This is a genomic window from Faecalimonas nexilis, from assembly GCF_059731825.1.
The window spans coordinates 1,614,803-1,672,473 of sequence record NZ_AP029189.1 but is presented as its reverse complement, the minus strand read 5'-3'; the positions used below and the strand labels follow the sequence as shown (position 1 = coordinate 1,672,473).

At 39.9% G+C, this 57,671-nt stretch carries 50 protein-coding genes (2 of these 50 running past the window's edge); 6 read left to right on the top strand and 44 right to left on the bottom strand.

Annotation, left to right across the window (positions count from 1 at the left end; all coding sequences use genetic code 11):
• The 21 genes from AC6I5B_RS08345 to ahpC all read right to left on the bottom strand — a co-directional run.
• Positions 1 to 433 carry the 5' portion of a DUF2752 domain-containing protein gene (locus AC6I5B_RS08345; protein ID WP_117787176.1) on the bottom strand. It extends 14 nt beyond the left edge of the window, so 433 of the gene's 447 nt are visible here — the first part of the coding sequence; it begins with the start codon at positions 431 to 433; its stop codon lies beyond the left edge, outside the window.
• Positions 434 to 479: 46 nt separating this feature from the next.
• A complete protein-coding gene (locus AC6I5B_RS08340; protein ID WP_004613781.1) occupies positions 480 to 1,271 on the bottom strand; it encodes an RnfABCDGE type electron transport complex subunit B in 792 nt (263 codons plus the stop codon).
• 13 nt (positions 1,272 to 1,284) lie between these two features.
• Complete coding sequence (locus tag AC6I5B_RS08335) at positions 1,285 to 1,860, bottom strand: electron transport complex protein RnfA (protein WP_004613782.1); 576 nt, start codon at positions 1,858 to 1,860, stop codon at positions 1,285 to 1,287.
• Positions 1,861 to 1,874: 14 nt separating this feature from the next.
• Positions 1,875 to 2,573, bottom strand: a complete 699-nt coding sequence (locus AC6I5B_RS08330; RefSeq protein WP_004613783.1) for an RnfABCDGE type electron transport complex subunit E — start codon at positions 2,571 to 2,573, stop codon at positions 1,875 to 1,877.
• On the bottom strand, positions 2,566 to 3,174 hold the full coding sequence (locus AC6I5B_RS08325) for an RnfABCDGE type electron transport complex subunit G (RefSeq protein WP_004613784.1): 609 nt from the start codon (positions 3,172 to 3,174) through the stop codon (positions 2,566 to 2,568). Before AC6I5B_RS08325 ends, AC6I5B_RS08330 begins: the two co-directional genes overlap by 8 nt.
• The gene (locus AC6I5B_RS08320; RefSeq protein WP_022250398.1) at positions 3,174 to 4,103 is read right to left on the bottom strand and encodes an RnfABCDGE type electron transport complex subunit D; all 930 of its coding nucleotides are present in this window, start codon (positions 4,101 to 4,103) and stop codon (positions 3,174 to 3,176) included. Before AC6I5B_RS08320 ends, AC6I5B_RS08325 begins: the two co-directional genes overlap by 1 nt.
• 27 nt (positions 4,104 to 4,130) lie before the next feature.
• A complete protein-coding gene (rsxC, locus tag AC6I5B_RS08315; RefSeq protein WP_497773729.1) occupies positions 4,131 to 5,450 on the bottom strand; it encodes an electron transport complex subunit RsxC in 1,320 nt (439 codons plus the stop codon).
• 109 nt (positions 5,451 to 5,559) lie between these two features.
• Positions 5,560 to 6,645, bottom strand: a complete 1,086-nt coding sequence (rpsA, locus tag AC6I5B_RS08310) for a 30S ribosomal protein S1 (protein ID WP_004613787.1) — start codon at positions 6,643 to 6,645, stop codon at positions 5,560 to 5,562.
• Positions 6,626 to 7,480, bottom strand: a complete 855-nt coding sequence (ispH, locus tag AC6I5B_RS08305) for a 4-hydroxy-3-methylbut-2-enyl diphosphate reductase (RefSeq protein WP_004613788.1) — start codon at positions 7,478 to 7,480, stop codon at positions 6,626 to 6,628. Before ispH ends, rpsA begins: the two co-directional genes overlap by 20 nt.
• Positions 7,470 to 7,958, bottom strand: coding sequence for a VanZ family protein (locus AC6I5B_RS08300; RefSeq protein WP_071144249.1), 489 nt, complete (start codon positions 7,956 to 7,958; stop codon positions 7,470 to 7,472). The genes ispH and AC6I5B_RS08300 overlap by 11 nt, the downstream gene beginning before the upstream one ends.
• Before the next feature lie 8 nt (positions 7,959 to 7,966).
• Positions 7,967 to 8,623: a (d)CMP kinase gene (gene cmk, locus AC6I5B_RS08295; RefSeq protein ID WP_022250401.1), complete on the bottom strand. Its 657-nt coding sequence runs from the start codon at positions 8,621 to 8,623 to the stop codon at positions 7,967 to 7,969.
• A gap of 16 nt (positions 8,624 to 8,639) precedes the next feature.
• The gene (locus AC6I5B_RS08290; RefSeq protein WP_004613792.1) at positions 8,640 to 9,866 is read right to left on the bottom strand and encodes a BaiN/RdsA family NAD(P)/FAD-dependent oxidoreductase; all 1,227 of its coding nucleotides are present in this window, start codon (positions 9,864 to 9,866) and stop codon (positions 8,640 to 8,642) included.
• Positions 9,867 to 10,793, bottom strand: coding sequence for a MurR/RpiR family transcriptional regulator (locus AC6I5B_RS08285; protein WP_004613793.1), 927 nt, complete (start codon positions 10,791 to 10,793; stop codon positions 9,867 to 9,869).
• A gap of 112 nt (positions 10,794 to 10,905) precedes the next feature.
• Entirely contained in the window at positions 10,906 to 11,271 is a 366-nt protein-coding gene (locus tag AC6I5B_RS08280) for a DUF1667 domain-containing protein (RefSeq protein ID WP_004613795.1), read from the bottom strand.
• 8 nt (positions 11,272 to 11,279) lie between these two features.
• Positions 11,280 to 12,542: an NAD(P)/FAD-dependent oxidoreductase gene (locus AC6I5B_RS08275; RefSeq protein WP_004613796.1), complete on the bottom strand. Its 1,263-nt coding sequence runs from the start codon at positions 12,540 to 12,542 to the stop codon at positions 11,280 to 11,282.
• 17 nt (positions 12,543 to 12,559) lie between these two features.
• Complete coding sequence (locus tag AC6I5B_RS08270; RefSeq protein WP_144166749.1) at positions 12,560 to 13,996, bottom strand: NAD(P)/FAD-dependent oxidoreductase; 1,437 nt, start codon at positions 13,994 to 13,996, stop codon at positions 12,560 to 12,562.
• A gap of 130 nt (positions 13,997 to 14,126) precedes the next feature.
• Positions 14,127 to 14,837 carry an MIP/aquaporin family protein gene (locus tag AC6I5B_RS08265; protein WP_004613798.1) on the bottom strand — a complete coding sequence of 237 codons (711 nt, stop codon included), beginning with the start codon at positions 14,835 to 14,837 and terminating at the stop codon, positions 14,127 to 14,129.
• Between the two features lie 31 nt (positions 14,838 to 14,868).
• A complete protein-coding gene (glpK, locus tag AC6I5B_RS08260) occupies positions 14,869 to 16,365 on the bottom strand; it encodes a glycerol kinase GlpK (protein WP_022250403.1) in 1,497 nt (498 codons plus the stop codon).
• Positions 16,366 to 16,497: 132 nt separating this feature from the next.
• Entirely contained in the window at positions 16,498 to 17,034 is a 537-nt protein-coding gene (locus AC6I5B_RS08255) for a TetR family transcriptional regulator (protein WP_118208363.1), read from the bottom strand.
• Positions 17,035 to 17,230: 196 nt separating this feature from the next.
• Positions 17,231 to 17,899: a thioredoxin family protein gene (locus tag AC6I5B_RS08250; RefSeq protein WP_022250405.1), complete on the bottom strand. Its 669-nt coding sequence runs from the start codon at positions 17,897 to 17,899 to the stop codon at positions 17,231 to 17,233.
• Between the two features lie 11 nt (positions 17,900 to 17,910).
• A complete protein-coding gene (gene ahpC / locus AC6I5B_RS08245) occupies positions 17,911 to 18,477 on the bottom strand; it encodes an alkyl hydroperoxide reductase subunit C (protein ID WP_071144746.1) in 567 nt (188 codons plus the stop codon).
• Positions 18,478 to 18,703: 226 nt separating this feature from the next.
• Here ahpC and AC6I5B_RS08240 point away from each other — a divergent pair, with 226 nt between their 5' ends.
• A complete protein-coding gene (locus tag AC6I5B_RS08240) occupies positions 18,704 to 18,895 on the top strand; it encodes a hypothetical protein (protein ID WP_022250407.1) in 192 nt (63 codons plus the stop codon).
• A gap of 57 nt (positions 18,896 to 18,952) precedes the next feature.
• Here the strand turns inward: AC6I5B_RS08240 and AC6I5B_RS08235 are convergent, their stop codons facing one another.
• From AC6I5B_RS08235 to AC6I5B_RS08215, 5 genes are read right to left on the bottom strand one after another with little or no spacing between them, the layout of a single operon-like run.
• On the bottom strand, positions 18,953 to 20,362 hold the full coding sequence (locus tag AC6I5B_RS08235) for an oxaloacetate decarboxylase subunit alpha (protein WP_022250408.1): 1,410 nt from the start codon (positions 20,360 to 20,362) through the stop codon (positions 18,953 to 18,955).
• A gap of 17 nt (positions 20,363 to 20,379) precedes the next feature.
• Entirely contained in the window at positions 20,380 to 21,531 is a 1,152-nt protein-coding gene (locus AC6I5B_RS08230) for a sodium ion-translocating decarboxylase subunit beta (protein WP_004613806.1), read from the bottom strand.
• Between the two features lie 11 nt (positions 21,532 to 21,542).
• A complete protein-coding gene (locus AC6I5B_RS08225; RefSeq protein ID WP_004613807.1) occupies positions 21,543 to 21,911 on the bottom strand; it encodes a biotin/lipoyl-containing protein in 369 nt (122 codons plus the stop codon).
• Between the two features lie 27 nt (positions 21,912 to 21,938).
• Positions 21,939 to 22,691 (bottom strand): OadG family transporter subunit, encoded by a 753-nt coding sequence (locus tag AC6I5B_RS08220; protein WP_004613808.1) that lies wholly within the window; start codon positions 22,689 to 22,691, stop codon positions 21,939 to 21,941.
• A gap of 26 nt (positions 22,692 to 22,717) precedes the next feature.
• On the bottom strand, positions 22,718 to 24,154 hold the full coding sequence (locus tag AC6I5B_RS08215; protein WP_497773728.1) for an acyl-CoA carboxylase subunit beta: 1,437 nt from the start codon (positions 24,152 to 24,154) through the stop codon (positions 22,718 to 22,720).
• Between the two features lie 227 nt (positions 24,155 to 24,381).
• On the opposite strand from AC6I5B_RS08215, the gene AC6I5B_RS08210 reads away from it, so the two are divergent.
• Positions 24,382 to 26,169 (top strand): aminopeptidase P family protein, encoded by a 1,788-nt coding sequence (locus AC6I5B_RS08210; protein ID WP_117787183.1) that lies wholly within the window; start codon positions 24,382 to 24,384, stop codon positions 26,167 to 26,169.
• 27 nt (positions 26,170 to 26,196) lie between these two features.
• The gene (locus AC6I5B_RS08205; protein ID WP_004613812.1) at positions 26,197 to 27,570 is read left to right on the top strand and encodes a peptide MFS transporter; all 1,374 of its coding nucleotides are present in this window, start codon (positions 26,197 to 26,199) and stop codon (positions 27,568 to 27,570) included.
• 62 nt (positions 27,571 to 27,632) lie between these two features.
• Here AC6I5B_RS08205 and AC6I5B_RS08200 read toward each other — a convergent pair whose 3' ends face one another.
• From AC6I5B_RS08200 to alaS, 17 genes are all read right to left on the bottom strand, one after another.
• The gene (locus AC6I5B_RS08200; RefSeq protein WP_004613813.1) at positions 27,633 to 29,624 is read right to left on the bottom strand and encodes a 2-isopropylmalate synthase; all 1,992 of its coding nucleotides are present in this window, start codon (positions 29,622 to 29,624) and stop codon (positions 27,633 to 27,635) included.
• Between the two features lie 103 nt (positions 29,625 to 29,727).
• A complete protein-coding gene (locus AC6I5B_RS08195) occupies positions 29,728 to 30,969 on the bottom strand; it encodes a D-alanyl-D-alanine carboxypeptidase family protein (protein ID WP_004613814.1) in 1,242 nt (413 codons plus the stop codon).
• Between the two features lie 10 nt (positions 30,970 to 30,979).
• On the bottom strand, positions 30,980 to 31,549 hold the full coding sequence (gene scpB / locus AC6I5B_RS08190; protein ID WP_004613815.1) for an SMC-Scp complex subunit ScpB: 570 nt from the start codon (positions 31,547 to 31,549) through the stop codon (positions 30,980 to 30,982).
• A complete protein-coding gene (locus tag AC6I5B_RS08185; protein ID WP_144166748.1) occupies positions 31,539 to 32,324 on the bottom strand; it encodes a segregation and condensation protein A in 786 nt (261 codons plus the stop codon). The genes scpB and AC6I5B_RS08185 overlap by 11 nt, the downstream gene beginning before the upstream one ends.
• Before the next feature lie 88 nt (positions 32,325 to 32,412).
• Positions 32,413 to 33,447: a sulfate/molybdate ABC transporter ATP-binding protein gene (locus AC6I5B_RS08180; RefSeq protein ID WP_022250415.1), complete on the bottom strand. Its 1,035-nt coding sequence runs from the start codon at positions 33,445 to 33,447 to the stop codon at positions 32,413 to 32,415.
• Between the two features lies 1 nt (position 33,448).
• A complete protein-coding gene (gene modB / locus AC6I5B_RS08175) occupies positions 33,449 to 34,120 on the bottom strand; it encodes a molybdate ABC transporter permease subunit (protein ID WP_004613818.1) in 672 nt (223 codons plus the stop codon).
• Positions 34,121 to 34,123: 3 nt separating this feature from the next.
• Complete coding sequence (gene modA, locus AC6I5B_RS08170) at positions 34,124 to 34,921, bottom strand: molybdate ABC transporter substrate-binding protein (RefSeq protein WP_022250416.1); 798 nt, start codon at positions 34,919 to 34,921, stop codon at positions 34,124 to 34,126.
• A gap of 17 nt (positions 34,922 to 34,938) precedes the next feature.
• Positions 34,939 to 35,904 carry a GTP 3',8-cyclase MoaA gene (moaA, locus tag AC6I5B_RS08165; protein WP_044987713.1) on the bottom strand — a complete coding sequence of 322 codons (966 nt, stop codon included), beginning with the start codon at positions 35,902 to 35,904 and terminating at the stop codon, positions 34,939 to 34,941.
• Positions 35,901 to 36,773 carry a metallophosphoesterase gene (locus tag AC6I5B_RS08160; protein ID WP_118208360.1) on the bottom strand — a complete coding sequence of 291 codons (873 nt, stop codon included), beginning with the start codon at positions 36,771 to 36,773 and terminating at the stop codon, positions 35,901 to 35,903. Before AC6I5B_RS08160 ends, moaA begins: the two co-directional genes overlap by 4 nt.
• A gap of 107 nt (positions 36,774 to 36,880) precedes the next feature.
• The gene (locus AC6I5B_RS08155; RefSeq protein ID WP_004613822.1) at positions 36,881 to 38,086 is read right to left on the bottom strand and encodes a D-alanyl-D-alanine carboxypeptidase family protein; all 1,206 of its coding nucleotides are present in this window, start codon (positions 38,084 to 38,086) and stop codon (positions 36,881 to 36,883) included.
• 95 nt (positions 38,087 to 38,181) lie between these two features.
• Positions 38,182 to 38,775, bottom strand: coding sequence for a putative ABC transporter permease (locus AC6I5B_RS08150; RefSeq protein WP_044987715.1), 594 nt, complete (start codon positions 38,773 to 38,775; stop codon positions 38,182 to 38,184).
• Between the two features lie 156 nt (positions 38,776 to 38,931).
• Positions 38,932 to 42,714 (bottom strand): right-handed parallel beta-helix repeat-containing protein, encoded by a 3,783-nt coding sequence (locus tag AC6I5B_RS08145; protein WP_044987717.1) that lies wholly within the window; start codon positions 42,712 to 42,714, stop codon positions 38,932 to 38,934.
• 16 nt (positions 42,715 to 42,730) lie between these two features.
• The gene (locus tag AC6I5B_RS08140; protein WP_144166747.1) at positions 42,731 to 45,403 is read right to left on the bottom strand and encodes a discoidin domain-containing protein; all 2,673 of its coding nucleotides are present in this window, start codon (positions 45,401 to 45,403) and stop codon (positions 42,731 to 42,733) included.
• A gap of 21 nt (positions 45,404 to 45,424) precedes the next feature.
• Complete coding sequence (locus tag AC6I5B_RS08135) at positions 45,425 to 46,480, bottom strand: peptidyl-prolyl cis-trans isomerase (protein ID WP_144166746.1); 1,056 nt, start codon at positions 46,478 to 46,480, stop codon at positions 45,425 to 45,427.
• A 189-nt stretch (positions 46,481 to 46,669) separates the two neighbouring features.
• Positions 46,670 to 51,229, bottom strand: a complete 4,560-nt coding sequence (locus AC6I5B_RS08130) for a sialidase domain-containing protein (protein ID WP_144166745.1) — start codon at positions 51,227 to 51,229, stop codon at positions 46,670 to 46,672.
• Between the two features lie 299 nt (positions 51,230 to 51,528).
• Positions 51,529 to 51,705, bottom strand: a complete 177-nt coding sequence (rpsU, locus tag AC6I5B_RS08125) for a 30S ribosomal protein S21 (protein WP_004613829.1) — start codon at positions 51,703 to 51,705, stop codon at positions 51,529 to 51,531.
• Positions 51,706 to 51,836: 131 nt separating this feature from the next.
• Complete coding sequence (alaS, locus tag AC6I5B_RS08120; protein ID WP_044987719.1) at positions 51,837 to 54,476, bottom strand: alanine--tRNA ligase; 2,640 nt, start codon at positions 54,474 to 54,476, stop codon at positions 51,837 to 51,839.
• 153 nt (positions 54,477 to 54,629) lie between these two features.
• Between alaS and AC6I5B_RS08115 the strand changes: the two genes are divergently transcribed.
• Entirely contained in the window at positions 54,630 to 55,499 is an 870-nt protein-coding gene (locus tag AC6I5B_RS08115; RefSeq protein WP_144166744.1) for a shikimate dehydrogenase, read from the top strand.
• Positions 55,500 to 55,585: 86 nt separating this feature from the next.
• On the opposite strand, the gene AC6I5B_RS08110 is transcribed toward AC6I5B_RS08115, so the two are convergent.
• Positions 55,586 to 56,362 (bottom strand): shikimate kinase, encoded by a 777-nt coding sequence (locus tag AC6I5B_RS08110; RefSeq protein ID WP_071144257.1) that lies wholly within the window; start codon positions 56,360 to 56,362, stop codon positions 55,586 to 55,588.
• A 189-nt stretch (positions 56,363 to 56,551) separates the two neighbouring features.
• On the opposite strand from AC6I5B_RS08110, the gene aroB reads away from it, so the two are divergent.
• Positions 56,552 to 57,541 (top strand): 3-dehydroquinate synthase, encoded by a 990-nt coding sequence (gene aroB, locus AC6I5B_RS08105; protein ID WP_004613833.1) that lies wholly within the window; start codon positions 56,552 to 56,554, stop codon positions 57,539 to 57,541.
• Positions 57,542 to 57,556: 15 nt separating this feature from the next.
• A protein-coding gene (gene aroC, locus AC6I5B_RS08100; RefSeq protein ID WP_004613834.1) for a chorismate synthase crosses the window boundary here: on the top strand, positions 57,557 to 57,671 show its 5' end (the start). The gene runs 1,007 nt beyond the window's last position; only the first 115 of its 1,122 coding nucleotides appear in the window; it begins with the start codon at positions 57,557 to 57,559; its stop codon lies beyond the right edge, outside the window.

Genomic DNA, 57,671 nt, shown 5'->3' with positions numbered 1-57,671 from the left:
TACTCAACAAATTATTTCGGTAATATGACATCGGCGGCTCTCCCGGAAACAAAAATATCATACGGTACACATAAAAGCAAAGCATTGCAATGACAACTACAAGCGCATACTTTACAAACACCTTTTGACTCCGCTTCAGGATATATCGATAAACACAAAAAAGAACCAGTAATGCTGCAATTACATAGATAAAAGGGTGAATCTGAAACGCTTCCTTAAACTCACCTCTTAAAAGTGCTATTCCTGCCCTCGTAAGTCCACAACCCGGGCAGGGAAATCCAGTAATTGCTACCCAGATACAACTGACCGGAAATACTATGCGATTCAATCCCAAATAAACTGCAATGAGCAAAATCGCAATTCTCATATTTTTAATATCCTGCCAAAGCAAAGCAGCTGCCTCTTTCAAAATTGTTTTCACAGAACGTTTCATTTCTCTTCCTCTCAAAAAGGTTCAGCCGTAAGCTGAACCTTGATATTTACATAATGATTTTCTTTGGACATTTTTCTGCACACAGACCGCAGTTCGTACATTTTTCAGGGTCAATATGTGCGATATTATCTTCCACAACAATAGCATCAGACGGACAAACTTTCTGACACATTTTACATCCGATACAACCAACCTTACAGACAGACAGTACATCTTTTCCTTTGTCCTTCGAGCTGCACTGCACTAAATGCTTCTGTTCATATGGTACTAACTCAACCAAATGTTTCGGACAGGCTGCAACACATTTTCCACATGCCTTACAAGCGTCTTTATCTACGACCGCAACGCCGTCAACAATGTGAATCGCATCAAATGGACATGCCTTTACACAGCTTCCAAACCCAAGGCAGCCATAATTACAAGACTTCGGACCTCCATTTTGTATGAAATCCATCATTTTACAATCTTCAATTCCATAATATTCATAATCCTGATTTGCCTTATCACAAGTACCTGCACATTTTACAAATGCAGTCATACGTACCTGTTCTCCTGCTTCCTGTCCCATAATTTCACCAATCTTTGCCGCAACCGGAGCACCGCCGACCGGACATCCTCCAATTTCTGCTTCCCCTGCAACGATTGCAGCGGCAAGTCCTGAACAGCCTGCATATCCACATCCACCACAGTTGTTTCCAGGAAGTACGCCTGTGATTGCCTCTTCTCTTTCATCTACCTCAACTGCAAATTTTTTGCCTGCAATTCCTAAGAAGGCGCCGATGAACAAGCCAGTACCGCCCACAATGACTGCAGCTATTATAATCCCTGTTACACTCATCTTTTCGTCCTCCTTAAATCAGTCCTGAAAATCCGAAAAACGCAATCGCCATCAGTCCTGCTGTAACAAGAACAATCGGCGTCCCCTGAAATGATGGGGAAACATCATTGTTTTCCGTTTTTTCACGAATACCTGCCATAATTACAATAGATACCGTAAACCCAACAGCAATTGCAAATCCATTCACAACACCTTCCAAAATACTGTAAGATTTTTGAACGTTGGTCAGGGCAACACCAAGCACTGCACAGTTTGTCGTGATCAGCGGAAGATATACACCAAGCGCTTTGTAAAGAGAAGGCATTGATTTTTTCAAGAACATCTCCACAAACTGTACCAAAGCTGCAATTACAAGAATAAATACAATGGTCTGTAAATATTCAAAATGTGTTGGCACTAAAATAAATTTATAAATCAAGCTTGTAAAAAATGATGCGATCGTAATAACGAAAATAACCGCGCCCCCCATACCACTTGCTGTCTCTACTTTCTTCGATACACCAAGGAATGGGCAGATTCCTAAGAATTGGCTAAGTACAACATTATTCACAAATGCGGAACCAATTGCTATAATAAGTAATTCTTTCATTTCCTGTACTCCTCCTATTCTTCATTTCCTGTTGGAAATATTCTGCCTCCACATGAACTGTTTCCACATGAAGCACAGCCTTCACCACATCCGGTTTTCACTGTTTCTTTTCCTTTGTTTGCTGCATTTCTCTTCACTTTATTTTGAATTGCAACAAGCCCTGCCAGAACAAAAAATGCCCCAGGAGCCAAAATAAAAATAGTCACAGGTTCATAGGAAGACGGCATAATCTGTTTCCCAAAAATCTGTCCTGCCCCGATTACTTCACGGACAATTCCGATACTCGTCAGTCCAATCGTAAATCCAAGTCCCATACCGATTCCATCAAAGATAGATGGAAGAACCGGATTCTTAGAGGCATAGCTTTCTGCACGTCCTAAGATGATACAGTTTACGACAATCAATGGAATATAAAGTCCAAGTGAGTCATAAAGACTCGGAATGAACCCTTCCAAAAGAAACTGTACAATTGTAACAAAAGATGCAACGACAACGATAAATGCCGGCATTCTAACCGAATCCGGAATAATTTTACGAAGCATAGAAATGAGCATATTTGACATCACCAAAACGACCGTTGTCGTCAGACCCATTCCCACACCATTGATTGCAGATGTTGTAACAGCCAATGTAGGACACATTCCCAACATCAAAACGAAGGTAGGATTTTCTTTTACCAGACCATTGTAAAGTCTTTCCACACATTTATTCATTTGCACTACCTCCTATTACATGATTAAAATATGCAAGTCCTGCATTTACTGCGTTTGTCACCGCATTTGAAGTGATTGTAGCTCCGCTGAGCGCATCGATTTCTTCGTCTGAGCTTGCACCTGTTTTTGTAACTGTGAAAGCTTCCACAGTTTTTCCGACATACTGATCACGGAATTTCGCCTCAGTCGCTTTCATTCCAAGTCCCGCTGTCTCGCTGATACTTAAAATTTCCACGCCTTCCACAACTCCGTCATTTCCGATTCCGACCGAAATCTGAATATCTCCACCATATCCTTCACTGGATGTCGTCGTCACGACATAGCCGATTGTCTCACCCGACTTATCTTTTGCTTCTGCAACTCCATTTACCGTACATCCTGAAATATCTTTCACTGCTTTTGCCGCTTCTTTCTCATCAAAATCAGCGTAGTCTGCAAAGCTATCCGCTTCTTTTAAAACTGCTTTGTACGCTTCTTGTCTTGCTTTCTCCTGAGATGCCGCGATTGGATCTTTTGTAATCTCATAGACCATTCCCAGCAACAAACCGGAAATCAACGTTATCGCAGTAAGAATCAATGTGTTTTTAATAATTTTATTCATTATTTTTCTCCTCCTTTACCAAACGGTTTTGGAAGAGTAACCTTCTCGATCAATGGTACTAAAAGGTTACTAAAGATGATCGCATAAGACACACCTTCTGCCGAACCGCCAAATAAACGGAACAAACCAGTTAGCAATCCAAGACAGACACCATATACAATCTGTCCCTTTTTTGTAATCGGCGACGTCACATAATCCGTTGCCATGAACCAGGCTCCAAGCATCAGACCTCCACCGCAAAGATGTGCCGTGATATACTGTGGGTCTAGTCCATGTCCGCCAAACAAGATAATAAAAATAACAAATGTCACAATATATGTACCTGGAATTCTAAGGTCAATCACCCCCATTAAAAGAAGGAAAATAGCCCCGATCATAATCGCAATTACAGATGTCTCACCAATCGTACCTGCAGTATTTCCAATCAGCATATCAAATGTGTTTACACTTTCGCCTGCTTTTAACTGTGCAAGCGGAGTCGCACCGGATACACCGTCATATACAAATGTTGTCATTCTTCCTGTAAACGAAATCAGCAGGAAGCATCTCGCGCCAAGCGCCGGGTTCATAAAATTCTGTCCCAATCCGCCAAACAGTTGCTTTACAACTAAAATAGCAAACACGCTTCCGAGTACGCACATCCACCAAGGTGCTGTCGGCGGCAAGTTCAGTGCCAGCAGAAGTCCTGTCACTACCGCACTAAAATCCTGGATAGTCACCTTTTTATGCATTAATTTTTGATAAAGATATTCTGTCAGCACCGCTGTTCCTGTTGTTATTAACACTACACCTAGCGCTGATAATCCAAAGTTATATACACCGAATATAGTTGTCGGCAACAAGGCAATTGTTACCAACATCATAATATTGCTCGTAGTAACCTTGGAACGTATATGTGGTGAAGACGATATATTAAACTGTTCACTCACCTTAGTTCACCTCTTCCTTTATTTTTCTTATTTTTTTCTTCTGTTTGCGAGTGCAATTTTTCTCATGGAACCAATTGCCTGCTTCAACTGACGCTTTGCCGGACAGACATAACTACATGAACCACATTCTACACATTCAAGTCCTTCCCATTTCGTAAATGCCTCTTCATTATGATGTTCTGCAAAATCAGCCAGTCTTGACGGTATAATACGGCTCGGGCAGACTTCTACACAACGTCCGCAATTAATACATGCGCTCGGCTCATTTGCAGCAACTTCATCTTTTGTCAGACAAAGAATAGAGGATGAAGTCTTGGTGATCGGAGTATCCAGCGTAAACATGGCAAATCCCATCATTGGTCCCCCCGAAATCACTTTTTCCGGCTCATCCAAAAATCCTCCCGCAGCCTCTACAAGTTCTCTTTGATTTGTTCCAAACAGCACTTTAAAGTTGCCAGGAGCTTTAACGCCATCTCCGCTGACCGTTACGATACGTTCCATAACCGGTCTTTCATCTATCACTGCATAGTGAATTCCAATCAATGTCTCAACATTGTCTACTACACATCCTGCGTCTGCCGGAAGCATACTGGAATTAATGGCTCTTCCTGTTGTTGCAAAAATAAGCTGACGTTCTGCACCTTGTGGATACTTTGTTTTCAGCGCAAGGACTTCCATACGAGGCTCATCTTTTGTAAGTTCCTTTAATTTTGCAATACAATCTGGTTTATTATCTTCCACTCCAAAGATTCCTTTTGCATTGTCAAACAGCTTTAATACTACCTTCATTCCACTGACAAGTTCTTCCGGATTCTCAAGCATTCTTCGATAATCTGCAGTGATATACGGCTCACACTCGGCACAGTTTGCTATCACATATTCAATTTTTTCAGGTTCTTTTGGAGAAAGTTTTACTTTTGTCGGGAAACCTGCACCACCCATACCAACAATTCCGGCTTCGCCGATCAAATTTGAAATTTCTTCTTTTGTAAGCTCATCAAGTGGTTTCGACGGAGTATATTCTACTTCTTGATACTCTCCGTCATTTTCTACAACAATACAGTTCACTTTTGAACCTGTTGGATTAAAATGTGGCTCAATTGCTTTCACTGTTCCCGATACCGAAGCATGTATCGGAGCAGAAACAAAGCCCCCTGCTTCCGCAATTTTTTGTCCCTTCAGCACATGGTCTCCTACTGACACAATCGGACTTGCCGGTGCACCAATATGCTGGGAAAGCGGATAAATCAAATCTCCCTTCGGCATCACTGTAACAATCGCCTTGTCTTTTGCAAGACTTTTCCCATCATTCGGATGGATACCGCCTTTGAATGTTAGTAATCCCATTCGCACATTCCTTCCTTTCATTTTTTGACATTTTTTTCACATAAACACATGCAAATAAATAGAGACTACAAGTAGTCTCTATTTATACATTATTCATTTACTGATATCCTTATTCTGCTGTCTCTTCTTCTGCTTCAACTGTCTCAGGCTCAAGTGCTTTCATGCTCAAGCTGATCTTTTTCTCTGCTTCGTTCAAATCAACTACTTTTGCTGTAATTTCCTGACCTACTGACAATGCATCTGAAGGTTTTTCAACATGTGCTCTCGAAATCTGAGATACATGTAATAATGCATCTACACCTGGAGCCAATTCTACAAATGCACCGAAATCTGTCATTCTTGCAACTTTTCCTGTCACTTCTTTTCCTACTGCAAAATCTGTGGCAGCATTTGCCCATGGATTTGTCTCTGGGAATTTTAAGCTCAATGCAACTTTTGTATCGTTAATATCTTTCACAAGAACTTTTACAGTATCTCCAACCTGGAATACTTTTTTCGGGTTCTCTACTCTTCCCCATGACATTTCAGAAATGTGAAGTAATCCATCTACTCCGCCAAGGTCGATGAATGCACCAAAATCTGTAACATTCTTCACTGTACCTTCCACAACATCTCCGACTTTTAATTTTGCAAATAATTCTTTCTGTAATTCTGCTTTTTCAGCTACTAAAAGTTGTCTTCTGTCACCGATCACACGGTTTCTTCTTGGATTGAATTCGCTGATAACAAATTCAATCTCCTGACCTTGATATTTGCTAAGATCTTTTTCGTAAGTGTCAGACACTAAACTTGCAGGAATAAATACTCTTGCTTCATCAACAACAACACTTAATCCTCCTCCAAGAATCTGAGCTACTGTCGCTTTCAATACTTCTTTGTTCTCAAAAGCTTCTTTTAATCTTTCATTTCCTTTTTCTGCTGCTAATCTCTTATATGTTAACAACACTTGTCCTTCGCCGTCATTTACTTTCAATACTTTTGCTGTCATTGTATCACCTACAGATACAATTGTAGTCAAATCAACATTTGGTTCGTTTGTATACTCACTGCGAGTAATGATACCGTCTGCTTTGTAGCCTATATTCAAGATGATCTCATCTGGTTTCACATCAATGACAGTTCCATCTACAACCTCTCCATTACGTATTGTTTTAAAAGACTCTTCTAACATTTGTTCAAAAGTTAATTCTGACATTATTTTGAACCTCCTCAATTATATTCTTGGGCGTTGATGCCCCAGCTGTAATACCTACCGTTTTTACCGACTTTAATTGATTCATATTCAAATCGTCAAGTGTCTGTATATAGTACGTATTGTTACATGCTTTATCACATATTTCAAATAGCTTTTGCGTGTTGGAACTATGTTTATCTCCAATTACGATCATAGCATCCACTTTTCTTGCAATCTGATCAGCTTCTTCCTGCCTTTCCTTCGTTGCACTGCAAATTGTATTTAAAACACTTATATCATAACTCTTTTTAGAAATAATTTCAACTAAATATTTGAATTTATTGTAATTAAATGTCGTCTGAGATACAACACACACTTTTACATCAGAGGAAACATGAAATTTTTGTGCATCTTCCACTGTTTTAATCACTGTGACGTCATTTTCTGCCCATCCTTTGATTCCCTGCACCTCCGGATGTGACTCATCACCTATGATTACAATATGCTTTCCTTCCATACTCTCTTTTTCAACAATACGGTGAATCTTTTTTACAAACGGACAGGTTGCATCTACACAGCTCAGCCCCCGTTCCTCTAAAATTTTATAAATTTCTTTCGCGACACCATGAGAGCGAATGATCACCACACCACTTTGCAGCTGCATCAGTTCCTCCTGTGTATAAATCACCTCAACACCCTTGCTTCGCATATCTTTGACGACCTCTTCATTGTGGATGATCGGACCATAAGTATATATCTTCACATCGCTTCGTTTTTGAGCCTGTTCATACACCGTCTCCACAGCTCTTTTTACCCCAAAACAAAATCCTGCTGTTTTTGCAAGTCTAACTTCCATCTTTTTTCCTCTTTCTTATCAGGTATAATATGATTGCCGACAGAACCGCTCCGATCAATCCACCGCAGCTGTCTAAGATCACATCTGTAATCTGCCCGCTCCTTCCCGGCACAAATAACTGATGAATCTCATCTGTCACTGCATACAGAGCAGTACTTAGCGCACTCATTCCCACTATCTGTTTTATCTTTCTGCTCTTCTTTTTATAGTTCACAAAAAACAATACACTAAGCGCTGCATATTCACATGCATGGGCACTTTTTCTCACTGCAAAATCGATCTTCTTTGCAAATGCATCTTGTTTCGTGTCGCTCCACTCTTCAAATTCCGGTACCACCACTCTCCCGATCATTTTTCCTACCGAGGTGCTCATCTTTGCAGACTGTACCGCTGGTTTCGCTGAAAAAAAGAAAATCAGTCCCATCCAGAAAATGAGCAGGATAAAAAGCAGCATCCTCTTTCCGTCTTGCCTTGTCATAAACACCTCTATTTGCAAAGATTTTTGATTGCTTCTACCACTTCATCAATACTCATATCGGAACTGTCGATCAACACAGCATCTTCCGCCTGTCTCAATGGAGCAGTTTCGCGGTTCATATCTCTTGTATCTCGTTCTTCGATATCACGAGCAATATCTTCAAGGCTACACTCCTGTCCTTTGTCTGACAGCTCCAGATATCTTCTGTTCGCCCTTGTCTGCACGCTTGCAGTCAAGTATACTTTGACCTCTGCATTCGGCAGCACATTTGTACCGATATCCCTTCCGTCCATGACAACATCTTTTGTTCTTGCCATCTCTCTTTGTAATTCTAAAAGTTGTGCCCGTACTTCCGGAATTGCCGATGTGACGGAAGCCATATTTCCGACAGCTTCTTCCCGCAGAAAACCAGTCACATTCTCACCATTCAAATACACCTGCTGTACGCCGTTCTCATACTGCAGAGTCACTTCCGCATGCTTGCATGCTTCCGCAATCTTTTCTGTGTCATCTGTGCCAAGCCCCTGATTGAGAAAATAGATTGCAAGCGCCCGGTACATTGCCCCGGTATCTACATATACATATCCCAACTCTTTCGCCACTCTTTTTGCTATTGTACTTTTTCCCGCACCAGCTGGTCCGTCAATTGCTATATTATATCCCATTCTTTCTCCTCCTGCTTTAAAAAATGCTGCTTCCCGCTGCATACGCTGTCGACCATGCAATCTGTAAATTAAATCCACCTGTCAGCGCATCCAGATCCAATACTTCCCCCACAAAATAAAGTCCGCTCACCAGTTTTGACTCCATTGTAGAAGGATTGATCTCTTTCACCTTCACTCCGCCCTTTGTGATGATCGCTTCGTTGAAATCTCTCAGCCTTGTGATAGTCCACGTAAAATTTTTCATCAAATGCACAAATTGGTGACGCTCTTCTTTCGAGATCAGATTCACCTTTTTTTCAACATCAATACCGCTTAACTTAAGCATCACCGGGAGCAGTTTTCCCGGAAACAGCTTGGTAACAGCATTTTTAAACTGCTTATTCTTATTCTCTTCAAAGTCTCTGAGCACTCTTTGGTCCAGCTGTTCAAAAGACAATGCCGGCTTCAAATCAATAACCAATTTCAGTTCACTTCTTTTCAACTGTTTTCCGATATAACTGCTCGCGCTGAGCATCAAAGGTCCGCTCACTCCATAATGCGTAAACAGCATCTCACCAAAATCTTCATACAACTTTTTCTTTCCATCATATATCGCTGCAGTCACATTCCGAAGCGACAACCCCTGAAGTTCTTTTACGTAGGTTTCTTTAAGCTCCAACGGGACAAGCGCCGGCATAATATCAGTAACTTGATGTCCTGTTTCTTCTGCAAAACGATATCCGTCTCCCGTCGATCCGGTCGTCTGATAAGAAAATCCACCTGTCGCAACAATACATGCGTCTCCCGTAATCTTTTTCCCATCCTTCGTTTCCAAGTATTCAAATCGGCCCTCGCCGACAACCCTTTTCACTTCTGTATGCAGATGAATCGAAACGCCAAGCTGATGTAATTCTTTTGTCAATGCGCCGATGACATCCGACGAGTGATCTGACACCGGAAACACTCTATTCCCACGCTCAACCTTTGTTCTCACACCGATTCTTTCAAAAAATTCAATCACATTCTGATTGTCATAACCGTAAAAACTACTGTATAAAAATTTAGGGTTTGTCACCACAGAGGCAAACAAAGTATCCATATCACTTGCATTTGTAATATTACAGCGCCCTTTTCCTGTGATAAACAGCTTCTTTCCAAGTTTTTCGTTCTTTTCAAAAATATGAACTTCATTTCCATTATAAGCGGCAAAAATTGCGGCAAACATTCCTGCCGCACCGCCTCCTATCACAAGTACTTTACTCATCTACGTTTCCTCATTTTCTTTAAAATTAAGCGACACCGAATCGTCTACCTGATTCAATTCATCGCTGCTGTATACCTGATATTCATCCCAGATTTGTTCCAGTGTCTCAAGGGTGGCAATGACGTCTTTCTGTTTTTTCATGCATAATGCCACCACAAGTGCGTTCACAACACTTAACGGAGCAACCAGCGAATCTACAATAGATGCCATATCGCTTCTCGCAATCAGATTGCAGGATGAATATAATGTCATTGGAGAATGTACACTGTCTGTCAGTGTGATCACCTTTGCTTTCCGGTTGCTCGCAAATTCCAGCGCCTTCAACGTACGCATTGAATATCGCGGAAAACTGATGCCGATAATCACATCCTCCGCCCCGATCCGTATAAGCTGTTCAAAAATCTCGCTTGAGCTGTTTGTGTGAACCGATGTCACATTATCGAAAATCAAATTCAGATAAAAACTCAGAAAATTAGCCAGCGGTGCACAACTTCGAATTCCCACCACATATATACGTTTTGCATTCAAAATAGTGTCCACGGCAAGCTCAAATGCATTCTGATCCATATTGGCAAGTGTAAGCTTGATTTTTTCAATATCCGACTGAAGAACCGATGCCAGAATTTCCGACTGACTGATCCGACCATACGTCACTTCCATGCGCTGAATCGAATTTAATTTATTCCGCACAAGCTCTTCTAGTGCTTTCTGAAATCCCGGATACCCTTGATACCCCAACTGCGTTGCAAATCTGACAACAGTAGACTCACTGACCCCCACCACTTTCCCAAGTTTTGCTGCGGTAAGAAATACTGCTTTGTCATAATTTTTCAAAATATAATCTGCCAGCAGTTTTTGTCCTTTACTCATCTGTTCATAATTTTTATCTATTTTATTTAACAATTCATTTGCGTTTTTATTATTCACAATTTGCCTCCGGTATCTTACTATCAATATGCGAATTCATTATACACGACTTATATTTTTTATTCAAGACGTAATCAGGGACGAAGCAAAAACTCCGTCCCTGACTTTATTTCTATTTCTGATTCACATTTGCAGTTGCAACAATGTCTACCCCTGTTTCAGCTACATCTTTCACTAATATGTCTCCGATTTTTATCGGTGCTTTCGCCACAACATCTTTCAAGTCCCGCACCACATCAAAAATTTTCCCCTTTGGAATATCGCTTTTTGTTTTTACGGAGACCGACACTTTATCCCCTCCGCTTACCCGCACACTGCTTGTCACAATCCGCATAGGATTCGTTACTTCTTTCTCCGCATACACCTTTCCTCTTGGGCAAGTATTTCCTGTCACATTTTTTACTTCTTTTCCTTCCAATTCCACCGAAATCATACATCCCAAAGGACATCCGATACAAATCAATTCTCTTTTTTCCATCCTTATCACTACTCCTTTTCAACCTTTATGGTTATTTTCTTCAGATCCGGATATTGGCTCAACTGCTCTTTTGTAAGTTTGATCTCTTCCATTTCACCAGGCGCTACAACCGGACGTTTTCTTCTCATAATACGTTCCCCATCAAAATATGTACTGATATAACAATTTTTGAACACGCCTCCGACACGAAAACGAACCGTCAGTTTCTCATCCATATTTTCCGGACGGATATATTTCGGAACTGTATATCGAACACCATCTTCCGGTACAAGATCAATTTTCTTGTCAGCGGCTGCCAGCTCGCCCTTGATGTATTTCACTGCGTTTTTCCCTGCCATAGCAGCCTCTTCTGACACGAAGTCGACAAGATCATGTACATGAAGTACATTTCCGCATGCAAAAACACCTTCCATACTTGTCTCAAGGCTCTCGTTTACTACCGGTCCGGAAGTCACTCGTTCCATATCGATATCAAGTCCTCTTGAAAGTTCATTTTCCGGGATAAGTCCAACTGACAGCAACAATGTATCACATGGAATATATTCTTCTGTCCCTTTGATCGGTTTGCCTTTTTCATCTACCTGAGCAAGTGTGACACCTTTGACTCTCTCTTTTCCGTCAATATCAATAACCGTATGGCTTAATTTCAAAGGAATTCCATAATCATCCAGACATTGCACAATATTTCTTTTCAGCCCGCCGGAATATGGCATTAACTCTGCAACCACTTTCACATGAGCCCCTTCCAGCGTCATTCTTCTTGCCATAATAAGTCCAATATCGCCGGAGCCCAATATCACAACTTCTCTTCCCGGCAAATATCCTTCCATATTAACTAGTCTTTGCGCCGTTCCTGCAGAAAAAATTCCAGCCGGACGATACCCCGGAATATTTAGCGCACCTCGAGGACGTTCGCGGCATCCCATTGCCAAAATAATTGCTTTTGCCTGAATCTCAAACAGCCCTTCCTCTCGGTTCATCGCTGTGACAACCTTATCTTTTGAAATATCCATCACCATCGTATTAAGTTCATATGTAATTCCAAGTTCTTCCACTTTTTCTATGAATCTTCCTGCATACTCAGGTCCTGTTAACTCTTCTTTAAATGTATGAAGTCCAAATCCGTTATGAATACACTGATTTAAAATACCACCAAGTTCCTTGTCTCTTTCTAAAATTAAGATGCTGTCAATTCCGTGTTCCTTTGCAGAAGCCGCAGCAGCAAGTCCTGCCGGTCCTCCTCCTACAATCACAATATCATATGATTTCATGTATATGCCTCCTCTTTCTACAGATGATCTTTATTGATTCCTACGATAATTTTTGATTCGCCGCCTGATTTTGTCACTTCCGCCATATCAATTCCAAGTTCGCGCGAAAGAATTTCCATCGTTTTCGGTGAGCAAAAGCCCGACTGGCAACGTCCCATTCCTGCTCTTGTCCGACGTTTCACACCATCTAATGAACGTGCTCCCAAAGGACGCTGAATTGCGTCAATAATTTCTCCTTCTGTCACCGTTTCACATCTGCAGATAATGTTTCCGTATGTTGGATTTTCTTTAATCAATGCCGCCCGTTCTTCCTTCGAAAGTGTCTGCGGATTCAAGACACCTTTTCTCTGTGCCACGAATTTTTCATTTACCGGAAGCTGCAGTGCATCTTTCACCATAGTTGCAACCATCACTCCAATTGCAGGAGCACTTGTAAGTCCCGGTGATTCAATTCCTGCTGCATCAAAGAAGTTTTTCGCATCCCTTGCCTCTCCGATTGTAAAGTCTCCTTTACTCTCGCGAGCTCTCAATCCTGCAAAAGAAGTGATCACCTGGCGCATCGGAAGATTTGCAACAGATTCTCCTGCTTTTTCCATCAGGAAATCAATTCCTTCCTGTCTCACATTGTTTGCTTCTTTGTCTTCTACATCCATAGCTGTCGGTCCTATAATCAGATTACCATGTACTGTCGGAGATACCAATACTCCCTTTCCCAATTCATTTGGCAATGGAAAAATTGTCCTGCTTACATGATTTCCCGCCGTCTTATCTAACAGGCAGTAATCCCCTCGTCTCGCCACGATTTTCAGCTTATCTTCGGATACCATATTATGAATTTCATCAGCATAGACACCAGCAGCATTCACAACCGCTTTTGTCTCAAATGTTCCTTTCGACGTCTCGACAAGATAACCGTTCTCCGTCTTACTAATGTTCTCTACACTTGTGTTCAGTTTAAATTCCACGCCATTTTCAACTGCATTTTCCGCAAAGGCGATCGTCATATTAAACGGACATACAATTCCGGATGTCGGTGCATAGAGTGCAGCAACAACCTGATCTGTAAGATTTGGTTCCATCTCATGCGCTTCTTCTTTATTTAGGATACGAAGCCCTTTCACGCCATTTTTGACACCCTTGTCAAGCAGTTCCTGTAACTTTGGTTTATCCTCCTCACGCACGCAGACAACAAACGCTCCTGTTTGTTTAAACGGAAAATCTAATTCTTTTGACAATTGTTCCATCATTAGATTTCCTTCCACATTCAGCTTCGCCTTCAGTGTTCCCGGCTTTGCATCAAATCCGGCATGCGCAATCGCACTGTTCGCCTTCGATGTTCCGTTACATACATCTTCATCCTTTTCAATCACACAGGCATTCACCTGATACTTTGATAATTCTCTTGCAATTGCGCAGCCTACAACACCTGCACCTACAATCATAATATCATACATTTTTCTATCTCCTTTTTAATTATAATTTACTTAAAATAAGACAGAGTCAGGCAAAGACCCGGGCACTACCCGATTCTAAAACGCCTGACTCTTTTCTCCTATCGTTTGCGGTATTCAATTTTTCTTATCTTTACCATGGAATTGCTCCATACAAAAGCACTGCCACAATCGCACCGATAATCGGTCCTACCAATGGAACAATTGCATATCCCCAATTAGAAGATCCTTTTCCTTTAATCGGCAGTATAGCGTGTGCCAAACGAGGTCCGATATCACGTGCCGGATTGATGGCATATCCTGTAAGCCCACCTAGTGACATACCAACTGATACAATAATTCCAAATACTAAGAATTTATCCAATCCACCTGCAATTCCATCCACGTTTGCGATTCCTTTGATAGCAAACACTAATACGAATGTTCCGATTGCTTCGCTCAAAATATTTAGTGGAAGATTCGGAACTGATGGACTTGTAGAAAATGCTCCTAATTTTGCAGCAGGTTCCGGTGTCGCATCGAACTGTTCTTTGAATAAAATATATACCAGACAGGCGCCTACAAACGCACCTGCAAACTGAGCAATAATATATCCTGGTACCAATGCCCAGTCAAAGCTTCCATCAATCGCCAGTGCCAGCGTGAGCGCCGGATTAAAAGATGCACCGGAAGCCGCTCCAAAAATATAAGCTGGTATCATAACTGCAAGACCCCAGGCAAATGTGATCTGAATCGAACCCGCACCTTTCATTCCGGATTTATTCAATGTTACATTGGCTACAACACCATCTCCAAGTAAGATCAGCATCATTGTTCCTAAAAATTCAGCTATATATGGTAACATATAAAGATCCCCCTTTCACTTTTCACAATCCTTAATCTTCTTTTGCCCATCCGTAAGCATATTTTACAGCCTTATTCCAGCCTTTGATTCTAGCCATACGGTCTTCTTCCGTAATAGATGGTTTGAACGTCTTATCAATCGCCCAGTTCTTTATTACATCCTCTTTGTTTGCCCAATATCCAACTGCCAAACCTGCAAGATAAGCAGCTCCCATAGCAGTTGTCTCTACACATTGCGGACGATTAACCGGCGCATCAATAATATCAGCCTGTGTCTGCATCAAGAAATCATTTGCGCTTGCTCCTCCATCTACTTTTAACGCTGCAAGTGAAATTCCCGAATCTGCTTTCATCGCATCTAAAACATCATTTACCTGATATGCCAATGATTCCAAAGTAGCACGGATAATATGATACTTATTAACACCACGTGTAATTCCTACAATAGTTCCTCTTGCATATTGATCCCAGTGCGGAGCTCCCAAACCAGTAAATGCCGGTACTACGTAACATCCATTTGTGTCTTTTACTTTTTTCGCCATATATTCAGAGTCCGGTGAAGAATCGATGATTCGCATCTCATCACGAAGCCATTGTACAGCCGCACCTGCCACAAAAATGGAACCTTCCAACGCATAGTTAACTTTTCCGTCTAATCCCCATGCAATTGTTGTTACAAGACCATTCTTTGAAAAAACAGGTTTCTCGCCTGTGTTCATCAATAAGAAACATCCCGTACCATATGTATTTTTTGCTTCTCCCGCAGTAAAACATGTCTGTCCGAACAAAGCAGCCTGCTGGTCGCCCGCAGCACCCGCAATTGGAATTGGTCCTCCTAAAAATGATGGATCTGCTTCTCCATAAATACAACTTGAAGGTTTAGCTTCCGGAAGCATTGATTTTGGAATATCCAATTCTGCTAAAATCTCATCATCCCATTCAAGTGTGTTGATATTAAAGAGCATTGTGCGTGACGCATTTGAATAATCTGTTACGTGCACAGCGCCTTTCGTCAATTTCCAAATCAGCCATGTCTCAACTGTACCGAACAATAACTCTCCTTTTTCCGCCCGTTCTCTTGCTCCCGGTACATTATCTAAGATCCATTTTACCTTTGTCGCTGAAAAATAAGCATCGATGACAAGTCCTGTCTTTTCTCTGAATTTTTCTGTCAGCCCTTTCTCCTTCAAAGAGTCGCAATATTCAGAAGTTCTTCTACACTGCCATACTATTGCGTGATATACCGGTTCCCCTGTGTTCTTATCCCACACAATCGCTGTCTCTCTCTGATTTGTGATACCAATTGCTGCGATCTCCTCTGCGGTTGCCCCGATCATATTCATTGCTTCCACAGCTACGCCAAGCTGGCTTGCCCAAATCTCATCTGCATCATGTTCCACCCATCCAGGTTGTGGAAAATACTGCGTGAATTCCCGTTGTGCCACGCTGCACATCTCGCCTTTTTCATTAAATAAAATACATCTGTTGCTCGTTGTTCCTGCATCTAGTGCCATTACATATTTTGCCATGTGAATACATCCTCCTTTTTCTTTTTAGCATTTTTCACATTACTTATTGTAATCATATTACCACCTTTTTTATTTTTTGTCATTATACATTTTATATATTTTGTATAGTTTTAGATTGTTAAAAATTTATTTTTATGCATATTGCACATTATTCTGATTGTGACAATATTCCTGCATCCCATTTTTCAAAAACAGAAGAATATGTTCGATCTGCTCATGACCAATCTTATCATCATACGTTTCCGCTACTATGATCACATAATTCAAAAGAGATGTCGTCAGAAAAGTGAGCACTTCATTTTCTTCTATTTTATAAACAGAGAGCATTCTTTTCATGCGCTCTTCCACATCAGTTATAACTGCTTTTTCCAACAATTCCCGACCAAATTCCTGAATCACTTTCCTGTAAAAATTTCTGTCTGCATGTGCATTTTCAAAAAGTGTATAGATCCAACAATCCGGCGTTTTTTCTTCCACATCACACTTTTCTAAAAGAGTGTTTTTACAAATCCATTCAATAATTTCACAAATATCATGAAAATGATAATAGAACGACTGTCTTGTCAGTCCACTTTCTTCCACAATATCTTGAATCGTAATTTTATGAAGGCTTTTCTCTTTCATCAGTTTCTTTAATGCCTCTGCAAGCTTCCATTTTGTTTTTGACATACTTACCTCCTTTGACTATAAAAAAGAGCAAGACAAACTACAACATTTCTGTTGTTTTTTACCTCGCTCTTCTCTCATGGTCGTTCTTAAGTTAGTAAAATCATATCACACAAAAATTCTCATTTCAATCTCTTTTCCCACAAAACAACTAATTTTGTAGAAAACTCATAATATTTAGCTATCAGTTTTATACACTTTACATAGTTGTCAAACTTTTCACAATTTCATCAATTGTTTTCTGCCCCATCACGACAATTTCATCATTGATAACGGTCATTGGAACACGCCCAATCTTATACTTTTCAATGAGATCCGAATACAATTTTGCATCATACATGTCCGCTGTGACATAGTCGCTTTCCATCGCAATCTTTTGGCATGCAGCCACTACATGTGGGCAGTGATGGCAGGATAAGGATACAAAAATTTTGATTGCAACCGAAAAATCAATTTTCTCAATTTCTTTTTTTGTTTTTCGTTCTAGTTTCTGTCCGTCACCTCCTGCATTACAAATTGACGCCAAAAAAGAATTGATCTCTTTTCCTCCCGGCACTCCATGAAAACACGCTCCCGAATATACTCCCGATTCATCATAAATTCCAACAACCGGCAAATGTTCTCCATGAAGTTCTTGGAAAATAACTTCATTCTCATTCTTTCCCCAAAAATGCACCTGTACTTGTTCATTCACAGAGGCAATTGCTTTTAAAAAGGAACCAAGTTCCAGACTCTTTTCATCTTCGAAGTCTAAAACTGCATGCAAAACGACAGTTCGTCTCATCTTTTGAAACAAAGGAGCAATCTGTTGTTTTAATTCTTCTGATACCAATCTACTCTGTCCCGAAATTTTTTTCATCTGATCCATAAAAACTCCTTTTACAGCATTCCAACCAAATCCAAACTCGGCATTAAAGTTTCTTCTCCCGGTTTCCAGTTTGCAGGGCACACCTGTTCTCCGTGCTCTTCTACATATTGAGCTGCCTGAACTTTTCTGAGAAGTTCTTCTGCATTTCTTCCAATTCCAAGATCATGTACTTCATATGCTTTGATTTTTCCATCCGGATTTATAATAAAAGTTCCTCTCAGTGCCTGACCTTTTTCCTTGAGTCTGACGCCAAAAAATTTTGCAAGCTCTCCTGTCGGATCAGCCAACATCGGATATTCAATTTTTTTAATCGTGTCCGATGCGTCTGCCCATGCCTTATGCACAAAATGTGTATCCATGGATACGGAATAAATCTCACAGCCACACTCTTGAAATGCTTCATAAAAATCTTGTAAATCGCCAAGCTCCGTAGGACATACAAATGTAAAATCTGCCGGATAAAAGAAAAATACAGACCAATGCCCAAGTATATCTTCCCTGGTAATTTCTTCAAATGCCCCGTTGTGATAAGCCTGTACTTTGAACGCTTTTACTTCTTCATTAATCAAACTTCGCATCATTTCACACACCTTTCTTTAATACTGTTACATTTATTATAGATATTTCTTATCTACTGTTCAAGCTGTTTTCTCGATCCTTCACTTATTTTGTACAATTTTTGCGTATTGTATAGTTTTTCGATAAAATCTGTAAAAAGAAGATTTCTTATGCTTGTCATTTCAGCAAGCTTTGCTATAATGAAATCAGATAAATGTTCGACCATGCGAAAGGAGGAAATATATTATGGCAGACAATTTGAGTATCACAAATTTGAACGGTGTTACAGAAGATGAGGATACAACTTGCGGCATTAACGATATGAACTGCTTGTCAGAAGATGAAGATACGACTTGCGGTATCAATGATATGAACTGTGTCGCCGAGGACGAGGATACAACCTGCGGCATCAACGACATGAACTGCTTAGGTGAATAATCCACGCAAAAAGAGGAACTGCTTTTTATCTGCAGTTCCTCTTTTTCGTCTTTTATCTTAGACCGGATAACTTCCGTTTTCTGTATCAGCAACAGTTTGATCAACACCTGTCTGCTGCGCTTCTCTGTATTTAAAGAAGTCTGTTGCAACCTGTGGGAATAACGCATATGATAATACGTCTTCATCCTGCTGTGACCACTGTGCCATTTCTCCTTTTAATGTATCCAATTCATCCGGAATCAAATCTGCCGGACGGCATGTGATCACTTCTGTATCACCGATACATTTCTTTTGAACTTCTTTGTTAAACGGTTTTACAGTTGCTCCGTATTTTCCGCTCAAGATATCTTTCGTCTCTTTTGTAGCCATCTTGTAACGTTCACCCATCAATACGTTAAATACAGCCTGTGTACCAACGATCTGTGAAGACGGTGTTACAAGTGGTGGCTCGCCAAGATCTTTACGAACTCTCGGCACTTCTTCAAGCACATCGTAGAATTTGTCTTCTGCACCTTGTTCCTTTAACTGAGATGTCAGGTTCGACAACATACCACCTGGTACCTGATAAAGCAATGTCTTGATATTTACACCGAGGTTCTTTGGATTTAACAATCCGGAATCCAAGGCTTCATCACGAATTGGTCTGAAGTAATCCGCAATCTCTGCCAACAGATTCTGATCAAGTCCTGTGTCATACGGTGTTCCCTTGAATGTCTCCACCATAACTTCTGTAGCCGGCTGAGATGTTCCCATTGCAAATGGTGAAATTGCTGTATCGATTACATCTACTCCCGCTTCAACTGCTTTCAAATATGTCATAGAAGCCACACCTGAAGTATAGTGTGTGTGAAGCTGAATTGGAAGATCTGTTGCATCTTTCATCGCTTCAATCAATTCGGTTGCTTTATAAGGAACCAAAAGTCCAGCCATATCTTTGATACAGATTGATGTCGCACCCATGTCTTCAATTTTCTTTGCAATATCCATCCAGTAATCTAATGTATAAGCATCTCCCAATGTGTAAGAAAGTGCTACCTGTGCATCTGCCTTTTCTGCTACTGCAGCTTTTACAGCAGTCTGAAGATTACGGATATCATTTAAGCAGTCAAAAATACGGATGATATCAATTCCGTTTGCTACAGATTTTTTAACGAAGTATTCTACTACGTCATCTGCATATGGACGGTATCCTAAGATATTCTGTCCACGGAATAACATCTGTAATTTTGTATTTTTAAATCCATCACGGAACTTACGAAGTCTCTCCCATGGATCTTCTTTTAAGAAGCGAAGTGATGCATCAAATGTAGCTCCCCCCCAGCATTCTACTGAGTGGTAACCTACCTGATCCATTTTATCTACGATTGGAAGCATCTGCTCTGTTGTCATTCTTGTCGCAATCAGAGACTGATGAGCATCACGTAAAATAGTTTCTGTAATTTTAATTGGTTTTTTTGTGATTTCCATTCTATTGTCCTCCATATTTATTTCACTCCAAAGATTGCCATAAATGTTCCGGCTGCTACCGCAGTACCGATTACACCGGCAACGTTAGGTCCCATCGCATGCATCAGCAAGAAGTTGGTAGGATCCGCCTCTGCACCGACTTTCTGAGAAACTCTGGCTGCCATAGGAACCGCAGACACACCTGCCGAACCAATCAGAGGGTTTACTTTTCCGCCCGACAGCTTACACATCAATTTACCGAACAGTACACCTGCCGCCGTACCGAACGCAAACGCTACAAGACCTAACACAACGATTTTGATTGTATCCAAGTTTAAGAATGCTTCTGCACTTGTTGTAGCACCAACCGAAGTACCAAGTAAGATAACTACGATGTACATCAACGCATTGGAAGCTGTCTCTGTCAGCTGTCTTACAACACCTGATTCTTTGAACAGGTTACCTAACATCAGCATACCAACAAGCGGAGCTGTTGTAGGAAGAATCAAAGAAACAACGATTGTGATAATAATCGGGAACAGAATCTTTTCCAGTTTGGAAACAGGTCTTAACTGCTCCATTTTGATTTTACGTTCTTTTTCTGTTGTCAATAGCTTCATGATCGGAGGCTGAATGATAGGAACGAGTGACATATAAGAGTATGCCGCCACTGCGATCGGTCCTAAAATTGCAGTCTGCTGCAATTTTCCGGCAAGGAAAATAGATGTCGGTCCATCTGCTCCACCGATGATTGAAATTGCTGCTGCCGCTTTGTCAGAGAATCCCATTGCCATTGCTCCAAGGTATGCCGCAAAGATACCAAACTGCGCTGCGGCACCGAGAAGGAAACTCTTTGGGTTAGCGATCAATGGTCCAAAGTCCGTCATCGCACCAACCCCCATAAAGATCAGAGATGGCAAAATTGCCCACTCATCTAATAAATAGAAATAATGTAATAATCCGCCGACCCCGTTTGAAGATTCTTCAATCGACATCATAATGTCCGGATAAATGTTAACTAACAGCATACCAAAGGCGATCGGAACCAATAAAAGTGGCTCAAATCCTTTTGCGATTGCCAAATATAGAAACACACATGCTACCAGAATCATGACATAATTTCCTACTGTAAGGTTAAAAAATGCCGTCTGATCCATGAGGTTTCCTAATGTACTTGTAATGTATTCCATTTTTTGACCCCCTAGTTCAATGTAGCCATTACTGCTCCTGCTTCTACTGCATCACCTACTGCCACATCAATACTTGCAACTGTTCCATCTTCCGGAGCTACAACCGGAATTTCCATCTTCATTGCTTCCAGAATGATTACTGTATCTCCTTTGGAAACTTTTTGTCCAACACTTGCCTCTACTTTAAATACTTTACCTGCTGCTCCTGCTTCTACTTTGATTCCGCCTGCTGCTCCCGCTGCTTTTGGTGCTGCCGCCGGTGCCTTCGGTGCAGGCGCTGCCTTTCTCGGTGCTGCTGCCGCTGCCGGTGTTGCTGCTCCGTTCTCTTCTACTGTTACATCATATACATTGCCATTTACTGTGATTGTATAGCTTTTCATTTTTATTTTCCTCCTAAATTCTTCTACTTAATTCCAATTATTTGACGGGCGACGTCTGATAGAGCGCACTACAAAACCATCTGTCGATGTGCCTGTCTGTGCTGCAATTGCAGCTGTAATCACTGCCACTAATTCCAAATCGTCTACATACTCTGTATCTTCTTCTGCCGTCTCTGCAACTACAGGTGTCGCTGTCTGAACCGGCTGCGGACTCTTCTTTGTGAATTTCTCCACAAATGGTGGAATATATTTGATCAACGAAATCAAAAATGCCAGGAAAATCAAGACAACAAATACTGTTCCCATACCTAATACCGTATTCAATCCTGCTTTTTCTAAAATCTCTGCTGTCGTGTATTTTGCTGAAACATCCATAGACTCTAAGTTCAAGTCTTCATCAAACTTAAATTCAATCGTCGCATCTCTGTCTTCATATTCTGCCAATGTAGAAACAGAAAGTTCTTTATCGGATGCTTCAAACTCATATTCACCATGTTTTACATAAGAGCCACACTCTTTTTCAGCTCCCTCCCACGCATCAAGCATAGACAGGAAATTATCCCCCTCAATTGGAAGTCCTGACTGCATCATCGTGTAATCCAGCTGGTAGTCTGAAAGAGATCTAAATTGCTCAAACCCTTCTTTTCCCATCTGGGAAAAACTAGTGATAAGTGTCTCTGTTATCTGTTGTGCTGCAGATTCATCATATTCGGTGTCTGCTTTCTGGGAACACCCTGCAAAACTAAGCGATGCTGCCAAAACACATACTATTAAGCTCATTCTTTTCTTCACTTTGCCTCACCTCACTAAACCGTTCCGTGTTTTTTTGCCGGGCGGTCTTCTCTCTTTGTGAACAGCATCTCAAATGCACCTATCAAATATTTTCTTGTATCTGCAGGTTCAATGATCGTGTCTACATAGCCACGTCTTGCCGCAGATATCGGACTTGACTGAATCTCTCTGTATTCTGAAGCCTTTGCATTGATTGTCTCTGCATCCGAATCCGCATACATAATTTTTGCTGCCAATGTCGAATCCATCATTCCAATCTCTGCTGTTGGCCATGCGTATACCATATCAGCCCCGATAGATTTGCTGTTCATTGTCACATAAGCACTTCCATATGCTTTTCCAATAATCAAATTTACTTTTGGTACTGTTGCATTTGCAAATGCATAAGTTAATTTTGCCGCTTCTCTTGCAAGCGATTTTTCAGAACATTTGCTCGCCTCAAATCCTGTCACATTTGTAAGGGTTACAACCGGGATATTGAATGCATCACAGAAGTTCACAAAATCAGCCGCTTTCTTACATCCGCGTACAGACAATGTTCCGCCAAATTCCTGCACGGCGTTGCCTTCTTCATCATATATCTTCGCGCGATTTGCAACGGCTCCGATTGTCATTCCATTCAAGCGGATAAAACCGGTCACCATATCTTTTCCGTATTCTTTCTTTGTCTCAAAGAATACATTGTCATCAGATACTAAAGCAAGAACGATAGAAGTATCCTCGACTGCATTGTCAATACCTTCACAAACACGATTCAAATCATCCAGACACTCATCATAAGACGCATCATCTTCATTGTTTGTTGGAAGCATGCATACTAAAGAACGAATCTGTCCAAGGATCTCCTCCTCTGTTCCAACTCCATCAACCAAACCGGATTCTTCGCTTTGGAATTTTGCAGATGAAGTGTCACATTTTGAAACCTCATTTCCTGCAATTGCATTTGGAGCATTTAAAAATAATTTCCCATTTCTTTCCATAAAAGTAAAATCAGTCATCGCAGATGCAACGGCAAGTCCACCACCGCATTTTCCAAAAACTGCTGTAATCTGTGGAATCACCCCAGATGCCATAGCCTGTTTCATATAAAGGCTGCCAAATCCATTCAATGCATCCGTTGCCTCTTGAAGTCTTAATCCTGCGCAGTCTACAAGACCAATAACCGGTGCTCCCATCTTCATTGCCATATCATAAATATTGGCAATCTTCTTTGCGTGCATCTCTCCGATCGCTCCTTTTAAAACAGAAGCATCCTGGCTGTATACGTACACCAAATTGCCATCAATCACTCCATAACCTGTGATGACACCATCAGCCGGAGTCTCTTTCTCCTGCATGTTAAAGTCGGTTGTTCTTGCTGTAACTGCGCCACCGATTTCAACAAAGCTTCCTTCGTCAAGTAAAGTGGCAATTCTTGTACTTGCGAGGTTTTTAGATATTGTGTTGCTCATAAATCTAGTCCTCCATTTTTATATATTTTTTAAAAGTTAAACCAATTTTCTGCCAATTTTAATTATATCTTATATTTTTAGAAATAGCAATTCTTTTTCCATAATATTTGATATTTTTTTCACATACCCTACTTTCTAAAAAAAACATTTGTACCTGTCTTTCGTTTATGCTACAATTCAACTTACGGGATAATAATTTACTAAATTACTTTAAGGAGGTATTCGGATTGAACGTATCAGACAGAATAGCGAAGCTTCGTTCCTTTATGGAAGAAAAACATATCGATGCTTATGTTGTGCCATCTGCAGATAATCACCAAAGTGAATATGTCGGTGAACATTTTAAATCCAGAGAATTTATCACTGGTTTTACAGGTTCAGCGGGAACCGCTGTAATCACAAAAGATGCTGCAGGTCTTTGGACAGACGGACGTTATTTTATTCAGGCGGAAGCTCAGCTTGCCGGGAGTGGTGTAACACTCTATCGCATGGGTAACGCGGGAGTTCCAACTGTCTCGGAGTATCTTGACTCTGTACTCCCTGAAAATGGGACTTTAGGATTTGACGGACGTGTCATCGCTATGCAGGAAGGAAAAGATTTCGCAGAACAATTTTCTTATAAGAATATCCGTATTGAATACTCTTACGACCTTGTGGATGCCGTTTGGGAAGAACGGCCAAGCCTTGCAGCCGAACCTGTATTTTTACTGGATGAAAAATTTTCCGGTGAAGCCACAACTTCCAAACTCTCTCGCTTGAGAGATGCAATGAAGGAAAACGGTGCTGACGTACATGTTTTAACTACATTGGACGATATTGCATGGCTTCTTAATATCAGAGGAAACGATGTAATGTATTCTCCTCTTGTTCTAAGTTATGCTGTAATCACGATGAATGAAGTACATTTATTTATAGATGAAAGCAGACTAGATGAACATGTAAAATCAGAACTTAAAAAGGATAATGTTGTTTTCCATCCATATAATGACATTTATACTTTTGTAAAAGACTTTGATTCTAATAACACAGTCCTGATTGACCCTGCAAGAATCAATTATGCTTTGTATAATAATATCCCGGATAGTACAAAAAAAGTTGAAAAGACCAATCCTACTATTTTATATAAAGCAATGAAGAATGATGTAGAAATTGAAAACATCAAAAAAGCACATGTAAAGGATGGCGTTGCTCATACGAAATTCATGTATTGGTTAAAAACAAGCCTTGGTAAAGAAAAGATGACTGAGATGAGCGCATCAGACAAACTTGAAAGTCTGCGCGCCCAACAGGAAGGTTTCTTATGGCCTAGCTTTGAGCCAATCTGCGCATTCAAGGCAAACGCTGCAATGTGTCACTACACTTCTTCCGCAGAGACAGACTGTGAGTTGACAGCCGGAAATCTGTTCTTAACAGACACTGGTGGAAATTACTATGAAGGTTCCACAGATATTACAAGAACTGTTGCTTTAGGAGAGATCAATGATGAGTTGAAACTTCATTTCACAACAGTTTTAAGAAGTATGATGAACCTGTCAAGAGCCAAATTTTTGTATGGCTGCTGCGGTTATAATCTTGATGTATTAGCCCGTCAGCCAATGTGGGAATTAGGTCTTGATTACAATCACGGTACCGGACACGGCGTTGGTTATCTTCTAAATATCCACGAAGGACCTACCGGTTTTAGATGGCGCATTCGCGGACATGAAGCGCATCCGTTGGAAGCCGGCATGGTGATTACAGATGAACCTGGTATTTATATCGAGGGTTCTCATGGTATCCGTACCGAAAATGAATTAGTAGTACGAAAAGGTGAAGAGACTGAGTATGGACAGTTCATGTACTTTGAGCCAATCACCTATGTACCTATTGATTTGGATGCAATCAATCCAGATCTTCTGAGGGAAGATGAAAAAGCCTGGCTGAATGCATATCATAAGCAAGTTTATGATATCATCGCTCCTCATCTGACAAAAGAGGAAGAAGAATGGCTTCGCATCTACACGAGAGAAATTTAAAATAACTTTATTTGGAGGACTTTATTTATGGGAACAGCAAAAAAAGCAAAATATCCGATTGGATTTTACATTTGTTGTATCACTTACACATTTGAACGTTTTGCGTTCTATGGTACAAAACCGCTTTTAGCCTTATTCCTTGCTGCATCTGTAGCAGAAGGCGGTATCGGAGTAACTAAAGCACAGGCTGGTGAAATCGCAGTTTGGCTTACTTCACTTACATACATCACACCAATTATCGGAGGATGGTTAAGCGACCGTTTCTTAGGTGCCAGATATGCCGTTACACTTGGATGTATCATCATGGGTCTTGGATATTTCTGCGGATGGCAGGCACACAGCGTACCTATGGTATGGGTAATGATTTTAGTCGTATCTATCGGTACTGCATTCTTCAAGGGAAACCTTGCTGCTATTATCGGACGTCTGTTTGATGACCAGGATTTACTGGATTCAGCATTTTCTATCCAGTATTCATTCGTTAACATTGGTTCTTTCTTTGGATCTATGATCTGTGCAACATTATATATGTACACATTTAAGCAAGGACAGATGTTAGGTTTCCGTCAGGTATTCTTACTTAGCGGTATTCTTGTAATCATCGGTGGTATTTTCTTTACACTTTGCTATGGAAAATTACAGGGACAGGGTATCAAGCCATTTAAATATCTTACAGATACAAACGGAAATGTAATCGGTGAAGTAAAGAAAGAAAAGAAAGAAAAATCAACAGCTCCACTTACATCAAAAGAGAAGAAAAACGTATGGGCTATCGTCTTGGTATCTGCCATCTCAATTATTTTCTGGCTGGCTTACTATCAGCAGGACGTTGTTCTTACATTCTACTTACAGGATTATGTAAACAGAGACCTTGGTTTCTTCGAACTTTCGCCAGCTCACTTAACAACAACATGGAATGGTCTGTTATGTATCGTTCTCAGTTTGGCAGCTGCTAAATTGTGGGCAAAATTAGCAAAAAGACCTCAAGGTGACTTGTCAATGTTCAGCAAAATCACTCTTGCATTTGTATTCTTGGGAATCTCTTACATTATGCTTGTAATGACAGAGTTAACAAGAGGTGTTGGTGCTCCATCTTCTGTAAAAGGTAATGTAATGTGGATCTTCTTATTCGGAATCTTCCTTACAATCGGTGAGATTTGCTTCTCCCCACTTGGAAACTCTTTCGTAAGTAAGTATGCTCCAAAGAAATACTTATCTGTATTGATGGGTGTTTGGACTTTAGCAACATTCTTTGCAAACTTAATCAACGGTCAATTCCAGAAAATCGTTGAAAAAATGGGTATTATGCCAGTATTCGTAACATTTGCAATCGTTGCATTCATCTGTGCGGTTGTTATGTTCTTACTGACAAAACCATTAAACAAGTTAACAGAAGAATAAGTTTCCATACAAAAAACTGGTTTGAAAATAAAATTCAAACCAGTTTTTTTCATATTTTTGATTTATTCCTTTCGATTCCGATACTGCACAGGCGTCATATCATATGCCTTTTTAAATAATCTGTTAAAATGCTCTACATTCTGATATCCAACTGCCAATGCTACTTTTTCTACAGTCATGTTTCCTGTCTTCAACAAATTCTTTGCTTTTTTCATTCTTGCTTTTTTAACGATTTCTCCAAATGTCATACCTGATTTTTCCTTAATATATTTTGACAAATACGGCTTTGATAAAAAGAATTTTTCAGAAAGATCATCTAAAGTCACATGCAAATAATTCGCCTGGATATAATTCAAAATTTCTATCATTCTCTCCTCTTTTTCGTCGTTAGCATGCTGTATCTCTTCAATTTTATTTACCGCAACGGTCAATGCCTCTATAGATGCCTTGATGATATCTGCATCAATTCCAACTCCCCAGTATACCTTTCCTTTACAGTTTACCCCTACATATGCCACTGCCTTTGACGACGAGCCTTTAGTAAGAGAATGTTCTTCATAAAAAGATAACTCGTAACCGATATTAAAATATTGTTTGATTGCATTGCTGACAGCATCCAACCGTCCATTTCCAACACCCATCATCACATATTTTCTGCCATCATAGCCAATAGTCACATCTGCTTTCATTCCATCTCCCTGTTCAAAATGGCATTCATCAATTGCAAACGTATTTTTGACATGAATATAATTCTCTTCAAAAATATGATAAATCCATTCCGAAGTAAGTTCTTTATGCGCCTTGTCTGACACATCCTTCACAAGATAACCAACTTCCTCCCGCATTTTTTCTGGAAGACTAATTCCAAAACTTTGTTTTAATATGTAGTTTACGCCGCCTTTTCCTGACTGGCTGTTAATGCGAATCACATCTGAATCATATTCTCTTCCAACATCTTTTGGGTCAATCGGAAGATATGGAACTGTCCAATGGGCGCGCTCTTTTTCTTCTCTATATGCCATTCCTTTCGCAATTGCATCTTGATGCGATCCCGAAAATGCAGTAAATACCAATTCTCCAGCATATGGCTGTCTTTCGTACACATGCATTCTTGTCAGTCTCTCGTATTTTTCACAAATCTCTCCCATATTTGAAAAATCAAGTTTTGGATCCACGCCATGAGAAAACATATTCATCGCCAGTGTGATGATATCCACATTTCCTGTTCGCTCTCCATTTCCAAATAAGGTTCCCTCGATTCTATCAGCTCCTGCAAGCACACCAAGTTCTGCATCACAGACTCCGCATCCTCTGTCATTATGTGGATGCAGACATAAGATCACATTCTCTCTGTACAGCAGATTTTTACTCATATACTCTACCTGTGTTGCAAACACATGCGGCATTGCATTTTCAACAGTTGTCGGAAGATTGATGATGACTTTATTATCTTTCGTCGGTCTCCACTCTTCCAACACTGCATTGCACACCTCCAATGCATAATCAACCTCGGTTCCAGGAAAGCTCTCTGGGCTGTATTGAAATGTAAAGTTTCCTTCTGTCTCATCCGCAAGTTTTTTTAACAGTTTTGCACCGTCGATTGCAATCTGCTTTACTTCTTCTTTTGATTTTTTGAACACCTGCTCTCGTTGCGCTACCGATGTCGAATTATATAAATGAATTACTGCATGCGGTGCTCCTTTGACTGCCTCAAATGTCTTCTTGATGATATGTTCACGCGCCTGCGTCAGAACCTGAATCGTCACATCATCCGGAATCATATTCTGCTCAATCAAGGTTCGCAGAAACTGATACTCTGTCTCTGAAGCTGCCGGAAAACCAACTTCAATCTCTTTGAATCCAATTGCTAAAAGCATCTGAAAAAATTCTATCTTTTCTTCCAAACTCATCGGCTCAATCAGTGCCTGATTTCCATCTCGCAGATCCACACTGCACCAAATCGGCGCTTTGTCAATATAATCTTTTTTTACCCAATCATAGCTGATTTCAGGCGGCATAAAATAACTTCTCTCATATTTTTCAAAATTCTTCATCTTTCTTACCCCTTTGTTAAAATAAATCAATTTTATTATCTTTATTTATCCTACCATATTTATCCATCACGCAACAGTGACAAATTTAATCATTTTTATTGATTTATTTTAACATATACATAGTAAAGAGCTTTTGTAAGTACCATATAAATGTTTTTTGCGGCACTGACTTTGTAATTACAAGCGGATATTCCTTTATTTTAAAATCTTTCAGATAATATGTAACACTCCCTACAGTCTCTCCTGCCTGGACGGGCGCTTTCAATGTCTTTTTAATATCAGTCTTGATATCTACTGTTTCCCCCTCCTTCAACAAAAATGGCAGTTCCTGCGTATCTGTTTTGATTTTTGTCTCTGCCATCGCCACATCAAAAATATCATCACTTTCCGGAATCCCATTTTCAACGATGATACAAGAGCTGTCCTGTTTTTGGAATACATTCTCGTATTCATATTTTTGAAGTCCATACTCCATCAATGCTTTCGTATCTTTCCATTTATAACCTTTATTGTTTGGCCACCCACACCCTAAAAGTGCCACGATAAATGTCCTTTCTCCCTGCTTTAAAGCCCCAACATAGCAATACCCCGCATCACCTGTAAAACCAGTTTTCCCAGACAGTGCTCCATCCATCATCCCTAAAAACACATTATGATTATTACAGGAAAATTGTCGCTTTCCTTCTACATCTGTAAATGTGTGGTTCTGCGTCTGGGTTATCTCCAAAAACAGCTCTTTTTGAGGTGAAAGCTTAATACAATACCGCATGATTTTTGCCAGTTCTTCCGCTGTTGTAGAATGTTTCCCATTTTCATCAGAAGCATCCAGACCGTTTGGTGTTATAAAATATGTATCCTTACATCCGATTTTTTCTGCTTTCTCATTCATCATTCGAGCAAATCCCTCTACTGTTCCTCCCACCTGTTCTGCAATTGCAACTGCCGAATCATTGTGTGACTCCAACATCAAAGAATATAAAAGATCACGCAGATAGAATTGTTCTCCATTTGCCATTCCCAAATGTACTCTCGGCTGTCTTGCCGCATTCTCTGACACTGTGACAATTTGATCTGGTTTTCCTTTTTCCAACGCCAAAATACAGGTCATAATCTTTGTCGTACTCGCCATTGCTTTTTGTTCATATCCATTCTTTTCAAACAAAACACGCCCACTGTCCGCATCCATAAGGACCGCTGACTGGGCGTATAATTGTTTTGGCTCCTCCTCTTTTGCATATGAGGTTATCCCAAAAAGGAGCGCACATGTCAATATAAATACTAATATCCGTTTCACGATGTCCCGCCTATTGATTCTTTTGTTCAATATATGCAATGCACGAAACATCCATTCCTATTTAGAGGTTCAGACGCAACTGTACCTCATCTTCTGCCTCCGCTTTGAAATCCTCCATTTTTTCCGGATTGATACTCGGAAGCTCATCGACAGACTGCACACTGAATCTTCTAAGAAATTCTTCTGTGGTGCCGAACAAAAGCGGTCTTCCAGGCGCATCCATTCTTCCGACCTCCGCAACCAGATCATATTCAATCAGCTTGTTAACTGCATGGTCTGATTTCACCCCACGGATCTTTTCAATCTCAAGCTTTGTAATGGGCTGTTTATACGCAATAATCGAGAGCGTCTCCAGTGCAACATCCGTCAGAACATGACGTTTAGGCTGTTTGGCAATTCGGATCAAATACTCATACGTATCCTTTTTGGTACACATTTGAAATGCATTTTCCAATTCAATAATATGAATTCCCCTATCTTCTTTTTCATATCGATCCATCATATTGTGTATTACTTTCCGTGTTGTCTCCACATCCTGCTCTAATGTTCTTGCAATCTTATCAAGTTCAACCGATTCTCCCATTGTAAAGAGAATTGCTTCTATAATCCCTTCCATCTTTTTAATCTTCATTCTCTGTATTCCACCTTTCACCGGATTGTGAATCTTGTCGAGAAGTAATCATAATCTCTCCAAATGTATGCTCCTGTTCAATCGTGATCGCTCCGATTTTCATCATCTCCAAAACAGCAAGAAATGTAACTACAATGTGCAGTTTTGACTTCTGGTGCATCAAAAGATTACGAAAGCTGAATTTGTGATGTGTTCTGATATACTCATTCAGATATTCCATCTTATCATCCACGGTCACTTCTTCTTTCTCAATTTTACCAAATATACTTCTTACAGGATCTATCTTATCATTTTGACGTCTCATGACATCTTTAAATATCCGATTCAGTTTTGCCAAAGTAAGTCCATCCAAAAGCTCATCCAAATCAAATGGCTGTTGATAGGTTTTGACTTCCTCCGGTATATCCGGGCCTTTGAACATCATACGCTCACCATCAATCTGACGATCCCGAAGCTCATATGACATATATTTATACATCTTATATTGCAAAAGCTGCCCTACAAGCTCTTGTCTTGGGTCTTCCTCTTCCCCCTCTTCGTTGACTTCTTTCGGAAGAAGCATCTTGCATTTAATGTCCAACAGTGTTGCTGCCATCAGAAGAAATTCGCTCATAATATTCAAGTCCTTCTTCTGCATCTCACGGATATAATCCATATACTGATTGGTAATCTCCACAATCGGAATGTCATAGATATCAATCTTATTTTTTTCAATCAAGTGCAAAAGCAGATCAAGCGGTCCCTCAAACACTTGCAATTTCACCGGTATTCCCATTTATCTGTCTTCCTTTTCCCTTACTCACTGCTATTTATTATACGGGATAGTACACTTTTCGACAAGTTCTTTCTCAAGGATTCCGCTATTACTGCTGCAAAAATAAAAGTGCCTCTTCCCAAAGAGAAATATACACTTCTTCCTTTTCATGATAAACCAAAACCTGGCTTTTTGGAAGTTGCATGCGCAGAGGTTTTTTCGCCCCATCCGGTCTCAGAAGATAAATCATATCAAAGGTCGACTCAATCACATCCTCCACAACACATTTTGCATCCGCATATTCTCTTTCCTTGATTACTTTTATATCATGCGCCCGGATTCCAAGTGCTTTTCCAATCACTTTTTCTGAACATACAATTCTTTTTCTGATGTTCCAGTCCTTACAATATATATATTGCCCCTCTGTTACCATCTCTGTTATGTTTTTACACCCCGTCAGGATTGCTGCTGAAACCGTCCTTGGATTTTTGAAAATTTCCTTTTTTTCACCTGTCACTTCTACTTTTCCGTTATGAATCACCGCCATTTTATCACAGAGCCGATAAACCTCATCTCTGTTGTGAGAAACGAAGAGAATTGTGCTGTTATATAATTTTGCAAGCTCCATGATCTGCTGTTCCAATTTCCATTTTAAATAGCTGTCAACTGCTGAAAACGGTTCGTCCAAAAGTATCATCTCAGGATTGAGAATGAGAATTCTCGCAATGGCCACTCGCTGTTTTTGTCCACCTGAAAGCATATACGGATATTTTTTTTCAAACCCTTCCAGAAAAAACATCTTCACAAAACGCGCGACCTCTTCTTTTCTTCGCTTTTTCTCAATACCGATTCCGATGTTTTCTTCAACAGTCATGTTTGGAAACAATGCATAATCTTGAAATAAATAACCGATTTTTCTCTTCTGAGGCGGCAGGTTAATATGTTTTTCCGAATCAAACAGCACTTTGCCATTCAACACAATCTTTCCCGTATCCGGTCTCTCAATCCCTGCGATACATCGAAGTGTCAGACTTTTTCCACAACCGCTTTCCCCAAGAACAGCAAAAAATTCATTCTCTGCCTCAAAAGCCACATCCAAGGTAAATCCTTCTATTTTTTTCTTAATATTTACCGAAAGAGACATCTTATTTCCTCCTAATTGCATATTTCATCTGCTGTCTGTTTACAAGATTCATAAGCAAGATTGACAAAAAAGAAATCAGCATGATAACCCCAACCCATTGATATGCCTGTGTGCGGTTTCCGTTTTGCATGGCAGAATATACCGCTATCGCCACTGTCTGTGTTTTTCCCGGAATGTTTCCGGCAAGCATGATTGTTGCGCCAAATTCTCCGAGAGCTCTTGCAAATGCCAGAATCGTTCCCCCTGCAATTCCCGGAAAACAGTTCGGGAAAATAACTTTCCAAAAGATCGTGTAATTAGAAAGGCCTAACGTTTGTCCCGCATACACTAGATTCTGATCCATCTGTTCAAATGCACTGCGTGCAGTTCGGTACATCAATGGAAAAGATACAACCACAGATGCGATCACCGTACCTGCAAATGAAAATACAATCGGCATTCCATGTTCGGAAAGCCACGCTCCCAACGGACTGCTTTTTCCAAAAAAAAGCAATAGAAAAAAGCCGACGACTGTCGGCGGCAGTATCATCGGCAATGTTAATATTGTATCCAATACCGCTTTTCCATGCTTTATTTTTATCACTTTATAGGCAATCCAAAGTCCGGCAAAAAATGTAATGACTGTTGCCAGACACGCTGTTTTTAACGATAAAAGAAGTGGTGAGATATCCATTGATTACTCCTCATAATTCGTAAATCCATACGCTGTAAATACAGATTTTGCTTCATCCGTTTTCAAGTATTCCATAAATTGTTCTGCCGCTTTGGCATTCTCACTGGATTTGACAACTCCCGCCGGATAGATTACCGGATCACATGTCCCTTGCGGTGCTTCACAGATTACTTTCACATTCTCTTCTATCATCGCATCTGTAGCATAAACAATTCCGCAGTCTACATTGTTTGTGGCAACCCAATCCAGTACCTGTCTGACATTAGTCGCCAAATTCGCCTTCGCTGCGACCTGATCCCATAATCCCAAATTTTTATAAATTTGTTCTGTGTACTGTCCTACCGGAACATCAGCATTTCCAATTGCAACCATGGATACTTTATCTGTTGCCACGTCTTCAAAAGAGCTGATCTCTGTTTTCGCATCTTTTGGCTGAATCAAGACAACCTTATTTTCCAAAAGTTTCACAATACTGTCCTTTTTAATAAATCCACCTTTATCCAATTCATCCATCTGTTTCATCGCCGCAGAAATAAAAATATCTGCCGGAGCGCCTTCTTCAATCTGCGTTTTCAATGTACCGGAAGAATCAAAATTAAACACAAACTTTACATTTTCGTGTTCTTTTTTATATGTCTTAGAAATTTCCGTCAATGCATCTGTCATGCTGGCTGCCGCCAATATGTGCAATTCAACTTCTTGTTTCCTCTTTTCTGCTTTCTTTTCTTCTTTTATACATCCCGCCATACCAATCATAACCGCAAACGCAGTTAATAAACACACTAACTTTTTTCTTTTCATTTTGTCTATCCTTTCTTTTATCCTCCGATTCTGGACATTGCCTCTCCCTCTATGCAATCACATCCAAATCGATGTTCTCTTGGTTTTTCAAGTAATCCCTTTTCCAATAATTGCTTCAATTCCTCTTCGCAGGCACCTTGACGCAAGGCGCTCTTTAGATCTACCGCATTTTCTGATTGCAGGCACAACCGTAGTTTTCCATCACAAGTGAGACGTATACGGTTGCACTGATTACAGAATTTGTGACTGACTGCACTAATAAAGCCAATCTTTCCACAAAACTCAGGCAATTCATAATAGACACTCGGACCAAATCCGATTCGCTCCTCGCACCTTCTCATAGGACCATAAACATCTTCTAGCAATGCCTTTATTTCTTCTTCCAGATTTCCCTTTTCCTCTTGATTCTGAATCGGCATCAGTTCAATAAATCTCACATGAATTCTATATTTCTTTGCGATTTCTGCCACATGTACGGCATCTTTTTGCCAGTCTTTTCCAGCCAGAACACAATTTATCTTCATGTTGATCTGATCATAGGGAATAACCGAAGAAATTCCCTTCCACACATCTTTTACCTCACCATTTCGTGTCAGTTTTCGAAATTTTTTCTCTTCCAATGTGTCCAGACTGATATTGATTCCATCAATTCCCGCTTTCGACAACTGTTCAATGTAGTTTGGAAGCAGAATACCGTTCGTAGTAAGCGTTACCGTCTCAATTCCTTTGGTCTTTTTTAATCTTGCAATAAATTCCGTCACATTCTTTCGAAGCAGAGGCTCGCCTCCAGTTATCTTTATGTGTTTGATTCCCAGTGCTGCCGCTGCCTTACCCACTGTTAACAGTTCCTCATAAGTCAGCACTTCACTGTGAGGAATCCACGTCACACCTTTTTCCGGCATACAATACACACAACGCAGATTGCATCGGTCTGTGACAGATATTCGAAGATAATCAATCAATCTTCCATACTGGTCTTTCATGATTTTTCTCCTCCTATCTGAAGAACAATCATCTCCGCCGGATTAAAAAGACGAAACCGAAACGTATGCGTTCCAAGTCCTTTGCTTACTACAACAGCCTTTTCTCCTTCCATAGTCAATTCGCCTGAATATTTCGGAAATAACCTTGCCTGAGGCGTAATGACACCGCCAAGCTTCGGAACTCTCACAATCCCTCCATGCAAATGTCCGGACAAAATTAAATCTGCTCCCCATTTCAGATAGGTCTTTGCAAACACCGGGTTATGCGCAAGCAAAATCTCATAATGTCCCTCAAAAGCTTCACCGATACAGCTTTCTACTTCTTCCACCGGAAGTTCTATATTTTCAAATTTTTTATAATATCGATGCGGAATTTCCAACCCATATACATCAACAGCCTGTCCATCCCAGCTTAATCTGACTCCTTCATTTTCCAAAAAGTGAATTCCTGCACGCTTTAACTGTTCTTGATATACCGCATAAGTCTCACCATATTTTTCTGTATTTTCCTTCATCCGCTGTTCGTGATTCCCATTGGCATAATATACATCACAAATAGCAGGAAGTGCAGAGACAAATTCTTTTGCTGGCTTTGGCGAAACTCCTTCTTTCCCAATCAACATATCTCCGGCAATCAGTATCAGATCTGGGTTTTCTCTTCGTATTGCCGTCAAAAGCTTCTGATTATTCTTTCCATAACATTGGTTATGCAAGTCACTTAGCACAACAACCTTCCGTTTCCTCTTCAGCTTTTGCAGTTTGGATGATTGTATATTGTAATAGGTCGTTCTAAATACATGATTCTCCCGCCAAGATTCCATAAGCACGGTCAATAACACGATTCCAAGTACAATAATCACATTTCCCATACCGCCACTCCCGCCTTCTTTTTCTTTTCCATTCCATAAAACAGTACAGATCCAAATCTGAACCTGTACTATTATTTCTCTAGCATTATATAATTTTTTAACTCATTCTACAATAGAAAATTTTGAAATATCTCTGCAAATGCATGTTTAAACTGCATTTTCCCTACACTTTTTTGTATCTGAATCGAAATCTCCCCAATTTTCTTTCCATTCAACAGATATGTAACCGTTCCGACTTTTTCTCCTTTTTTTACCGGAGCCTGTTTTTCCTGATCGATTTCGATTTTTCGCTTTATCCCTGATAAATTGGCTCCTGTTGTGTCAATATATTGAAATTCCGTCTCCACAGCGACAGGCATCTCTTTTTCAATTCCACCCCTTATTTTCAAAGGCTCTAATTCAAACGGAGTGGTATCTTTGTATTTCGTACATTTTCCAAATCCATAATTTAGAAGCGTTGTCGCATCTTTAAATCTCGCCTTCGGATCCGGCGCTGCCATGATTACTGCAATCAGTTCTAAATCATCTTTCTTTGCAGTTGCTGACAGACAAAATTTTGCCTTGCTTGTCGAGCCGGTCTTTAGTCCTGTCGCATACTGATATTGTCTGATCAGTTTGTTGGTATTCGCAAGGCCAAACTCCGTTGTCCCCTTCTTGGTCGTATGTGTAATGTTTTCCATCCATATCGTAGAATAGTCGTGAATTTTCGGATATCTCGTAATCAATTCTCTCGACATCAGGGCAATATCCCGCGCTGTCGTCACATGTCCGTCTGCATCAAGTCCATTACAGTTCAAAAAATTCGTGTGTTCCATACCGAGTTCCTTTGCCCTTGCATTCATTTTTGCTACAAATTCTTCCTCACTGCCCCATATGTGCTCTGCCATTGCCACACAAGCATCGTTCGCACTCGCCACCGCAATACATTTTATCATCGTATCCACAGTCTGTGTCTCTCCCGGCTCTAAAAACACCTGCGAGCCACCCATGGACGCCGCATACTCCGATACGGATACTATGTCAGTCAGCTTTATTTTCTCATCTTCCAACGCATCAAAAATCAACAATAATGTCATTACCTTCGTGACACTCGCCGGCGGAAGTTGTTCATCTGCCGCCTTCTCGTAAATTACCTTTCCGGTAGACACCTCCATCAAAACAGCCGATGGTGTGCTGATTTCCAGCTCCCCAAAAGCAGATTCCTCTGTTCCGGCTTTCGTTTCCTCGTAAAGTATTCCTTCGCTCTCTGACATTGCACACACATCTGTAACGCATAATACCAGACTTACCATCAGTGCTAGAAACCTTTTCATGGCAACTTGCTCCTTTATAATATTTTTCGTCTACTATCATTGTAATGACTGTTTTTAAAAAATATGCAACCTTCTCTACTTTCATCTCCATTTTACTAAGAACGTGAAATTTTCTCAATCAATGTATCTTTAATCCTCCATACACGTTCCGGTATATCTTCCTTTTTCTCCACATACAATGAATGAAGAAAATCTATTGTAAATACAACAATCAGAAAACTGCCCACAATTTTCCCGACCAAAAACGGTATTCTCGCCACAACTCCCTCCACAAATCTTTGCAGAAATAAAAACAGAAAAAGGGTATAAAAGCCCCATGCGATTGAACTTTCCAGACATAAAATTCCTTTGTAATTAAATGGCTTTTCATGGTAATCCCACCAAATTTCTCCAAAGATACGCTTCATGATAATTCCCGTCAAAAGCTCAAGCGCCGTAGCAAGCAGAGACCCTAATAAAAACAGCAGAAATCCATTACTGCTATATGGTCTCAACACAAAATATACCGTCAATGCCCCAACACCATAAATCGGACAAAACGGGCCTTTTGCAAATCCTCTGTTTGTCAATTTTCTATTACAGATTGACATATAAATCGACTCTACAATCCACCCTAAAATACTATATAGCAAAAACCATAAAATCACATGGTAACTGTCAAACCCCAAAATCATTCTATTCCACCACATAACCGTACTCTCTCCTTCTCTAAAAATGTACGCCCTATTGTAGCATAGTTCCTTGAGAATATCCACTTTCTTCAGAAATTCTTAATGATTCACGTCAATTGGGGACATAGCAAAATTCAATTTTACTACGCCCCCAATTGCAACTATTTCATTCTACTATTCATATTTTCTTTTTTTATAAATCACAGTCACTGTGCTTACTCCGGCAATCATAACAAGAATCCATACAAACATCATTGTTGTATCCCCTGTCTTCGCAGCCGTTGGTTTTTTCTCTGATGCATTTTCTTTACTTGCTTGTGCATTTCCCTGTTCAGCAGATGGCTTTTTATCATCTGTCGGTTCTTTTGATTCCGCTGTTTTCAATCCATCCATTGCTTTTGCCAATAAATCTGACGCATACGCAACCTGCTTCTCTGTTGCATTTTCATCTTCAAAAATCGCTTTGGCATCTGCAATTGCTGCTTTCAAAACATTACCGGACTCTTCTGTATACAATGACAAATCAATATTTTCTGCTTTGCTTAACAACTCTTCCAATTTGTCTTTATTCGGAATCAGTCTCAAGTTGAAGATTGCATTTTGCAGATTTACAAATGCATGTTCTACCTGTTCTTGTGTTGCTTTTTCATCATCTAAAACAGCTTTTGCCGCATCTAAAGCTCCTTGGAAAAGTTCAGCAGACTGAGGTGTATATTCATTTAATTTTTCAACATACTTTTGTGCCTCTTTCACAGCTTTTGCAAGTTTGGATTTATCAACCGGAATTATAGTCAATCCCTCCATTGCTTCCTGTAATTTCTGTTGTGCAGCATCTAATTCATACTGAAGTGCATTTTCATCTTTCAACAATTCTACTGCTTCTTCTAATGCTGCTCTAAATGCTTTCACACTCTCTTCTGTATAAACATCAACATTGATATCCTCTGCTGCTTTTACTAACGCCTGCAGCGACTTGCTGTTTCCGGTGTAAGAAAGATAATGAATCATCTCCAACAGTTTATCACATACAGTATCTACCTGAGCCTGTGTAGCATTTTCATCTGCATATACTTTTTCGGCTGCTTCTAATGCTTCTTCCAATTTTTGTTTCACAATCGGTACAACGTACTGATACTCCGGTTTTTCCTGCTCAGATTTTGCATAATCAATTGTGTCTTTCAACAATGTTTTATTTACCTGTTCAGGTTCCACCATAGCCTCATCAACATAAGTAATGATTGGTGTTACGTGGATAGATGGTTTTGTCGGAGCTCCGTTATTTTTCGCTTCCACACGAATCCAGTCGCCTTTATTGACTTCAATCTCACGGATTCCCACATCTGCTTTTTGATTACTTACTTCAAGTACATAAGAATCGCCAAGCACTTCTCCATTTTTCGTAAAGCTTAAAGTAACCGTTCCGTTTTTGTTTCCTGCCTGACGCAGATACGGTTCATCGTCTTTCACAGCCAAGGTAATTTTTCCGCTCTTCGGTACGCGGAATGCCATTGCCATACCTTCTTTTTTAGATGCTCCGGTTGTATCGGAAAGCAATCCATGTGTTGTCTCTGTTGTCGGTGTCTGATGATTTGGCAAAGCTACACCTGGCCCAAAATATGTATCCACTGCCCAGTTTGGATATACCGGATCGTATGCTGTCAAATTCTCATATTCTGAAGCAGATTTTTTCATCTGACCAAACCAGACATTACCCTGCTGTGGTCCGGCATAATCAAGCGCCCACTGATAACTGTTTTTCGCAGAAATTGTAAATTCATTTTGATCTCCATTTTCTGCCTGAACGACAAGTTTCATTCCTTCTGCAATATTTCCTGTCGTAACTTCTTTTCCTTCTGCATTTACAATTTTGACTTCCGCTGTGCTGTGAACTTTCACACCTTCTTTTAACTCTTTCACAGTTGTCGGATTATTTTCCAGCATCGGAACAAATACAGTTTTATCTTTCATCATATAGACAGCCTCTTTGATTGCGTTGTCAGCTGATGCAACAATCGTATACACTACTTCTTGTTTTCCGTCAGACAATACAACACTCATACCGCCTTTTACAATTCCGCTTTCCACTTCTTCTTTGCCATTCATCACTTTGATTGTGCATCCGGAATCGTACTTCAAATTTTTAAGGAAATCTGCAACTGTTGTACCTGCTTCTACTCCTCCAATTGTTTTTTCTGCTGTTTTAATATCATATACATCAGATGTTAAAACAAGAGAAACCGCATCACTTTCAAATGCTCCTATATCCGGTGTTCCTGTCACTTTGTTTCCAAAGAAGTCTTTTCCACCATTGTTTTTGATCACTTTACCTGCATTAACTGCCGGAGAATCTGATGCCAGTTTATATCCATCAAATGCTGTTCTTTCATGAACAATTGAATCTTTTATGTTTCCTGCTTCCACGCCGGCCAAAGGTGCTGTTGGCGCTTTACCCGGATCTGCAAATTTCGGATCTGCTTCAATCGCATTCGCATCATTTGCCGGAACATTTGCATAATTGTAATAAAGGTTATTGTCATATTTTGTTTTTGTTTCATTCGTATGTTTGAACCAGTTTTCTTCTTTTGGTGCAGAGCCATTATAATAAATGATATTATTCTCTACTACCATTGGACCACCGCCCATATTTGTACGAATAAAATCAATTCCTTCTTTTACAAAGAATGTATTGTTATACACATGTGCATCAGGTTGTCCTGCTGGGTTAATCACACCGCCTAAATCATTTTGACTGATATTATACCGGAAAATATTATTGATTGCTTCTCCTCCGCAGAACATAACACTTCCGCCACCGTTATTATGGCTGTAATTATACTGGTAAACAGTTCCATCACCATAGTCTGCATCCCACGCCTGACCATCTTGGTTTTGGCAAGTATCAAATGCTTCATTGTACTGGAAAATGGCATCTTTACATTTCCAAGGCCAAATTCCGGCTGCAACTCGTCCAAATCCGGTCGCATTATAGTCTTTTGTATTAATCTGTCTTGCCGCACCATCTGATACGTTATACTCAATAAGCGGACGGTCACAATACATCAATGTAATTGCATCTCCACCTGCATCTTTCACATAGTTATTGCGAATCACAACATTGGTAGAGCCGTATGTACTAATCTTTTCATCTGAAATCACACCGCCATGGAACTGACCATGGGTATAACTGTATCCAACTGCAATTCCCCATCTGTTTGTGTTTTCTACATAACAATTTTCAATTTTTACATCATCATATTTTGCAATTCCTGTTGATGCATCCATCGGCTGGAAAGCTGTAAAATAGATACCTCCGTTGTTCATATGTTTGTCATATACATTTCCAATTACATCATGAACATATAAATTATCCAGATAAATATGATTTAACGTTCCTTCATTTTGTGCAACTGCCGCAACTCCTGTACGGTTCATAACATCTTCTGCATTATATGCTGTTTCAATCTTTGGAGCTTTGTTTGTAATTTCCAAGTTTTTGATTTCTACATATTCTACATCATAAAGAAGTACAGAAGAAGAAACATATCCTTGATATTTATGTTTTGCGTTGCCCAAAGGAGCGCGATAGTTTTGATACCAGATTCCTTGTCCGTTTGTTTCAATGATTGGTAAATTTCCTTTTCCATAAGAGTCAACAACGATTGGCGCCTCTTCTGAACCGTCTCCTTTCAAATGCAGAAAACCATTTTGGAATACAGAACCACGCTCCAAAAGAACTTTATCTCCCGGCTTCAATGTCAGTTCATTGATTTTGTCTAAACTGTAAAATGCTTTCCCCTCAGACATTCCATCATTGTTGTCGTTTCCGTCAACTGTACTTACATAATACGTTGTTCCTGTTGTTTTTCCCTGTTTTGCGGCATCTACTGTCATTCCCGGTAAAACTGTCGTACCCACAACTGCAGCCGCCATAAACATAGCCAGAATTCTATTTTTCATAATCACACCCTCCTTTCTACTCTTCAAATCCTAAACGAATTTCTGCTGCCGAAGCAAAAATTTTACTTGCTTCCTGCGATGCAGAGTCTGTTGCTACTAATTTCACATAACGTCCTAAAACAGTGTCAAATCTTGCATATTTCACAACATTATTGTTTGCCCATGTTCCCGTTGCAACCGGTTCTCCCCAAGTCTGTCCGTCTTTACTTACATAAATCTCATAAGCTGTGATGTTACCGTTTGTTCCGCCGCCTTGTCTTGGAGTATATTTTAACATTGCAACATTTTGTTCTTTCTTCATATCAATCGTAATCCATGTTTCTGAACGTTGACAGCCATTCCAGTTTGTATGCCACATTGTATTCAAGTTGTTATCCAATGCAAGATTTCCGTTTCCTTCTGTATTATTATTTGGCTGGAAACTTCCCGCCTCTGCTGTCATTCCTGTTGCTGCATACTCTTTATATACTTTCACAAGTGAAATGTTAAATTCTTTGGAAACTTCTTTATAAGATACTTTCAGTGTCATTCCTTCTTCGATAACTTCAGAATCTTCTACCTTTTTGTCTCCTTTATAAACGTCTACATTGACACGTTTATGATGAATTAAATTTTCTTTAAAAGTACCAACAGTTGTTCCTTTTGGAACTTCACGGATTGTTGTTCCTTCTATCTCGTAAACAAGCGTTGACAGACGAAGGACTGTATGTATTGTATACTCTTTTACCGTATCTCCATTTTTCAGTTTCAAAATCATACCGTCTTCCACAGCTGCATCGCCCGCTGCAGCTTCTTCTCCCTTGTACACTTCCAAAGCAACCCGCTTGTCATATACAAGATTTTCTTTCATCTCATCGACAGTAGTTCCGACTTCGACATCATTGATTTCATTCTCTGTCACTTTGTAAACATCTGAATAAATTTCTTCCACGATTTCTCCATCTTCTGCTTTTGTCTCGTGCATACCGATATCAGGTGTCATTCCAAGTTTATTGCCAAAGAAATCTTTTCCGCCATTATTTGGAATATATACACCGGCATTTACTGCTGCAGAATCTTCTTTGATTTTAAATCCGTCAAACACTGTCTTTGCTTCCGGATCATCGTGTCTATGAATCGTTCCATCTGTGCTGTCCGGTGCAGTCAGTGGTCCGACAAAAATCTGGTCTTTTTCACTTTCTGCAACAACTACCGCATGTTTATCTGTAGATGGAGTAGAAGTATATCCATAATAAAGATTATTGCTGAATTTTTTATTTCCATTTGGTTCCCACTCATCGTTCGGGTTCGCTGTACTTGCATTGTAGAAAATATTATTTGAAATCACACCGGAACCGCTGCGTTTTCCACTCGCATTGTGGTGTACTCTTGTTGCTCTGTCCCCGTCCACATAAAAGACGTTGTTATAAATCTTTGCTTCCGGATTTCCTTGGAATGTAATAAGACAGCCTAAATCATTATGGCTTAAATTATAACGGAATGTACCATTATAAGCCTCATTTAAGCAAATCAGCATAGAACCTCCACCATTATTATGACTATAGTTATACTGGTAAACCGTGCCGTCTGACCAGTCAATGTCCCACGCCTGTCCGTCACCATTGCCTTCTCCGACTGTATCAAACGCCTCATTATATTGGAATACCGCATCTTTTGTTTTCCATGGCCAGATTGTCGCACAGAAAGACTGCCAATAACCGGCATATCCATCATCCAAATCAACGCCGGCTGTATCCGAAATATTTCTTTCAATTACCGGTCGATATGCATACATTGCAACAATCGCATCATTTCCAGAATTCTGTACATAATTGTCTGCGATATAAATGTTTGTGTGTCCATATTTTTGCACTGTCTCATCTGCAATCTGTGCTCCATTGAATTTAGAATGCTGATATGTATAGCCAACTACAATTCCGGCACGTTTTACATCTTTGACATAACAGTTTGTAATTTTTACATCATTATATCTTGCAATCCCTGTTTTAGATTCATCTGTCGGTTTTGATACGTTGAACTGGATTCCTCCATTGTCCATATGTTTATCTTGAAGATTTCCGTCAATATCGTGGATATAAAGGTCTTCTAAATAGACATGGTCCATGGTTCCTCCGTCTTTTGCAATTCCTGCAACTCCGGTGCGGTCCATACGTGCTGATGTATTTGCCAAACCATTTTGAATGTATTGTGCATCATCAGATTCATTTGTCAATTCCAAACCTTTCACTTCTACATAATCAACATCGTAGAGCAAAATGGCAGAAGACACATATCCTTTTGAACGGTGTCCACTGTTATCCATCGGTGTACCATAATCCTGATACCAGACACCTTCTCCTCTTGCATTAATGATAGGTTTATTACCTTCCCCATAGCTTCCGATCCGAATCGGATTTTCTTTTGTTCCGTGTACATTCTGCAGATGAAGAAATCCTTGGAAAACAGATCCCGCTTCAAAAAGTACGCTGTCACCCGGCTGAAGTTTCACATCTTTAAGCTTATCTAAAGTCTGCCATGCTTCTCCTTCTGAAGTTCCACTGTTTTGATTGTCTCCACGATTACTGATGTAATATGTCGTTCCAACTGCTTTTTCCTTTCGAGCCGCACTAACGCTCGACATCGGGAAAACATTCGCTGACGTACACAATACAGCAAGTGCACACATTGCCGCTACAATTTTTCTCTTCATAGCTCTTATTCCTCCTCATTTTTATTTTTTTATATGTTTTTTTGTAAAATCATATACTTTCTTCATATCGCCGTCGACTTCCAAATCCTCGGCTTTTTTTTCTATCATAGAATTATAATGTTGTTCTCTTAACTCTTTATTGATATTATCCTTTACTTCATCAACAGTAAAATAATCATAATCGTTCTTAGCCGTACACTGCACAAGATACAGCGCCCCATTTTCATCTACTACCTGTGTCGATTCTCCAATCTTTAATTCATATCCCAGTTCCAAAACATCTCCGATTGCCTTCGCCTTCGAAGAAACCTCACTGGAAAGCAGTTCTTCATGGGAAAAATACGGACTCAGCATCTCGTTTTCTGCCACAAGTTTCTGTAATGTTTGTGAGCCATCCATGCTTTTATAAATAGATATCAATTCTTTTTCCAGTAACTCTTTTTGATCTTCCGTCATATTTTCTGAAAGATATGGGATTTTTATATAATCCAGTGTGATATCATCATTTTTTTGAAAGAGTGCATCTTTGTTTTTTTCATAATACTGTACTCTTTCTTCTTCTGTGATCTCCATTCCTTCATTTTTCAGATTCTCGCAATATCTCTTTTGAAAAGAATCCATCTCATATTCCATATACAATTCTGTAGTAAATTTGGACAATCCGAAAACCGGTTCTCCGTTCTCGATTTTTTCTGCCCTCATTTTATTCTCTTCTTCCATACGCTTTATCATATGTTCATAATCTGCATATTCCACGTAACCTTCTTCAATTGCCGTTTCATAAACCGCACGATAATATTTCAATTGTTCTATTGTCTGATCCGCCAATTTTTTATATGGAACAGTTCCCTCAATTTCCGTCTCCCAAAATTTCTCATCAATCTGAATGTCTCGATTTTCTGTCAGCTCATTGGAAACATCATAAATTTGTTGATTCATCACATACAAATATTCTTCTTTACTAATTGGTTTTTCATGAATATTCAATTCAAATTTCCCTTTTATAAAAAATGCACCTGCCACAAAAATTCCAGCCGTCAACACTGTTGCTACTAGGCATACTATTTTCTTTTTCATTCTTTTCCTCCGTCATATTACACAAAAATAGATTTCTCACATTTCTTTAATTGTATCATATATACAACATCAATACTTGTACAAATGTATCTGATTTCTCCATTTATTTGTATAATCAGGAACTCTTACACTATATATAAAAAGGTCTCCCGAACCTTTTTCCGATTCAGGAGACCCTTTCTTCATCTATTAATTTTCTTCTTTTTTCCGTACAGAAAATACCGTTCCCGCACTTAAAGCTGCAATCAGCGCAAATAAAATCGGTGTTGAACGATCTCCTGTTTTGACAGGACTCGTATTCTTTTCTTTATCATCGTTCTTTTCCGCTGTTGTATTTTTGTTTGGTACTTTTTGTTCTTCTGCTTTTCCAACTTCTTTTAATCCATCCATTGCTTTTGCAAGTGTACGTTCTGCATCTTCCACTTCCTGTGTCGATGCTTCTGAATCTGCAAATACAGCTTTTGCTTTTGACAATGCTGACATGAATTCTTTTGCACTTTCTTCTGAGTAAAGCTTCACATCAATCTGTTCTGCACTTTGGATTAATTCTTCTAATTTATCTTTATTCGGCAATAATCTCAAACCAAAGACTGCATTTCGAAGATTTGCATACGCCTGATCGACTTCCTCTTTTGTCGCATCCTGTTTTCCTAAAATATTCTCAGCCGCTTCAAATGCTCCCATGAAAATCTCACCGCTTTGAGTTGTATACTCATCCAGTTTTTCTACATATTTTCGTGAACTGTCTACAAGTTTCTGAAGTTTTGACTTATCTACAGATATCACTTGCAATCCATCCATTGCCTCTTTTAATTTTTTCTGAGCCGCATCAAGTTCTTTCTGCAGCGCATTTTCATCGGCAAGTACAGTCTCTGCTTCTGCAAGTGCTTCTTTGAATACATTCGCACTTTGTTCTGTATAAATATCTGTATTGAGTTTTTTTGCGATATCTACCAAATCTCTCAGTGATTTTGCATCTCCTGTAAATGATAAATAGTGGAACATTTTTACAAGTTCATCTTTTGCTTTGTCAACTTCTTCCTGTGTTGCAGCTGCATTCGCAAAAACAGTTTCCGCCGCTTCAAGCGCCTCATCTAATTTTTGTTTTACAATTGGTACAACATATTGATATTCCGGTTTTGTCTTCACATCTTTCGCATATGCAATCGCAGCTTCCAGCGAACTCTTATCCGCTTCCACAACCGGAGGCGCCTCCGTTTTTGTTCCTGTAAGACGAATTTCTGCTGCTGATGCATAGTCATTATCTGCCTCCACGCTGAGTGCATCTAAAGATGTCAAACGCACATATTTTGCACGCACCGGCTCAAATGAAACCATCTTCCAAGCAGTATTTCCCGCCCATGTTCCTGTTGCAACTTGATCAAAATGAACACCGTCATTACTTACTTCCACTTTATATTCTGTAATAATACCATTTACGCCCCCGGAAGTTCTTGGCTGATAACGGATTCCATCTACCATATAGAAATCTTTCAGTTCAAATTGAATCCAATGATTTTCGCGTCCATGGCCACCACCCCATGTAGTATGCCATAATGTGTCTGCTCTTCCATCTAAAACATTCGCTGCCCCTTGACCTGATTGAGCCGCACCGGCTGTTGCACTCATCTGTTCTGTCGCAATATCTCTTGCAGCATCTGAAGGATCTACTCCAATGTATCCCATATTGACATCCATATCACCGGAACTTACACACAGTCCATTCGCATTTTTCACTGCTCCCGCTTCATCACAGATAATCTTTGGTCCTTTGAATTGGATCGTTCCTTCATCACCTTTTTGTAATACATATTCAAACACTAATGTTTTGTCATCATTTCCGCCGGATACATAATTCGCATAACGACCTTTGCCGTTTAACATAAACCTGAATTTCGGTGTTCCTGTTGCCGTAACATTCTGATCTGTTTTCACTGTAATCACATATTTATCTCCCGGCAGCGTATAAGCATGATCGTCTGTTTTTTCCACTTTGTATGTAACAGATGTAATCGTCGGGCTTAATAAATTCACTTCATCTTTAATATAGTCCAAATTAAATGCAGTAAATTTAATCGTATTCTGATGTTCATAGAGAAGTCCCATATTTCCATCTCTCATTTTTGTCAAACATGAATATGCATAATTATTTGGACAGAACATTTTTTCTTCTACCCAGTCCACAGAGAAACTATCCTCTGTCTCCGTCACTTCACCGATTCGTAATGTTCCGTTATTTCTTCCTGAACCTCCCGGATTTGACATAATCACTCTGTCTTTTCCGTCTGTTCCGTTTTTATCATAATACAATACAGATAACTGGCAGTATACTTCCGGCGCTGTTGTATCAATCGGATCACTCCATGTTGCTCCACCGTCTGTACTTCTAGAAACAACAACTTTTCCGTTTCCACCTGTATTTCTCATAAACTGAAGCAAGTTGCCGCTGCTCAATTCAATAATCTGACTTTCTGTCAGCTCACTGATTCCAACCGGATTTTGCGAAGATGTCACCTGTCCGTTTTTGTTAATTCGTCCATCATTCGGAGACTCTCCTCTTTGCCATGTTTTTCCGCCGTCATCACTGTAAATACAAGCAGAAGACTGGAATCCTATACCACTTCCTGCAATTGTATAATAAATCGGAAATACAAGTCTTCCCGGATGTTCCTCATCATACTGAAGCTGAACTCCAAATCCCGGACCAACTCCACAGAATCTCATCCAGTCTGCTTTTACCTGTGGTGTGATATCTACCGGATCACTCCATGTCACACCGTCATCATCACTATAGCTCAGCCACAAATAGCATGTCTGAGTCGGATGAAGAGGTGCTGAATCGTTGTTCTTAGAGGTACTTCTCAAATAAATATTTCCCACATATTCACCGGATTTATACAAATCACCTTTTTCATGGTAGCCTTGTTCATCATTTCCTTCAAACTGTTTTACTACATAATCTGTTTTTTGATTATCCTTGTCAAATACTTCTCCATTTTCCCGAAGTGTATATTGATTATTATCTTTATCATAAAGCGACAGATAATCTTTTCCATCTACTTTCACATAACCTGTTCCGGTTTCTTTGATTGACCATGTTCCTTGGCTTCCATTCGTTGATTCTGGAAACATATCTACAAGCATCCACACACGTCCCGGATTCTTTCCATTCTCATCTTCTGCAATCATCGCCGGATCAATTGTGTAAGCAGATTGTGTGCCACTGAAATAAGATTGTGATTTCAAATCAATTACATCAATCGGATCTTCCCAAGTCAAACCGTTATCTGTACTTCTTCTGACAACCGTATCAATATTTCCCCAGTCAGACCAATGTGTATTTCTTTGATCAGCTGCTGCGATTACAGTTCCTTTACTCGTTGTAACCATTGCTGGAATACGGTAATTATAAGAATCATAATCACCCATATCATAAATACCATACTCACCTGTCTTATATACATCTTTCCCGTATTCCGGTTCATCTTGCGGTAAGGTGCGTTTATGAAGTTCCATAACCTGTTCCGCATTTAACGTCTCATCAAACACATTGACACTGTCAATGATTCCGTAGAATGGCCATTTTGAACCCGGTGTCGTATTCGTTCTGCTGATTCCGCCAAGCGTAACCATATCCGGCGTCCAATCACCCTTCAGCAAATGCGTTGTCGCAAACTTTCCGATGGATACACCATCTAAATAAAACTCTGCCTGTGTCCCATCAAATGCATATGTCACCGTATGCCACTCTGCATTATTGACAGAATTTCCATTGCGGACTGTAATATACTTATCTCCTTTGCCCTGCACCTCATATCCGATTCGGTTATCCTTCGGCTTAATATAAAGAGCTCCGTACTCTCTATCTGCATTGCTGTTCGACAGAGATAACAATCCGTAAATCGTTTTGCCTACAGCCGCCTCATTTAAGCGATATGCAAAAGAAAACGTTCCTTTTGTCAAACCGGAAATTTTTTCTTTCTGCTCCGGCAGTTGAATCATCTTTCCTTCTGTTCCGTCAAACATTTTTCTCTGGTAAGTAAAAATCGGTGTTCCTACAGACACAGCACCATGGTCTGCCATAATCTGATCTTCGGAAACTGCTCCATTATACAATTTCACTTCTTTGATGCTTCCGGTAAACGGATAACTATTTCCTGAAATTCGATTTGCGCCTCCAAATGTCACAGAAGTCGGTTCCCATTCCATTTTGTCGACAAAATTAGTCTCACTCACATCCCACTGCTGTACAAGTTTTTGATCCAAATATACTTTATAATAGCTGTCCTTTTCTGTTACAAGCGTAATCGTATGCCATTGATTATCCGCAAGATTCACATCATTTACCGTAAAGTTTTTGTGATCATTTACCGTCTCATTTTTGCGGAATTCAAAACCGATTTTATTCCCGCCACTAATGTACAAAGACATATAATGATTCGTATGTGTACTTCCATTAATTGCAGCCAACGCCTGTAAATTGGTACTTCCCGTCCTAAAACTCAGTGTAATCGTACCGCTTCCCAATCCTTTTACAAAAGCCACATCCTCCTGCGGTATTGAAAAACGCTGTTCAATACCTTGAATCTGCTTTTCTTCACTTAAATATTCCTTGCACAAAATTTTTGTTGTTTCTGTATCTACTGTTGTCTCAACTCTTCCCGCACTTTCATCTTGAGCAAAAACAGGCATGGCTCCTTGCATCACCATCGTAAGCACCAAAAGAGCTGCCACTATTTTTTTCTTCATGCTCATCTCTCCTTCTCTTAATGAAATATATTATAAATTGTAGCATATTTTTATAATTTTTTCTTGTATAAAAGCGTCACTTTTGTTTTTATTTTTGTACAATACGGAACAAGCAATGTCGTTTTTACACAATTAAGTCAAAATACACACCAAAATCGCAGTTATAATTAACATTTTTTCACAAAACATCACACTTGTATTTTTCACTGTCTCTTCATATACAAAACACATTACGAGAACAATAAAGAGATGCACTAAAAAGGAAGTGTCTGTTAAACACTTCCTTTATCTTGCACATATTAGTTAAATTTACGTTTTCTAGCAGCTTCAGATTTTTTCTTACGTCTTACGCTTGGTTTTTCGTAATGTTCTCTTTTACGAATTTCTTGTTGAATACCAGCTTTTGCACAGTTTCTTTTGAATCTGCGTAAAGCGCTATCTAACGTCTCATTATCTTTTACGATTACATTTGACATAGTCTCACACCTAACCTCCCTCCAGTCCTATATTGTGCATCATACGACTGTTCGGGTATTTTTTTATTGCACTATATAGAATTATAGCATATTTTTTTCATTCGTCAACTATTTTTTTCAAAAATACGCAACTATTTAATCTGCTCTGCGAGAACCTCTGCTGCTTTGGCAATCGCATCCGGAATTCCTGCCGGATTCTTTCCACCTGCCTGAGCCATATTTGGACGGCCACCGCCGCCACCGCCTACAAGTGCTGCAATTCCTTTGATTAGATTACCTGCGTGAGCGCCTTTTTCCATTGCTTCATCTGTCGCCATCGCAATCAAGTTTACTTTTCCACTTGCTGAAGATGCAATCACAACAACGCCTTCTCCTAATTTTTCTTTCAACTGGTCACCAAGATCACGAAGACCATTCATATCAACGTCCTCAACAGCTGTGGCAAGCAGTCTCACTCCATTCACTTCTTTTACCTGGTTCATCACATCACCCAAAGCATCTTTTGCCGCTTTACTCTTCAGTGATTCGATCTCACTTTGCAATGCTTTCATTTCAGCCTGCATGTGTTCAATTTTTTCTTTTAAGTTGGCAGGAGTTGATTTCGCAGCTTTTGCAGCTTCTGCGAGTTCTTTTTCCACTTCTTTGTAATAACAAAATACACCGTCCCCTGTCAATGCTTCAATACGGCGCACGCCTGCCGCAACACCTGCTTCCGAAACAATCTTAAATGTTGTAATGTTTCCTGTATTGCTTACGTGTGTACCTCCACAGAGCTCTTTGGAGAAATCTCCCATTGATACGACTCTTACATCTTCTTCATATTTTTCTCCGAACAATGCCATAGCCCCTGTTGCTTTTGCCTGTTCAATATTCATAACTTCTGTTACAACCGGAACGTTTTTAGCAATCTCCGTATTTACAATGTTCTCCACTTTTTCTAATTCTTCTGGCGTCATCGCTGAGAAATGTGCAAAGTCAAAACGTAGTCTGTCCGGTGTCACAAGGGAACCTTTCTGCTCTACATGCGAACCAAGCACTGTCTTTAATGCTTTCTGCAACAAGTGTGTTGCACTGTGATTCTTACATGTGTTTGCTCTTTCTTTTTCTGCAACTTCCAATGTAACAGAATCTCCCACTTTGAACATTCCCTTTGTCACGTTACCGACATGCCCGATTTTTCCGCCTAGTAATTTGATTGTATTGCTCACAGTAAATTCTGCATCCTCAGTACAGATGATACCTGTATCACCTTCCTGACCACCCATCGTCGCATAAAACGGAGTCTCATCGACAAAAATTGTTCCATTCTGTCCCTCAGTAATTGCCTCCACAATCTCACTTTCTGTTGTGAGAACACTGATTTTTGAAGTATGTGTCAGTCTGTCGTACCCTACAAATTCTGATGTCACAGATGCCTCAATCTCATCGTATACAGTGGCATCCGCCCCCATATAGTTCGTCACTTCACGGGCATTACGCGCCTTTACTCGTTGCTCTTCCATAGAAGCCTTAAAGCCTTCTTCATCGATTGTATATCCTGCTTCTTCCAAAATCTCTTTTGTCAGATCAAGCGGGAATCCATATGTGTCATATAGCTTGAATGCATCCGCACCTGAAAGAACTGTCTTTCCAGCTTCTTTCATCTCATCCTGCATAGATGCCAAAATGCTAAGTCCCTGATCGATTGTCTTGTTAAATTTATCTTCCTCCTGTGTCAGTACTTTAAAGATAAATTCTTTCTTTTCTTCCAACTCCGGATAACCATCTTTGGATCCTTCGATTACTGTTGCACTTAATTTTGCAAGGAATTTCCCATCAATTCCAAGAAGACGTCCATGACGAGCCGCACGTCTGATCAGACGGCGAAGTACATATCCTCTTCCCTCATTTGTCGGCATGATTCCATCTGAAATCATGAATGTTGCAGAACGAATATGATCTGTGATCAAACGGATAGATACGTCTTTATCTGCATCTGCTTTGTATTCTACACTTGCAAATTCACATACTTTGTCACGAAGAGCCTTGATTGTATCTACGTCGAAAATAGAATCTACATCCTGTACAACAGAGGCAAGTCTTTCTAATCCCATACCAGTATCAATATTCTTTTGCTCTAACTCTTCATAATTGCCATTGCCATCATTGTCAAACTGTGTGAATACGTTGTTCCAGATTTCCATATATCTGTCACATTCGCACCCAACTGTACAGTCCGGACTTCCGCATCCATATTTTTCTCCGCGATCATAATAAATCTCTGAACATGGACCACATGGACCGGAGCCGTGTTCCCAGAAGTTATCTTCTTTTCCAAATTTAAAAATTCTCTCCGGTGCGATTCCCATCTCTTTATTCCAAATATCAAATGCTTCCTGATCGTCCACATATACAGACGGATACAGTCTGTCCGGATCAAGTCCTACTACTTCTGTTAAAAATTCCCATGACCAGTGAATTGCCTCTCTTTTAAAGTAGTCTCCAAAAGAAAAGTTTCCAAGCATCTCAAAAAATGTACCATGACGAGCTGTCTTTCCGACATTTTCAATATCACCTGTACGGATACATTTTTGGCATGTTGTCACTCTTTTTCTCGGTGGTATCTCCTGTCCTGTAAAATATGGTTTCAACGGTGCCATACCCGAATTGATCAATAATAAACTTTTATCGTTATTTGGAACTAACGAAAAACTTTTCATCACAAGATGTTCTTTACTCTCAAAAAAGTTCAAAAACATTTTTCTCAGTTCATTTACTCCATATTGTTGCATGATTTTCCTCCTCAGCATCTTAAATTCGCTAATAATTTATTATAAATAGATTTCTGTTCTTTGTCAATCAATGGCATAAAAACTGTTGACACTTTTACTTTTTTGCTTTAAAGTGTAGAATCATAAAAGTAAACCAAAGAAAGGATGAATACTATGACAAATCAAATTACCGGACATACACGTCTGACCGGTCTTTTAGGAAGCCCGGTCGAACACAGCATCTCACCAATGATGCACAACGAAGCATTTCAACAATTAGGGCTTGACTATGCATACCTCGCTTTTGATGTTGGAACTGACAAATTAAAAACGGCTGTAGAAGGGCTTCGCACCTTAAATGTGCGCGGATTTAATCTGACAATGCCGAATAAAAACCTGATGTGCTCTCTTTGTGACAAGCTTTCTCCTGCTGCTGAGATCATCGGCGCCGTCAACACTGTCGTAAATGACAATGGCGTTCTGATCGGATATACAACTGACGGAGTCGGTTACATGCACGCAGTGAAGGATGCCGGTCACAACATCATCGGCAAAAAAATGACACTGCTCGGTGCCGGCGGCGCCGCAACTGCAATTTTAGTGCAGGCTGCACTAGATGGTGTGTCTGAAATTTCCGTATTCAATGTGCGGGACGATTTTTTCGCACGTGCCGAAAAAACAGTCGCTGATTTAAACGAACGGACAAACTGCAAAGTACGATTATTTGATTTTGAAAATCCTGATATTTTAAAAAGAGAAATCTCTGAAAGCGCAATTTTGACAAACGGAACCTCTGTAGGCATGTCTCCTGACACCGACGCCTGCATCATCAAAGATACTTCCGTATTCCACAAAGATCTGATTGTCTCTGATGTCATCTACAATCCGGAAGAGACAAAATTGTTAAGACTTGCAAAAGAAGCAGGGTGTCCGACATTCAACGGCCTGTATATGCTTTTATACCAGGGCGCAGAGGCATTTCGCCTGTGGACCGGGAAAGAAATGCCAATTCCAGTCATTAAAGAAAAATATTTTTCAAGATAGTTAAGAATGGCGGAAAACTGATATAGAAAAAGAAAAGCGATACCTACCCTCTCGGGCAGATATCGCTTTTCTTTTAACAACTGTCACTAAGCTTCTTTCAGTTTTGCAATCATCTCCTCACAGATCTGCAATACACTCTTGTTGTCCGTATGTATGATCACATCAGCCGCTGTCTCATATTTCTGTCTTCGCTGCTCCATCATATTCGCAATAAACTCCACATTTTTATTGCCATTTAAAAGCGGACGATCGTCGCTGTCTTTCACGCGATTTAAAATTGTCTCTGGAGCTGCCGTCAAAAGAACAACCTTTCCATTTTTCTTCATCTCTTTTACATTCTGCTCACGAAGTGCAGCACCTCCACCACAGGAAACAATCGTATTTTTCGTTGCCTGCATCTCAATCAAAAGATTTGTCTCTAAATTGCGGAAATACTCTTCCCCATAAGTTGCAAAAATATCCGGAATACTCATATCCTCCCGCTCTGCAATCAATTGATCCATCTCAACCACATGCATGGCAAATACATCTTTTAAATACTGTGATACCGTACTTTTTCCGGCCCCCATAAACCCAATCAGGATAATGTTGTAAGAGAATAATTTTTGCGCCTGAATCCGCTTACTGTTTCTTACAATACAGTGGAACACATCTTCGATCTCTTTTTCATAACGATTGTCCTGCAGTTTTTCTTTAATCTGGCGCTGCTGTTTCTTCTCCTGCTGTGGTTGTAAAATTGGAATCCCATACTCCTCTTTATACGCCATAATTTTTTCTATAATAGAATTACGCTCTACCAAAGCATCAATGATTCTGTCGTCGCATTCTGCTAACTGTTCTCTGTATAATTCTAAATCATTCATATTCTTTCCCCCTTTAAAGTGCAAAAGTTTCTCAAATGCTATTTTATGCTTTTTTCTGTATAAATGCAAGAAGAAATATGAATATTCTAAAAATTTCTTGTTTACATCACGTGCAAATAGGTGTAATATATATGCATCATGAATTTAAAGTGATAAAGTGTTTAATATTAATATAAGGAGACAGCTACCATGAAAATTCACGTAACATGCAGTAAAGATTATGATATCTATCTTGAAAAAGGGCTTTTGGAACAGCTTCATGATTATATCGACTGTCAGCGGAAAATATTTATCATATCTGATGACAATGTACCGGAATGTTATCAGCAGACGGTATCAAAACAATTTCCCAATTCCTATCTTCACATTGTAAAACATGGAGAAGGTGCAAAAAGTTTTGCAGTACTGGAAGATTGTTTAACACAAATGCTGCGGCGAAACTTTTCTCGCAAAGATCTGGTTATCGCCCTCGGCGGCGGTGTCATCGGAGATCTTGCCGGCTTCGTGGCAGCCAGTTATATGAGAGGAATCGATTTTATAAATATACCGACCACGACATTATCTCAGATAGACTCCAGCATCGGTGGAAAGGTTGCAATCAATTTAGATGGGATCAAAAACTGTGTCGGTGCATTCTATCAGCCAGAGATGGTCCTCATTGATCCCCTTGTATTGAATACTTTGCCAAAAAGACATTTTTATAATGGTCTTGTGGAGGCAATCAAGGCAGGATTGATTCAGGATAAAGAACTGTTTGAACTATTTGAGCAGGAAGAACTTGATATTGAGCAGATTATTTACCGTTCACTGCTTGTCAAAAAGTATGTTGTAGAGCAGGATGAGACAGAACAGGGTTTGCGAAAGATTTTAAACTTTGGTCACACGATTGGTCATGCATATGAAAGCTATTATCACCTTCGCGACTATTACCACGGAGAATGTGTGGCACTCGGTATGATGGCAATTCTCAAGAATCCTGAGATTAAAGAAAGACTCTCCAAAATACTGGAACGCCTTCAGATTGACACAACCTGTGATGCCGAGAAAGACAAAGTTTTTACTTATCTTGGCAAAGACAAAAAAGCTGACCATGACCGGATTACGATTGTAAAAGTAGAACAAATCGGTCATGCAGAATTGGAAGATATTCCAATCACAGATTTAAGAACTTATTTATAAAAGGATTTGATTACTATGAAGAATACATTTGGAAATAACATTACTGTTACGATTTTCGGGGAATCCCACGGTCCTGCCATCGGCGCAGTTATTGACGGGATGCCTCCCGGAATCAAAATTGATTCCGGCT

What these genes read in the sequence shown, in the direction of transcription:
- AC6I5B_RS08340 (WP_004613781.1), bottom strand. Translation starts at nt 1,271, where the DNA reads ATGAGTGTAACAGGGATTATAATAGCTGCAGTCATTGTGGGCGGTACT.
- AC6I5B_RS08335 (WP_004613782.1), bottom strand. Translation starts at nt 1,860, where the DNA reads ATGAAAGAATTACTTATTATAGCAATTGGTTCCGCATTTGTGAATAAT.
- AC6I5B_RS08330 (WP_004613783.1), bottom strand. Translation starts at nt 2,573, where the DNA reads ATGAATAAATGTGTGGAAAGACTTTACAATGGTCTGGTAAAAGAAAAT.
- AC6I5B_RS08325 (WP_004613784.1), bottom strand. Translation starts at nt 3,174, where the DNA reads ATGAATAAAATTATTAAAAACACATTGATTCTTACTGCGATAACGTTG.
- rsxC (WP_497773729.1), bottom strand. Translation starts at nt 5,450, where the DNA reads ATGGGATTACTAACATTCAAAGGCGGTATCCATCCGAATGATGGGAAA.
- rpsA (WP_004613787.1), bottom strand. Translation starts at nt 6,645, where the DNA reads ATGTCAGAATTAACTTTTGAACAAATGTTAGAAGAGTCTTTTAAAACA.
- ispH (WP_004613788.1), bottom strand. Translation starts at nt 7,480, where the DNA reads ATGGAAGTTAGACTTGCAAAAACAGCAGGATTTTGTTTTGGGGTAAAA.
- AC6I5B_RS08300 (WP_071144249.1), bottom strand. Translation starts at nt 7,958, where the DNA reads ATGACAAGGCAAGACGGAAAGAGGATGCTGCTTTTTATCCTGCTCATT.
- cmk (WP_022250401.1), bottom strand. Translation starts at nt 8,623, where the DNA reads ATGGGATATAATATAGCAATTGACGGACCAGCTGGTGCGGGAAAAAGT.
- AC6I5B_RS08290 (WP_004613792.1), bottom strand. Translation starts at nt 9,866, where the DNA reads ATGAGTAAAGTACTTGTGATAGGAGGCGGTGCGGCAGGAATGTTTGCC.
- AC6I5B_RS08280 (WP_004613795.1), bottom strand. Translation starts at nt 11,271, where the DNA reads ATGGAAAAAAGAGAATTGATTTGTATCGGATGTCCTTTGGGATGTATG.
- AC6I5B_RS08275 (WP_004613796.1), bottom strand. Translation starts at nt 12,542, where the DNA reads ATGAAATCATATGATATTGTGATTGTAGGAGGAGGACCGGCAGGACTT.
- AC6I5B_RS08270 (WP_144166749.1), bottom strand. Translation starts at nt 13,996, where the DNA reads ATGTATGATATTATGATTGTAGGTGCAGGTGTTGTAGGCTGCGCAATT.
- AC6I5B_RS08265 (WP_004613798.1), bottom strand. Translation starts at nt 14,837, where the DNA reads ATGTTACCATATATAGCTGAATTTTTAGGAACAATGATGCTGATCTTA.
- glpK (WP_022250403.1), bottom strand. Translation starts at nt 16,365, where the DNA reads ATGGCAAAATATGTAATGGCACTAGATGCAGGAACAACGAGCAACAGA.
- AC6I5B_RS08255 (WP_118208363.1), bottom strand. Translation starts at nt 17,034, where the DNA reads ATGTCAAAAACAAAATGGAAGCTTGCAGAGGCATTAAAGAAACTGATG.
- AC6I5B_RS08250 (WP_022250405.1), bottom strand. Translation starts at nt 17,899, where the DNA reads ATGGATCAGATGAAAAAAATTTCGGGACAGAGTAGATTGGTATCAGAA.
- ahpC (WP_071144746.1), bottom strand. Translation starts at nt 18,477, where the DNA reads ATGCGAAGTTTGATTAATGAAGAAGTAAAAGCGTTCAAAGTACAGGCT.
- AC6I5B_RS08240 (WP_022250407.1), top strand. Translation starts at nt 18,704, where the DNA reads ATGGCAGACAATTTGAGTATCACAAATTTGAACGGTGTTACAGAAGAT.
- AC6I5B_RS08235 (WP_022250408.1), bottom strand. Translation starts at nt 20,362, where the DNA reads ATGGAAATCACAAAAAAACCAATTAAAATTACAGAAACTATTTTACGT.
- AC6I5B_RS08230 (WP_004613806.1), bottom strand. Translation starts at nt 21,531, where the DNA reads ATGGAATACATTACAAGTACATTAGGAAACCTCATGGATCAGACGGCA.
- AC6I5B_RS08225 (WP_004613807.1), bottom strand. Translation starts at nt 21,911, where the DNA reads ATGAAAAGCTATACAATCACAGTAAATGGCAATGTATATGATGTAACA.
- AC6I5B_RS08220 (WP_004613808.1), bottom strand. Translation starts at nt 22,691, where the DNA reads ATGAGCTTAATAGTATGTGTTTTGGCAGCATCGCTTAGTTTTGCAGGG.
- AC6I5B_RS08215 (WP_497773728.1), bottom strand. Translation starts at nt 24,154, where the DNA reads ATGAGCAACACAATATCTAAAAACCTCGCAAGTACAAGAATTGCCACT.
- AC6I5B_RS08205 (WP_004613812.1), top strand. Translation starts at nt 26,197, where the DNA reads ATGGGAACAGCAAAAAAAGCAAAATATCCGATTGGATTTTACATTTGT.
- AC6I5B_RS08200 (WP_004613813.1), bottom strand. Translation starts at nt 29,624, where the DNA reads ATGAAGAATTTTGAAAAATATGAGAGAAGTTATTTTATGCCGCCTGAA.
- AC6I5B_RS08195 (WP_004613814.1), bottom strand. Translation starts at nt 30,969, where the DNA reads ATGTTTCGTGCATTGCATATATTGAACAAAAGAATCAATAGGCGGGAC.
- scpB (WP_004613815.1), bottom strand. Translation starts at nt 31,549, where the DNA reads ATGAAGATTAAAAAGATGGAAGGGATTATAGAAGCAATTCTCTTTACA.
- AC6I5B_RS08185 (WP_144166748.1), bottom strand. Translation starts at nt 32,324, where the DNA reads ATGGGAATACCGGTGAAATTGCAAGTGTTTGAGGGACCGCTTGATCTG.
- AC6I5B_RS08180 (WP_022250415.1), bottom strand. Translation starts at nt 33,447, where the DNA reads ATGTCTCTTTCGGTAAATATTAAGAAAAAAATAGAAGGATTTACCTTG.
- modB (WP_004613818.1), bottom strand. Translation starts at nt 34,120, where the DNA reads ATGGATATCTCACCACTTCTTTTATCGTTAAAAACAGCGTGTCTGGCA.
- modA (WP_022250416.1), bottom strand. Translation starts at nt 34,921, where the DNA reads ATGAAAAGAAAAAAGTTAGTGTGTTTATTAACTGCGTTTGCGGTTATG.
- moaA (WP_044987713.1), bottom strand. Translation starts at nt 35,904, where the DNA reads ATGAAAGACCAGTATGGAAGATTGATTGATTATCTTCGAATATCTGTC.
- AC6I5B_RS08160 (WP_118208360.1), bottom strand. Translation starts at nt 36,773, where the DNA reads ATGGGAAATGTGATTATTGTACTTGGAATCGTGTTATTGACCGTGCTT.
- AC6I5B_RS08155 (WP_004613822.1), bottom strand. Translation starts at nt 38,086, where the DNA reads ATGAAAAGGTTTCTAGCACTGATGGTAAGTCTGGTATTATGCGTTACA.
- AC6I5B_RS08150 (WP_044987715.1), bottom strand. Translation starts at nt 38,775, where the DNA reads ATGTGGTGGAATAGAATGATTTTGGGGTTTGACAGTTACCATGTGATT.
- AC6I5B_RS08145 (WP_044987717.1), bottom strand. Translation starts at nt 42,714, where the DNA reads ATGAAAAATAGAATTCTGGCTATGTTTATGGCGGCTGCAGTTGTGGGT.
- AC6I5B_RS08140 (WP_144166747.1), bottom strand. Translation starts at nt 45,403, where the DNA reads ATGAAGAGAAAAATTGTAGCGGCAATGTGTGCACTTGCTGTATTGTGT.
- AC6I5B_RS08135 (WP_144166746.1), bottom strand. Translation starts at nt 46,480, where the DNA reads ATGAAAAAGAAAATAGTATGCCTAGTAGCAACAGTGTTGACGGCTGGA.
- AC6I5B_RS08130 (WP_144166745.1), bottom strand. Translation starts at nt 51,229, where the DNA reads ATGAAGAAAAAAATAGTGGCAGCTCTTTTGGTGCTTACGATGGTGATG.
- rpsU (WP_004613829.1), bottom strand. Translation starts at nt 51,705, where the DNA reads ATGTCAAATGTAATCGTAAAAGATAATGAGACGTTAGATAGCGCTTTA.
- alaS (WP_044987719.1), bottom strand. Translation starts at nt 54,476, where the DNA reads ATGCAACAATATGGAGTAAATGAACTGAGAAAAATGTTTTTGAACTTT.
- AC6I5B_RS08115 (WP_144166744.1), top strand. Translation starts at nt 54,630, where the DNA reads ATGACAAATCAAATTACCGGACATACACGTCTGACCGGTCTTTTAGGA.
- AC6I5B_RS08110 (WP_071144257.1), bottom strand. Translation starts at nt 56,362, where the DNA reads ATGAATGATTTAGAATTATACAGAGAACAGTTAGCAGAATGCGACGAC.
- aroB (WP_004613833.1), top strand. Translation starts at nt 56,552, where the DNA reads ATGAAAATTCACGTAACATGCAGTAAAGATTATGATATCTATCTTGAA.